The 57,671-nt window shown below is 69.8% G+C and carries 41 protein-coding genes, 1 tRNA gene and 3 pseudogenes (1 of these 45 running past the window's edge); 22 read left to right on the top strand and 23 right to left on the bottom strand.

Translation table 11 applies throughout. From position 1 onward, the window contains the following. Nucleotides 1-1,435: the 3' portion of a diguanylate cyclase gene (locus ACIBSW_RS29555; protein WP_354724466.1), read on the top strand. The gene continues 185 nt to the left of window position 1, outside the view; the window shows 1,435 of its 1,620 coding nt (coding positions 186-1,620); its start codon lies beyond the left edge, outside the window; the stop codon is at nt 1,433-1,435. A gap of 31 nt (nt 1,436-1,466) precedes the next feature. Here the strand turns inward: ACIBSW_RS29555 and ACIBSW_RS29550 are convergent, their stop codons facing one another. From ACIBSW_RS29550 to ACIBSW_RS29540, 3 genes are all read right to left on the bottom strand, one after another. Continuing rightward, the gene (locus ACIBSW_RS29550) at nt 1,467-1,976 is read right to left on the bottom strand and encodes a hypothetical protein (protein ID WP_354724464.1); all 510 of its coding nucleotides are present in this window, start codon (nt 1,974-1,976) and stop codon (nt 1,467-1,469) included. Nucleotides 1,977-2,165: 189 nt separating this feature from the next. Further along, nucleotides 2,166-2,753 (bottom strand): DUF4240 domain-containing protein, encoded by a 588-nt coding sequence (locus tag ACIBSW_RS29545; protein ID WP_354724462.1) that lies wholly within the window; start codon nt 2,751-2,753, stop codon nt 2,166-2,168. After that, complete coding sequence (locus ACIBSW_RS29540) at nt 2,747-9,664, bottom strand: polymorphic toxin-type HINT domain-containing protein (protein WP_354724460.1); 6,918 nt, start codon at nt 9,662-9,664, stop codon at nt 2,747-2,749. The genes ACIBSW_RS29545 and ACIBSW_RS29540 overlap by 7 nt, the downstream gene beginning before the upstream one ends. Nucleotides 9,665-10,239: 575 nt before the next feature. On the opposite strand from ACIBSW_RS29540, the gene ACIBSW_RS29535 reads away from it, so the two are divergent. Then, nucleotides 10,240-15,033, top strand: coding sequence for a LamG domain-containing protein (locus tag ACIBSW_RS29535; protein ID WP_354724458.1), 4,794 nt, complete (start codon nt 10,240-10,242; stop codon nt 15,031-15,033). Nucleotides 15,034-15,074: 41 nt separating this feature from the next. Here ACIBSW_RS29535 and ACIBSW_RS29530 read toward each other — a convergent pair. Next, a pseudogene (locus ACIBSW_RS29530) lies at nt 15,075-15,572 on the bottom strand (ankyrin repeat domain-containing protein); the annotation flags it as partial. A 332-nt stretch (nt 15,573-15,904) separates the two neighbouring features. Between ACIBSW_RS29530 and ACIBSW_RS29525 the strand changes: the two are divergent. Beyond that, complete coding sequence (locus tag ACIBSW_RS29525; protein WP_354724456.1) at nt 15,905-16,309, top strand: VOC family protein; 405 nt, start codon at nt 15,905-15,907, stop codon at nt 16,307-16,309. A 786-nt stretch (nt 16,310-17,095) separates the two neighbouring features. Here the strand turns inward: ACIBSW_RS29525 and ACIBSW_RS29520 are convergent. From ACIBSW_RS29520 to ACIBSW_RS29505, 4 genes are all read right to left on the bottom strand, one after another. Further along, nucleotides 17,096-17,470 (bottom strand): hypothetical protein, encoded by a 375-nt coding sequence (locus ACIBSW_RS29520; RefSeq protein WP_354724454.1) that lies wholly within the window; start codon nt 17,468-17,470, stop codon nt 17,096-17,098. Nucleotides 17,471-17,543: 73 nt separating this feature from the next. Continuing rightward, nucleotides 17,544-18,449, bottom strand: coding sequence for a tetratricopeptide repeat protein (locus ACIBSW_RS29515; protein ID WP_354724452.1), 906 nt, complete (start codon nt 18,447-18,449; stop codon nt 17,544-17,546). After that, nucleotides 18,424-19,989, bottom strand: coding sequence for an NB-ARC domain-containing protein (locus tag ACIBSW_RS29510; RefSeq protein WP_354724450.1), 1,566 nt, complete (start codon nt 19,987-19,989; stop codon nt 18,424-18,426). The genes ACIBSW_RS29515 and ACIBSW_RS29510 overlap by 26 nt, the downstream gene beginning before the upstream one ends. Before the next feature lie 294 nt (nt 19,990-20,283). Continuing rightward, nucleotides 20,284-21,030, bottom strand: a complete 747-nt coding sequence (locus ACIBSW_RS29505; RefSeq protein WP_354724448.1) for a HAMP domain-containing sensor histidine kinase — start codon at nt 21,028-21,030, stop codon at nt 20,284-20,286. 177 nt (nt 21,031-21,207) lie between these two features. Here ACIBSW_RS29505 and ACIBSW_RS29500 point away from each other — a divergent pair, with 177 nt between their 5' ends. Both ACIBSW_RS29500 and ACIBSW_RS29495 read left to right on the top strand, forming a co-directional pair. Then, nucleotides 21,208-24,363: an AAA family ATPase gene (locus tag ACIBSW_RS29500; protein WP_354724446.1), complete on the top strand. Its 3,156-nt coding sequence runs from the start codon at nt 21,208-21,210 to the stop codon at nt 24,361-24,363. Beyond that, nucleotides 24,360-25,376, top strand: coding sequence for a hypothetical protein (locus ACIBSW_RS29495; RefSeq protein ID WP_354724444.1), 1,017 nt, complete (start codon nt 24,360-24,362; stop codon nt 25,374-25,376). Before ACIBSW_RS29500 ends, ACIBSW_RS29495 begins: the two co-directional genes overlap by 4 nt. A 36-nt stretch (nt 25,377-25,412) precedes the next feature. Here the strand turns inward: ACIBSW_RS29495 and ACIBSW_RS29490 are convergent, their stop codons facing one another. From ACIBSW_RS29490 to ACIBSW_RS29470, 5 genes and pseudogenes are all read right to left on the bottom strand, one after another. Continuing rightward, nucleotides 25,413-25,583, bottom strand: coding sequence for a hypothetical protein (locus ACIBSW_RS29490; protein ID WP_354724442.1), 171 nt, complete (start codon nt 25,581-25,583; stop codon nt 25,413-25,415). A gap of 1,473 nt (nt 25,584-27,056) precedes the next feature. Then, nucleotides 27,057-27,242, bottom strand: a complete 186-nt coding sequence (locus ACIBSW_RS29485) for a hypothetical protein (protein WP_354724440.1) — start codon at nt 27,240-27,242, stop codon at nt 27,057-27,059. Between the two features lie 438 nt (nt 27,243-27,680). Then, complete coding sequence (locus ACIBSW_RS29480) at nt 27,681-28,238, bottom strand: META domain-containing protein (protein WP_404799509.1); 558 nt, start codon at nt 28,236-28,238, stop codon at nt 27,681-27,683. A 205-nt stretch (nt 28,239-28,443) separates the two neighbouring features. Continuing rightward, a pseudogene (locus ACIBSW_RS29475) lies at nt 28,444-28,824 on the bottom strand (transposase); the annotation flags it as partial. 151 nt (nt 28,825-28,975) lie between these two features. Beyond that, nucleotides 28,976-29,776, bottom strand: a complete 801-nt coding sequence (locus tag ACIBSW_RS29470; protein WP_354724436.1) for a DUF4253 domain-containing protein — start codon at nt 29,774-29,776, stop codon at nt 28,976-28,978. A 731-nt stretch (nt 29,777-30,507) separates the two neighbouring features. On the opposite strand from ACIBSW_RS29470, the gene ACIBSW_RS29465 reads away from it, so the two are divergent. The 3 genes and pseudogenes from ACIBSW_RS29465 to ACIBSW_RS29455 form a co-directional block, all read left to right on the top strand. Next, nucleotides 30,508-31,026, top strand: coding sequence for a 2'-5' RNA ligase family protein (locus ACIBSW_RS29465; RefSeq protein ID WP_354724434.1), 519 nt, complete (start codon nt 30,508-30,510; stop codon nt 31,024-31,026). A gap of 389 nt (nt 31,027-31,415) precedes the next feature. Then, a complete protein-coding gene (locus ACIBSW_RS29460; RefSeq protein ID WP_354724432.1) occupies nt 31,416-31,718 on the top strand; it encodes a hypothetical protein in 303 nt (100 codons plus the stop codon). A gap of 273 nt (nt 31,719-31,991) precedes the next feature. Next, nucleotides 31,992-32,210, top strand: a pseudogene (locus ACIBSW_RS29455) (ankyrin repeat domain-containing protein); the annotation flags it as partial. Between the two features lie 347 nt (nt 32,211-32,557). Here ACIBSW_RS29455 and ACIBSW_RS29450 read toward each other — a convergent pair. Continuing rightward, nucleotides 32,558-32,629 (bottom strand) — tRNA-Val (locus ACIBSW_RS29450). Between the two features lie 59 nt (nt 32,630-32,688). Continuing rightward, the gene (locus tag ACIBSW_RS29445; protein WP_354724430.1) at nt 32,689-33,096 is read right to left on the bottom strand and encodes a TIGR02611 family protein; all 408 of its coding nucleotides are present in this window, start codon (nt 33,094-33,096) and stop codon (nt 32,689-32,691) included. 335 nt (nt 33,097-33,431) lie between these two features. Here ACIBSW_RS29445 and ACIBSW_RS29440 point away from each other — a divergent pair, with 335 nt between their 5' ends. From ACIBSW_RS29440 to ACIBSW_RS29425, 4 genes are all read left to right on the top strand, one after another. Further along, entirely contained in the window at nt 33,432-33,863 is a 432-nt protein-coding gene (locus ACIBSW_RS29440) for an SsgA family sporulation/cell division regulator (protein WP_020514863.1), read from the top strand. Between the two features lie 374 nt (nt 33,864-34,237). After that, nucleotides 34,238-35,065 carry a helix-turn-helix domain-containing protein gene (locus tag ACIBSW_RS29435; protein ID WP_354722086.1) on the top strand — a complete coding sequence of 276 codons (828 nt, stop codon included), beginning with the start codon at nt 34,238-34,240 and terminating at the stop codon, nt 35,063-35,065. Between the two features lie 72 nt (nt 35,066-35,137). Next, nucleotides 35,138-35,593: an Rrf2 family transcriptional regulator gene (locus tag ACIBSW_RS29430; protein ID WP_184991065.1), complete on the top strand. Its 456-nt coding sequence runs from the start codon at nt 35,138-35,140 to the stop codon at nt 35,591-35,593. Between the two features lie 67 nt (nt 35,594-35,660). After that, nucleotides 35,661-35,834, top strand: coding sequence for a DUF4236 domain-containing protein (locus ACIBSW_RS29425; protein WP_354722082.1), 174 nt, complete (start codon nt 35,661-35,663; stop codon nt 35,832-35,834). Nucleotides 35,835-35,838: 4 nt separating this feature from the next. Here ACIBSW_RS29425 and ACIBSW_RS29420 read toward each other — a convergent pair whose 3' ends face one another. Next, nucleotides 35,839-36,759: a hypothetical protein gene (locus tag ACIBSW_RS29420; protein ID WP_354722081.1), complete on the bottom strand. Its 921-nt coding sequence runs from the start codon at nt 36,757-36,759 to the stop codon at nt 35,839-35,841. A 94-nt stretch (nt 36,760-36,853) separates the two neighbouring features. Between ACIBSW_RS29420 and ACIBSW_RS29415 the strand changes: the two genes are divergently transcribed. Together ACIBSW_RS29415 and ACIBSW_RS29410 are read left to right on the top strand one after the other, a co-directional pair. Then, entirely contained in the window at nt 36,854-38,551 is a 1,698-nt protein-coding gene (locus ACIBSW_RS29415; protein ID WP_354722080.1) for a fibronectin type III domain-containing protein, read from the top strand. A 97-nt stretch (nt 38,552-38,648) separates the two neighbouring features. Next, on the top strand, nt 38,649-40,235 hold the full coding sequence (locus ACIBSW_RS29410; RefSeq protein WP_354722079.1) for a diguanylate cyclase: 1,587 nt from the start codon (nt 38,649-38,651) through the stop codon (nt 40,233-40,235). Here ACIBSW_RS29410 and ACIBSW_RS29405 read toward each other — a convergent pair. From ACIBSW_RS29405 to ACIBSW_RS29395, 3 genes are read right to left on the bottom strand one after another with little or no spacing between them, the layout of a single operon-like run. After that, complete coding sequence (locus ACIBSW_RS29405) at nt 40,232-41,011, bottom strand: endonuclease/exonuclease/phosphatase family protein (protein WP_354722078.1); 780 nt, start codon at nt 41,009-41,011, stop codon at nt 40,232-40,234. The genes ACIBSW_RS29410 and ACIBSW_RS29405 overlap by 4 nt on opposite strands. Next, nucleotides 41,008-42,492 carry a phosphatase PAP2 family protein gene (locus tag ACIBSW_RS29400; protein WP_354722077.1) on the bottom strand — a complete coding sequence of 495 codons (1,485 nt, stop codon included), beginning with the start codon at nt 42,490-42,492 and terminating at the stop codon, nt 41,008-41,010. The genes ACIBSW_RS29405 and ACIBSW_RS29400 overlap by 4 nt, the downstream gene beginning before the upstream one ends. 46 nt (nt 42,493-42,538) lie before the next feature. After that, nucleotides 42,539-43,567 carry a YihY/virulence factor BrkB family protein gene (locus ACIBSW_RS29395; protein WP_354722076.1) on the bottom strand — a complete coding sequence of 343 codons (1,029 nt, stop codon included), beginning with the start codon at nt 43,565-43,567 and terminating at the stop codon, nt 42,539-42,541. 99 nt (nt 43,568-43,666) lie between these two features. Here ACIBSW_RS29395 and ACIBSW_RS29390 point away from each other — a divergent pair, with 99 nt between their 5' ends. Genes ACIBSW_RS29390 through ACIBSW_RS29365 form a run of 6 tightly spaced genes read left to right on the top strand, consistent with a single transcriptional unit; the run spans nt 43,667 to nt 47,868 of the window. Next, nucleotides 43,667-44,482 carry a YndJ family protein gene (locus ACIBSW_RS29390; RefSeq protein WP_354722075.1) on the top strand — a complete coding sequence of 272 codons (816 nt, stop codon included), beginning with the start codon at nt 43,667-43,669 and terminating at the stop codon, nt 44,480-44,482. Nucleotides 44,483-44,498: 16 nt separating this feature from the next. Further along, nucleotides 44,499-45,005: a DUF1990 domain-containing protein gene (locus tag ACIBSW_RS29385; RefSeq protein ID WP_354722074.1), complete on the top strand. Its 507-nt coding sequence runs from the start codon at nt 44,499-44,501 to the stop codon at nt 45,003-45,005. Beyond that, nucleotides 45,002-45,778: an MBL fold metallo-hydrolase gene (locus ACIBSW_RS29380; RefSeq protein WP_354722073.1), complete on the top strand. Its 777-nt coding sequence runs from the start codon at nt 45,002-45,004 to the stop codon at nt 45,776-45,778. The genes ACIBSW_RS29385 and ACIBSW_RS29380 overlap by 4 nt, the downstream gene beginning before the upstream one ends. Beyond that, nucleotides 45,775-46,356: a VTT domain-containing protein gene (locus ACIBSW_RS29375; protein ID WP_354722072.1), complete on the top strand. Its 582-nt coding sequence runs from the start codon at nt 45,775-45,777 to the stop codon at nt 46,354-46,356. The genes ACIBSW_RS29380 and ACIBSW_RS29375 overlap by 4 nt, the downstream gene beginning before the upstream one ends. 26 nt (nt 46,357-46,382) lie before the next feature. Continuing rightward, nucleotides 46,383-47,456 carry a hypothetical protein gene (locus ACIBSW_RS29370; protein ID WP_354722071.1) on the top strand — a complete coding sequence of 358 codons (1,074 nt, stop codon included), beginning with the start codon at nt 46,383-46,385 and terminating at the stop codon, nt 47,454-47,456. A gap of 16 nt (nt 47,457-47,472) precedes the next feature. After that, on the top strand, nt 47,473-47,868 hold the full coding sequence (locus ACIBSW_RS29365; protein WP_354722070.1) for a YbjQ family protein: 396 nt from the start codon (nt 47,473-47,475) through the stop codon (nt 47,866-47,868). Here ACIBSW_RS29365 and ACIBSW_RS29360 read toward each other — a convergent pair. Next, on the bottom strand, nt 47,865-48,791 hold the full coding sequence (locus tag ACIBSW_RS29360; RefSeq protein ID WP_354722069.1) for a serine hydrolase: 927 nt from the start codon (nt 48,789-48,791) through the stop codon (nt 47,865-47,867). The genes ACIBSW_RS29365 and ACIBSW_RS29360 overlap by 4 nt on opposite strands. A 102-nt stretch (nt 48,792-48,893) precedes the next feature. Between ACIBSW_RS29360 and ACIBSW_RS29355 the strand changes: the two genes are divergently transcribed. After that, nucleotides 48,894-49,652, top strand: a complete 759-nt coding sequence (locus ACIBSW_RS29355) for a hypothetical protein (protein ID WP_354722068.1) — start codon at nt 48,894-48,896, stop codon at nt 49,650-49,652. A 124-nt stretch (nt 49,653-49,776) separates the two neighbouring features. Then, the gene (locus ACIBSW_RS29350) at nt 49,777-52,854 is read left to right on the top strand and encodes a glycosyl hydrolase (RefSeq protein ID WP_354722067.1); all 3,078 of its coding nucleotides are present in this window, start codon (nt 49,777-49,779) and stop codon (nt 52,852-52,854) included. A 57-nt stretch (nt 52,855-52,911) separates the two neighbouring features. On the opposite strand, the gene ACIBSW_RS29345 is transcribed toward ACIBSW_RS29350, so the two are convergent. The 3 genes from ACIBSW_RS29345 to ACIBSW_RS29335 all read right to left on the bottom strand — a co-directional run bounded on the left by ACIBSW_RS29345 (nt 52,912) and on the right by ACIBSW_RS29335 (nt 57,246). Beyond that, on the bottom strand, nt 52,912-54,093 hold the full coding sequence (locus ACIBSW_RS29345) for a cytochrome P450 (RefSeq protein ID WP_354722066.1): 1,182 nt from the start codon (nt 54,091-54,093) through the stop codon (nt 52,912-52,914). 96 nt (nt 54,094-54,189) lie between these two features. After that, on the bottom strand, nt 54,190-55,230 hold the full coding sequence (locus ACIBSW_RS29340; protein WP_354722065.1) for a S1 family peptidase: 1,041 nt from the start codon (nt 55,228-55,230) through the stop codon (nt 54,190-54,192). 777 nt (nt 55,231-56,007) lie between these two features. Then, complete coding sequence (locus ACIBSW_RS29335; RefSeq protein WP_354722085.1) at nt 56,008-57,246, bottom strand: FAD/NAD(P)-binding protein; 1,239 nt, start codon at nt 57,244-57,246, stop codon at nt 56,008-56,010. Between the last annotated feature and the right edge of the window lie 425 nt (nt 57,247-57,671).

Here is a 57,671-nt window from a genome sequence, read left to right as displayed (position 1 = left end):
CGTGCTGGCGTTTCTCGGCGTCGCCTTCATCGGGGTGTGCACCGTCGTCGCCAGCTGGCACTGCTTCTCGTACACGACCATCGACCGGACCTGGCGGCTGACCCGGCGGACCATCACTTGGCTGGCCATCGAGCCGGCGCTCTGCCTGCTGGCGGTCGCGACGAACCCCTGGCACCACCAGTTCTTCGTCGGCGCCGAGCCGACCGGGTTCGACGGCGGGTACGTGGCGATCTTCGGTCCGCTCTTCTGGCTGCACACCGCGTACTGCTACGTGCTGCTGGGCATCGCCCTGATCCGGGTCATCCGGGGTTGGGCACGCGGAACGTCGCGATACCGCGGCTACCTGATCGCCATCGTCATCTCGATGCCGTCAGCCATCGCCAACGCGATAGTGCTGTCGCTGCACGGCAAGGTCATCGACCTGACCGTCCTCGGCTTCGCCGTCAGCACGCCGATCATGTACGTGATGATGACCCGTTTCTCGCTGCCCGGTCTGGCCCCGGTCGCCCACGAGCGGGTCTTCGAGAAGATCGGCGACGCGGTCGTCGTCGTGGACGCGGGCGGTCGGGTGCTCTCCCTCAATCCGTCCGCGGATCGCCTGCTGCGCTCACTGCTGCCGGATGCGCCGAGCACCTACATCGGCGCCACACTCCGCGTGCTGCTCGGCACGGACCTGGGCATCAAGCTCGTCCCCGACACCGACGTCGATCACACGATTCAGAATGTCGCCGGCTCCGGGCGCGACCTCGAAGTCCGCGTGTCCGCGCTCAACGACCGCGCCGGCCGCAGCATCGGCTGGGCACTCGTCGCCCGGGACATCACCGAGCGGAGCCGACAGCGCCGCGAGCTCGAGCGCGTCAACAACCAGCTTCGCGAGCAGTTGCGGACGATCGAACTGCTTCGCGCGGACCTCGCCGAGCAGGCGATCCGCGACCATCTGACCGGCCTGCACAACCGGCGCTACCTCATGAACGCCCTCGCCGCCGCGGTCGAGCACGCCTCGAACGACGGCACGCCGCTGGCCCTCGCGCTGGTCGACCTCGACCACTTCAAGCGCGTCAACGACCAGTACGGCCACGCCGCCGGCGACGCCGTCCTGGTGGAACTGGCCCGAACGCTGAGCCGCGCCCTCGGCGACGGCGAGGTCGTGGCGCGACACGGCGGCGAGGAGTTCGTCCTCCTCCTGCCCGGAGCCACGGCGGCGGAGGCGGTGGCCCGGCTGGACGCGCTACGCCAGGCGGTGCGCGACCACGCGCTGATCTTCGGCGGCGCGACGATCGTCACGACTTTCAGCGCCGGCGTGACCGTGTACACCGGGCTGGAGTCCCCCGCCACCCTGCTGCAGGCCGCGGACGACGCCCTGTACGCCGCCAAACAGGGCGGACGGGACCGCGTGGTCCTGGCCACCGCCGCCCTACCCGCCCACCTGGCCTGAGCCGCCCGCTCGCCCGATCAGCTCAGCCCGGTCAGCTCAGCCCGGTCAGGAAGGTCGTCAGCACCGGCGACAGCACCGGAACCTGCTGCTGCAGGGGCGTGGTGTCATCCCACGACTCGGCGACGTCTCTGCCCGCGAGCAGTTGCGCGACAGCAATCGCGTTCCCCGTCCGCGCCTTGGCCAGCACCGACCACGTGCCCTGGTCATACACCATGAAAGCGGCGTCACCGACCTGCGGCACATCGACGACGTCGACCCAGCCCATTCCGCCGGCCGCCTCGCGCTCCGTCAGATACTCCTGCTCGACGCGCGTCGCGCCGCTCGCTCCCCGGTCGATCGTCATCCGGAGGGTGAGCAGCGGCTGGCCCGCCGGCGCCACGTAGTCACAGCGGGTCTCGTAGCGTTCGGCGTCATCGGCGTGATCCGCCGCGAACGGCTTACCCCGCGCCGGCAAGCCGTAGGGCGGATCGACCAGCTCGGGACACTCCGCAGCGAAGCTGTTCCACGTGACCGCCGACCGAGCCGGCGAAGGTGCCGTCACAGGGGTCACCGCCCCGGCGCCCCCACAGCCCGCTGCGAGTGCCAAGAGCGCGAGCAAAGGTCCAGGCAACCACGCCCGCACCCGACCGACCGACACTGCCACCGCGACCCCCCGAATTCCAATAATGAGCACCATTCCGACGGCAAACTTTGAATCGACATCCTCATTCAGTCGCAAGGCAGCTTCATCCTAGAGCGACCAGCGCATAGCGCTAAGCGTCGGCAACCGAAGATGCACAGCAGAATCGACGCCGTAGTCCGCAGGAAATGACTCCTTCAGGTAGGCCGGGATCTGCTCATCAAGCACGGCCGGGCGGTCGACCGACTCCGCGACAGCCGGTCCAAGCTTCGCAAGAATCTCGTCAAAAGCATCACCGGCGAGCGCGCCAAGCGATGCGAAGTGGGGATAGTCCGCATCGGCCCAGGATCGTGGAAGGCGAAGGATCCGCGCTATTTCAGGTATTGACGCGAGCGAGTCCGGGTCTCGCAGAACCTCTCGACACACCTGACCGCCCTGAGCTACTACCCACAATCTGAAGTCGGCAAACATGTCACCCGAGCACGGCAGCTCATGAATAATGTCGGCCGCCTCCCATAACCTCCAATTCAACAAGTCATCCATACAATCGAGAAGCTCGCGTTGAAATCGCGCCACCCGCGGTATCGGTAAGTCTGACAACTTAGCCAGAAGGGGTTCCGTCATTTCTTGTTCGCTTCGATTAGTATTTGGAATTGAATCAATGAGCGCCCACAGCGCCGATCGCTCAGACGTCAGCACCCCGGGCCTCCCCTGTATCCGTGATTCCGAATAATATCGAGCGGATCCTCACCTACACTCTTGCTTCCAGCATACTGCTCGAGGTTGTATCGGCCGGGAGCTCTGGCAACCAGGTCACTCTCGACTGCGTGAGCTTCCTCCTTCGAGTCGAAGTTCCGAAGTACCGTGGTTTGAATTCCCCGTTCCTTGAGGTACTTCTGCTTGTAACGCGAATAGTTGCCCGTTGTGTTAGTCCATACGCCCCACTTCAGGAACTCGCCAGTGCGCTGGTCAAATTGTGCATACAGAGCGGTTTGACCTCGCTGCGGAATAGGGCCATCCGTGTTCGGCCAGGAATAAATTCCATTATCGTTATGAACGAGGACCGGCGTGGTGCCAGCGAGCACATAGTAGGTGTGTAGATCGCTGACCGAGAGATTGAGCATGAAGTTGCTACCGGGGACCGGCCTGCGGTCTAGCACGGTGACCGTGCCGGCTTCCGTGGTGCTCAGTCGGTGGCCGGGTTGGAGGTCGCCCGCGAGGACCCACCGAGCCAGCGTCTCGTCCCAGAACGGGTGTTCGGCGGTGGTGTGCAGGATCTCGGGGTCGCCGGACGCCCGCGCGATCTCCACGTCGACGAGGTCGACGTCGAGATTGTTGTAAAGGTCGGTGACTTTCTTGGCTGTTCTGGCGCCGGTCTCCGGGTCCGCGGCCAGGACCAGGTCGCCGACCTGGACGTCGCGGATCGGTTTGGTGGTGCCGTCGGCCATGAGGACCAACGTGGCTGGATCGAAGCTGTTGTGGGTGCCATAGCTGACAACACAGGCTCTGAGTGCCTGCTCCGCCTCGCGGTTCTTACCGCTGAGCGCCAAGCGGACGAGTCGAACCACCGTCAGAGATCCGCCGCCGACGATCGACTCGAATATGGCGTCACCCACGACGGGGTTGAGTGTGCTCCCGAGCGAAGGTCCGCCGGCCATGCCGCCGATGCCGTAGTCCTGCCGGCAGGCGACGGACTCGCCGCAGTGAATAGAAGCGGCGATACGCCAGGGGACCCCGCCGCGCTTCAGGTCCTGAAGATAGGCCGCGCACATAGCCGGATCCATGCGGCAGAATCCGCCGATCTCCGTGCGGCTGTCCGGGTTGGAGTCCGACATGATCTGGATCATGGCGGCGCGAATTCGTTCGGTCTTCTGGTAGTTGTCGTGATCGCAGGTGGTGGCCGAGTTGCAGCCGGCCTTCGAGCCGTTGTTGCCGCTGCCGCCGCGGCCGCCTCCCTTCCCGGTCGTGCCTCCGCCGTTACCGTCCACTCGCTGGTGCTGCTCGCACGAGTTCGCGCTGCCGCAGGCACCGGGGTTCGAGACGTGCGTCGGCGTGTCGGGGTATCCGCAGCCGCCGCCACCACCGGGGCACGGGTCCGTACCGGTGGGGTCGCTCAGGGTCACCGGGCTGTTGTTGGCGTAGGCGTACGCGTTCCACTGCTGCGGATCGGCGAGGTCCTGGATCGGGTCGACCGAGATGAACCGGCCCAGAGCGGGGTCATAGTCCCGCGCGCCGAGGTGCGTCAGGCCGGTCGGATCGATGTCGCCGCCGACGAAGCCCTTGTTGGTCGGCCAGGTCGGGTTGGCGCCGCGGGCTTCGCCGTACGGGTTCTGCCGGCGGATGCTGACCTGCTGGCCGGCGGCATTGACCGAGACCTGCTGCGTGCCTTGGTGATCGCTGAAGAGCCAGGTGAGAGCCGGTTGCCCGGTGCTGCGTGAGGCGACGGTCGAGCCGGCGAAGCCGTAGAAGCGGGTGCAGGAAAGCGTCGCGGTGCTGCCCGAGACAGTCCTGCGGATCTCCTGGCCGGGCAGGTAGAGAGTGGTGCCGCCGGCGTCGCGGCGGATGAGCCGGGAACCGCCGGCGTCGTAGAGGTTGGTGGTGGTCTTGCCGCCCTCTACGACGGTGGAGAGGCGACCCTCGGCATCCCAGTTCAGCACCTGACCGTTGGTCGCGCCGGGCCGGGTCGTCATGTTGCCGGCGTTGTCGTAGCCGTAGGAGACCGTGGTGCCCGTGCTCTGCCCGGGCTGGGTCGTCGTCATCGACGTGACCGCGTGCGGACGGATCACGTTGGGACCGGCGGTCGGCACGGCGTAGTTGCGGACGGTGTCTCCGGCCGCCGCGTGTGAGACCTCCTTGGTGCGGTTGCCGATCTTGTCGATCGTCCAGTCGTACCAGTAGGGCGCGGGGCCGCCGAGGTTGCTCGTCGTGGGCGCGGTCGCGCACGAGATCCCACTCTTGGGGGTCCACGCCGAGTTCAGCCGCTGAAGTGCGTCGTATCCGAAGCACTGTGTGTCGGCCGCACCCACCTGCGGGTTGTCGCTGACGGACAGAATGTTCCCGGCGGGATCGTATTCATAGGCTCGGTCGACGACCGTGCCCGTCGCGGTCTCCGGCTTGACCCTCACCTGGTGGACCCGGCGGGTGTCCAGCTCGTAGGTGGTGGACTGCTCGGCGTAGAGGCCGCCGGCGATCTTCAGCTGCGTGACCGTCGGTTCGCCGTAGCTGGAGTACAGCTGCTTTGTCACGTACGAGCCGACGCTCGACCAGGCCGATGTCATGCTCGTCGGCAGACCGTAGGTCGTGTCGAACTTCGTGGTGACCGATTCGTCCACCAGGCCGCCGGCCGCCGGATAGCCGATCGTCGCGGCTTCTCCGGTGTACGGCGAATAACCGTGGCTGTAGATGTAGGTACCGGCCAGCCCGGTCTCCGCCGCCGGAATGACGTACTGGTCGCCGCTGACCTGGTATCGCGTGGTGAAGCCGCGCGCCTGCCACTTGTAGGCGTTGCCGTTGTCGTAACGGATTGACTCGGTCAGTTGCCCCTTGACCGTCACCCCGGTGAACAACCGGTCGTACTTGAGCTCGGTCCTCCTGTTGGCGGTGGTCACGGCGTCGTCGTAGACGCCGGTCTGCCGGCCCAGCCCGTCATAGGAGTAGACGAGGACCTCGCCGCGCGCGTCGATCGTCTTGGTCAGGTCGCCGGCGTCGTTGTACTCGGACTTCGTCGTGCCCTTGTCAGGGTCGGAGGCCTCGGTCTCCCGGCCGCGCAGGTCGTAGGTGTACTTCCACTCGTCGCCCGCCGAGTCTCTGACGACGGCGAGCTTCTCCTTGGCGTCGTAGAAGTACTTCGTCGCGTCGTAGGCGCCGTTGATCCCGGACGCCGTGGTGTACTGCCGCGCCTCGACCGTGCGACCGAGGATGTCCGTCAGCATGGTCGTGGGCGTGCCGCCCTGCGGCGGGACCACCGTGGTGCGGTCCCCCTGGTATGTGGTCCTCGTCCGCCACTTCTCGACCAGGTTGGTGACGCCGTCGCCGGATTTGAAGATCTTGTCGGTGGCCCGGCCCGCCCGGTCGTAGAGGGTCAGCTCCTGGGCCGGGACCGACCACTCCGGCTCCCACCACAGCGTGCCGGAGGGATCTCCCGGCTCCGCGTGCGCCGAGAAGGTCAACTCGGTACGCCCGTATGAGTCGTAGAGCGTGTCGGACACGATCCGGCCGCCGCCGACGGCGACCTTCTGCGTCTGGCGCGGGCGCAGCATGCCGTCGTAGATCTGGTAGGTGACGGTCGTGCCCCCGCCGGAGTTGAGCGCCTCCGTCTTGACGTACGGGTACGAGGTGCGCTGCGGGCTGTAGTAGTAGGTGAACGCCGTCGACGGCCGATCGGGGTGCTCCGACCGGGGCCAGCCGGTTTCCCAGACCTTGGTGGTGCGACCGAGAGCGTCGTACGTTCCCTCGGCCGTCCTTCCGTTGAGATCCGTGACCTTGCCCGGCACACCCCAGTAAGGGTGGATCTCCTCAGTCGTGACCCAGCCCTGCTGCGTCGTCTGGGTGCGCTTGTTCAGCAGACCGTTCTCCGGCGTATACACCGTCGTCGTGGTGTTCGCGCGGACCAGGTCCGTGCCGGTCGCCTGGCGCCCGAACGCGTCGAAGGTGGCCGAGGTGAGTGGGAGCCACTCCGTTCCACCCGACGGCGTCCAGGACTTGAGCGTGTCCACCTGGGTCGCCCGTCCCTTACTCGGAACGGTGTCGACGCTGGTCGCACCGTCATAGAAGGTCCGGGTATCGGAGATGATGACATCCTTGCCGGCCGGCGCGGTGTCGCAGGGCAGCGCCTTCACCGTCACCTGCTTGACCAGGGTGAGGATGTTCTTCGCGATGTTGCGGTTGTACGACGTGCTCGTGCACTTCTCGTCGCCGGACTTGGAGACGTCACCGTGGTCCTGAACCGAGTTCGCGACCCCGTATGCATCGTCGAGGGTGCTGGTCTGGCCGCTCACGCGCCATCCGTCGGAACCGTCCGTGCCCAGCGCGGTGCCCTGGTATGTGGTCTTCAGGCCGGTGAACCGCGCGGTCACCGTGTCTCCGTTGACCGTCCGCGATGCGGTCGGCGTGGACCGCCACGGCACGTTGACCGTCTTGCTGACCGGCTTGTCGTCGGTGCCGTTGTAGACGGTCTCCTCGCGGGCCATGCCGGCGAACTCGTCCTCGTCGTTGACCGTCTCGGCACCCAGCGATGCCGGCACGACGACCGACCGTTTACCGCCCGCCGGGGCCTCGCGGTCGCCGTGCATCCCCCGCAGGAACTTGGTCCGCGTCAGCGTCGGGTTGCTGTCACCGACGCGCACCGAGACGCCGGCATAGCCACGGAACTGATTCCAGGTCCGGTACTTCGCCTTGCTCAGCCCGTCGTCATCGGAGTAATGCCAGGCCGGCGTCCCCTCGTACGTGTAGTAGGTGTTGATCGTCGGAGCCTGATGGCCGTCTTCGAGCTGCACGTCGGTCTGCGACACCTGCCGCACGACATACTTGTGCCACCACTCGGTGACGTCCCCTCCCGAGGTGCTGAGCGGATCCGGCCCGATCACGGGATAGCAGAGCTTGGTGTTGGTCTCCGGGGATGCCGGCAGGTTCGTCGCCGTGCACTCCGGGTTCGAGTACGTGACCTGGATGAGTGCGCCGGTCTCGGTGTGGATGCCCGACAGCCGCTGCCAGTTGTTCGTCGTGTTGTGCTTGGTCAGCACCCGATTGGTCTTCGCCACCGGATCGAGGGTGACCGGCGGCATGGTGACCGTGCCACCGACGTGGCCGGTGCGCACGATCGAGTCCAGCCACAGGCCACCAGGCTCACCATCACCTGGCGAGGGGAAGCTGTGCGACAGGGTGTAGGAATCGACATCCTGCCAGTCCGGCGTGGCCTTGGTGGCGTCCCAGACCCGGGTACGGATCTTGCTCAGCCGTTTGGTCGACCAGAACGACGGCGAATAGTTGGAGCACGTAGTGGCGGTGGACTTGCACTCCTGGTCCCACGGGGTGTCCGGCCACGTGGTCCCCGAGTGCGTCGCACAGTCCGCGTTGCAGCGGTCCGCGGTATCGAAGAACACCTGCGCGAGCGGCGCCACGGACCGGTCCGTGCTGCCCCGGTCCCAGGTGCCGTAGTCGACTCGGCTCAGCGTGCCGCCGCGGACGTAGGAGACCGTCTTGCTCTCGGTGGCCTCGGCACCGTACTTGTTCGTCTCCTTGTCATAGAAGAGCGAGAGGGTGTTGCCGTTGACGTCGATGGCGTAGTCGAGATTCCAGCGCCACGCCTGCGTCTCGCGCGAGCTCGCGAACGTCGTGCCGTGACCGGGCTCGCCGGCATGGTTGCCGTAGACCGGGACGGTCCAGGCGGAGTTCGTGGCAGTGCCCTGACCCGTCAGGTTGTTGAGCCCGAAGAAGTACTGGGTGCCGTCGTTCGAGGTCACCCTCCAGTGCTCGCCGTTCTCGTCGCCGTTGGTGGCGCCGGTCAGCTTGACGATCTCGGAGCCGTCCTCGGAACGGGCATGCCAGCCCTTGCCGCTCTCATAGATGAGTTCGGTGCTGCTGCCGCCCAGTGACATGGTGGCGTTGTCGGAACGCCAGCACAGGTCGGCCGTCTGCGCCGGATTGTTGGGCGAACCCGACTTGTCCTCGCTGCACGCCACATAGCGGCGCTCGATGAAGCCCGGCGAATACTCGAACCCCTCGCCAACCCACGACGGCTGGTTGTTCGTGGCTGCCGAACGACCATCCACACTCGACGACGAGTAGGACAGGGAGACGACCGGCGCCGGGCCGTTGATCGCGGGCGGCACCCGCACCGGGTACGACCAGGAGAAGCCGCCCGTCGAACCGCCCGCGGACCAGGTCGAGGACGCCGCCAGCGGGGTCGCTCCGAAGTCACCGGCCGAGCCCGACTCGTCGGCGGCCAGCGCCACCAGCGTGCTCGCCTTACCTGGTGCCGCGGCAGCGGTCGCGCTCGGCGCCGCGGCGGCGACCGCGACGTCGGCCGTCACCGTGCCGCTGGAGGTGTCATTGCTCGACGGCAGCGCCGTGGCGGTACAGCCGGCCTTTTCCGGGGTGGTCAGGGCGCACTCCGGGAGCCGCCACAGGCGCAGCCGGGATGCCCAGCCACCGCCGTACGCGTATCGGAACTTCGCGTAGTCGACAGCGACCGAAGCGGTGCCGGTGTCCGTGGCCGACACCCGCGCGACCACGCCGGCCCGCCACCGCTGCGGAACGGACCGCCGGTCGACGACCTCGGCCCTGACGTCGGCGGCCGGGGCCGCCGGCGATGCGGCCGCGGCACTGCCCGTGCGCTTCTTCAACGAGGACCGAATGGCGGTACCGGCCGCCGGCCACACCGGCGCCGGCACGACGGCGTCCGAGGGCTTACGCACCGGCCAGCCGCGACCGGCCACCTCACCGCCGTCGCGATCGAGCTTCTCGACCTGCCCGGCCAGGTGCGTCGGCTTCACCGGATCCGCCAGGGCGGGCGGGACCACCAGGAACGATCCGGTCAGGGTGAGCACGGATACGGAGGCCAGAGCCAGCCGCAACCGGGTGGCGAACGCCAGCCCTCTCTTTGCGAACATGGCTCAGAACTCCGTAACGGTGTGGTGAGCGGCGACCTGTGCGTCGGTCGGCGCGCCCGGACGGACGTGGATGTCGTCGACGACCGGCGCTCGCAGCGATGGCGCGGCTGCCCAGGTCGTCGTGAAGTCGAAATGCCTACGGTGGGCACGAACCCACGCAACAGCGTCCACCATGAATATCCCCCGTACATGTGAACCGGCGAGCGCATCGTAGGGGCATCGACAACTTCCTGTAAACAAGATCACCAAATTGCTACGCAGGGCGATCTCGGGTGGGCGGAGATCAAGGGGCAGCGGTCCTATCTCGACAGTGCGTACAGTGGCACTCCCGGTGACCAAGCTGCTTGATCAAAAACTCGGGGGATGGCATGTTGTCGACCACGGTCTCGCCTTGATCGACAAATCCCTACCGCCGGTCGCGAGTCCAGCCACCCGTTTCGTGATCATGGAGATTTGTGTTGGCCATACGCCTGTCAGCAAGCCGCCGTCTCACCGCCGCGTGTACCGCGGCGGTGAGCGCCTCGGCCCTCATCCTTTCGCCACCGACACCCGCCATAGCCAAGCCGGCACCGACTGTGCCGGCAGCGTCTTCCGCGCCGACCGAGGGCGCAGCCGCGAAGGCCGCCGCCCGGTCCGGCAAGCGCGTCGAGGCGCTCTCCAAGCGCACAGAGTTCACCCAGGTGTTCGCCGAGCCGGACGGCCGGCTGGTCTACGAGGCGTCGGCGGTTCCGCAGCGCGTCCGGCACGCCGACGGCACCTGGTCCGACATCGACCTGACGCTGGCCAAGAGCGCGGACGGGCTGCTGCGTCCGGCGGTTTCCGCGGCCGACGTGCGGTTCTCCGCCGGCGGTAAGGATCCGCTGGTCACGCTGGTGCAGGACGGCAAGTCCATGACGTTGGGCTGGCCGCTGGCCAGCCTGCCGGCGCCGGCCCTTTCGGCGGATTCGGCGACGTATGCGGAGGTGCTGCCGGGTGTCGATCTGGTGGTGCGGGCGACCCATACCGGCTTCACGCATGTCCTGGTGGTGAAGAACGCGGCCGCGGCCGCGAATCCCGCCGTGCGTACGGTGAATTTTGATCTGGGCGGCGACGCCACCACGATGACTCTGCCGGATGGTTCGCTGCGGGCGACGGTCGGCGCCCAGGTCCTGGCGACCGCGGCGGCGCCGCAGGCGTGGGATTCCACGACGGCGACCGCCGCCAAGATCGCGGCAGACAAGGCCGCGCCGGCCATCGCGGCCGAGGAACTGAGGTCCAGCCACGAAGGCCCCGGCGACGCCGCCAAGATCGCGCCGATGGATGTGGAGGTGACCGGCAAGCACCGCCTGGTGCTGCGCCCCGACCCCAAGCTCCTCGCCGCGACCGCGAAGTTCCCGGTCTTCATCGACCCCGAGTGGAGCACCGGCAAGACCCGCTGGGCCTACGCCACGAACAACAACTCGAACAACACCGACACCTCGAGGGCCCGCGTCGGTGCCGACCCGGACAGCAGCAAGATCTACCGGTCCTTCTTCGAGTTCCCGACCACGGCGATCAAGGGCAAGCACGTCGAGTCGGCGTACGTGAAGATGAATCTCGACCACAGCTACTCGTGCACCAAAACCCCGACTTACATGTACCAGGGCGGCTCCATCGCCACCCCGCGGACGTCGTGGAGCACGTCGCTCGGTCAGTACCTGACGTCGACCTCGTCGAACGCCAACGAGGGCTCGGGCTGCAGCGACTCGCCGCAGCCCAACATGCTCGTCAATTTCACCGGATCGGCCGTGACCAGCCTCGTCCACGGCATCGCCCGCAAGGGCGGCGCGAGCGTCACCTTCGCCTTCGCCGGCCGCGCGTCCGATGGTTCCGGGGAGTCCGGCGATTCCCGGTGGAAGAAGTTCTTCCCGGCGGACGCGAGGCTGATCACGGTGGTCGACGCGGTGCCCGGCAAGCCGGGCGGTCTGCAGGTAAACGGCGTCGGCTGCAGCTCGACCCTGGCCATCGGCACCACCACGCCGTACTTCTCCGCGAGCTTCCCGGACGCCGACGACACCCAGGCGCTGAAGGCGACCTGGCAGCTGTACAAGGCGCCGTCCGGCGGCGCGCTGACGGCGATCTCCGCGCCGGCCCCCACCTCGGTGCCGGCCGGCAAACGCAGCCAGAGCGCCAGGACAAGCACACTGACCAACAACACCCGATATGCGTTCCGCGCCTACAGCACCGATCCGGCGCCGTACAACATAGACAGCGTCCCCTCCGAATACTGCTACTTCACCGTAGACACCTCGGTGCCGAACATCAGCGTCACCAAGGTGACAGCGGACGCGGACACCCGGCCGGGCAAGCCGGTCACCTTCACGCTGTCGTCCACGTCCGCCGACGTGACCAAGTTCAACTACGGCTGGACCGACGCGGCGACGTCGTCGGTCACCCCGACGACATCGGGCAGCACGAAGACCGCGACGGTCACCCTGACCACGCCGAAATACGGCATCAACCAGCTGTGGGCGCAGGCCGTCGACAGCACTCTCAACAAGGGATACGCGTCGACGGAGTTCACCGCGCTGCGGCCGTCCCCGGCCGTCGCACACTGGGCCTTGCAGAGCGGGGGCCCGGTCGACCCGACCGCCGCAATACTCGACCAGCAGCCCAAGCCCATGGGCGACAACCGGCTCACCATCACAGGCACCGAGTGGCGGGACAAGGGCCGGGTGGTCGGCGCGGAGAACCTGGCGTTCACCGGCAACGGCGAGGTCACCACCCCGAACTTCCTGAACACCACCACGAGCTACTCGGTTGCCGCCTGGGCCAGGCTGGAAGACCTGGCCGGCTTCGCCACGATCATCTCCCAGGACGGCAACGGCACCGCCAACTTCCAACTGCAGTACCGGCCGGACGACGTGAACAGCGACGGCGTACCCGACAAGTCCTGGTGTTTCGGCATCCGGCCGACGGACACCTCGGCGACGTCGAACTTCACCTACACCTGCTTCGTCAACAGCGCGGTCGCCAACCGGTGGACGCACGTGGCCGGCACATATGACGCGGCGACCAAGCAGATCAGCATCTGGGTCGACGGCGTGCAGCGGGCGTCCGCCGCGGCACCCACCACCGTCTGGGCCTCCACCGGCCCGCTGCGCATCGGTAACCGCAAGTACTCGACCACCCAGTACAACGAGGCGCTCCGCGGCAGCGTCGCGGACGTGCAGATCTTCGACCGGGCGCTGGTCGCCAACGACTTCACCGGCAAGCAGGCCTCCGACGAGGACTCCGGCGGCGTCGACGAGCCGGGTATCCTGGCACCGACACACGTGGGTAAATGGGACTTCGAGTCGATGATCCCGTGTTACGAGGCCTCCAACGAGACCGGCTCATGCGACGCGCCCGACGTCGGCACCGGTTGGCGTCAGCGGATCAACCTCACCCCAGGCGCCAGCCCCGGCGCCGGCGTCTTCAGTAACGGTCTGAGCCTGGATAAAACGCATTGGACTGGGGAACCGAGCGATCCGCACTTCCAGGAGATCACTCAGGAACGCGGCATCGTCCAGCGCAACACCGGGAACCCCGACAGCTGGCAGGACAGCCCGGTGCTGAAGACCGACCAGTCGTTTAGCGTCTCGGTCTGGGTGCAGCCGGCCAAGCTGACCAGCACGATGACCGCGGTCGCCCAGAAGGGCACCCACCAGTCGCCGTTCTACCTCCAGACCCGGGAGTCAACGGTCGACGGCGTCACCGGCATGCGGTTCGAGGTCATGACGGTCAGCGCCGACCAGGCCGACACCGAGGTGTACAACCACCTAATCGCTCCGCGGGTGCTCACCGAGAACGACACCAAGGAATGGTTCAACCTGGTCTTCGTCTATAACGCGGCGAGCAGCAACCAGCTGCGGCTCTACGTGAACGGCTCATTGGAGGCGAGCGGCCCCGGCCTGCTGTGGAACGCCACCGGCCCGATGAGTGTCGGCGGCGCATGGTGGTCGGCCGACCCGGGCAACGGCAACTGGACCGACCAGTGGTTCGGCGGCATCGACGAGCTCGACGTCTACCAGGGCGCGTTCACCGGCGGCGGGGTTCAGGTCAAGCTGACCGAGGACGAGCAGGTTGAGCGCACTCCGCCGGTGGGGGCGTGGAACTTCGCCGAGGGCGCCGGAACCGCCACGGCGGACAGCAGCCCGGCAGAGGCAAACCCGGCGACGCTGACCAACGTCGGGTGGGGCGCCGGCCGGCTGGCCGGGACCAGCGCGGGCACCTTCAACGGAACCAGCAGTTTCGGCATCACCCCGCTCAAGCTGGACACCAGCAAGAGCTTCACGGTGGCGTCCTGGGCTCGGTTGACCGACAAGTCGGCGGACCGGACCATCGTCACCCGCGACGCCAGCGGGTCCGCCTCGCTGTACTTCCAATACCAGAAGTCCACCGACCGCTGGATCGCCCAGATGCCGACGGCCACCTCCGGCACGGTCACCTGGAACGACGTCCGGTCGGTCAAGCCGCCGAAACTCGGCAAGTGGACCCATCTGGCGACCGTCTACAACAGCAGGCTCAAAACCCTGACCCTGTACGTGGACGGCGTGGTCAACGGAACCACCCGCAACGTCGACACGTTCAACGATGCCAACGGCGCCACCTGGATCGGCCGCAGCGGTGGCACCTGGTTCGCCGGTGACCTCGCCGAGGTGGCCATGTGGGACCGGGTCGTGACGGCCGGCGAGATCGGCGATCTGGCCGGCCCGACCACCATCGCGGACTGGGCGTTCGACGAGACGACCGGCACCGTCGCCGGGGACAGCGGGCAGCGGGGCAACCTGGGCACGCTGACCGGCGGGATCACCCGGACGACCCCGGGCTCCGCGGCCACCGACCCCGGTGCGCTGCGCTTCAACGGCACCGATGCCTTCGTCACCGCGGGCAAGCCGCTGCTGCGCACCGACCAGTCGTTCACCGTCGCGGCGTGGCTGCGGGTGACAGACAACACCCACTTCCAGACTGCGGTCAGCCAGGACGGCTTGCACTCGTCCGCCTTCCAGCTGCAATGGGGCTACAACTGCAAGTGCTGGGAGTTCGCCATGCCGAACGCCGACACGGTCAACCCGGGTCAGGTGTCCGTCATGGAGCCCGCCACCGCCGCGTTGAACACCTGGACCCACGTGGCCGGCGTGTACGACGCGGCGGCCGGCACCGCGACGCTCTACGTCGACGGTAAGCAGGCGGCCACCCTGGCCGCGCCCGCCACGCCGTGGCACGCGGTCGGCCCGCTGACCGTCGGCCGGACCCGCTGGAACGACGGCAACTCCGACTGGTTCACCGGCGACATCGACGATGTCCAGGTCTACCAGGGCGTTCTCCCTGGCGCGGGCATCCTGGCCCTGGCCAAGCCGTTCGCGTAGGCACCACCCCGGCCCGGCGGCGGCGCCCCCTCACGAGGGTGTCACCGCCGGGCCCGCCCGAGCCCGGACCACCAACGGTCCGGGCTCGACGCGTTGGCAGGGTGGTTGAGGCCGAGCTCCACGAGTCCCTGCCGTACCGTGGCCAGCTCTGTCCTGGTCAGCTCGATGCGATGCCACGACGCCGTGGGCGACTCGGCCGTTTCACCAGTGAGCCTCTGGGCGACTGTTTGGTCACCGCGCCGAGCGACGAGGATGAGAGCTGGGGTGCCATCGGAGCGCCGCGCGTTCGGATCAGCGCCGTGGCTGAGCAGCATGCGGATCGTGCCGGGTGACGCCGATCCCAGCACCGCCTGGACGATCGGGATCTCCTCGCCCGGTGCGGTCTCGGCACCGAGCGCGCCACGATCGACGAGTAGCCGGATGACCTCGAGGTGGCCCTCGCTCACCGCCGACATCAGCGGCGACTGATACCGCGGCTTCCTCGCCCGTAGCGATGCCCCCGCGTCCACCAGCAACCGGGCAATCTCCATCCGCCCGGTACTCGCCGCCTCAGTGGAACGGCTGGCAACGGCGTCGGGCGGCGCCGTCTGCGAGCGCTTGCGCCACGGCTACCGGATCGCCAGCCCGGACGGCCGCAACGAGCAGCGCATCACGATCCATGCCGACGACCCCATGGGATTCGTATCGGCAGACGTGTTCCAGACGCGGTACGCGGTCCCTCTGGCAGAACGTTCACGGAGGAAGAAGCCCGCGGTCAACGTGCTTCATCGTGGAGGACCGCTGAGGCATACCTGAGGACACGCGCAGATCTTGACCTCCAGTCTGGTTCAGGTTGCATGGTGATCATCGACTGAGAGAACGGAGTCACTCGATGATCCGCCCAACGGCAGCGATCCGCCTTGCTCGCCCCAGTGGTGACCTAGCGGCCGCTGAACGCTTCTACACGCGCGGGCTCGAATTGCAGGTGCTCTGCCGCGTGGCAGCCGAGTCCCCTGACGAGCATGACCTGGTCATCGTTGGCTGGCCACAAGCATCGTGGCATCTCGAACTCGTCGGAGGGCCGAACCTGAAGGTCGCGCCCTCACCGACAGCCGAAGACCTGCTCGTGCTGTATCTGTCCGCGCCGGTCGACGAGTCCTTGGTCGCCAAGCTTGAGCAGGCCGGCGGCCGGCGGGTCGCCCAAGGTGCGTACTGGGACCGGTGGGGTGTCACGGTCGAGGACCCGGATGGGTATCGCCTGGTGCTGTCCAGCCGCGCCTGGTCCAACACAACGTAGCCCGCACCCGCAGCGCCACCCGGGTTCCTCGCCGAGCAGGCGATCCGCGACCATCTGACGCAGCCCTACCCGCCACTGCTTGACTCTTACGCACGTGGGACATCCAGGCGCACCCGAACCAGCGAGGCCCAACCGAACGGGCTAAGCGCAACCGAACGGGCTAAGCGCAACCGAACCAGCTAGGCGCAACCACCGCAACGCGGGGCTTCCGGGGGCTCGGCCCCGGAGCAGAAATGACGAGCGCCCCCGGCCCGCGCACTCCGCGGACAGGGGGCACCCCAAAGCTCGTGGGCGATACTGGGATCGAACCAGTGACCTCTCCGGTGTGAAAGTGGTCCCACCACGCGGCTGACCAGCCAAAACGGAGATCCGCCCTGGTGAGAGGACGCCACCCGACACCGCTGAACGCTGTTCGACGCCGCCCGGCGCTATCCGTGACAACCCCACCTGCTCCCCATCGATCACCCGTTCAGGGGAGCAACGCCACACGACCCCAGCCCCGAACGCCGAATTCACCGCCGCAGCGCTCCCCACCACCCACAACAACGGCCAACGAACAGCACAAACACCCTCGATGGGAGGACCAAGGCCGCTCCCCCAAGCGTGGCACCTCGAGCCCATGTCCGAAGAGACCCGGCCAGACCCACGAGGCCGACTCCCACAGAACACCGGCAAGGCGCCCGGCGGGGAGCGATTCTGGGAGCGCATCTCCGCCGATGACGGCCCAAAGGCCCTTCCTACTACCGCACTGCTCCCTCAGCAGCGAAGCATCCGCCGGCCCCGCCGTCACCGACCGTAGCCACGACGAATCGCCCAGGCCATGATCACGTTAACGCATTGCCGAGTTGAGCGCGCCCGAGCGCGCCGAGACCGCCGTCGAGTTCGCTGCCGGTACCAGACGGCGATCAGGATGCGAAAGCGACGACAACAGCTAACGAATCCGGCCAATGCTCCCCGCGCGAGAGCGGCGGCCAGCGGGCTCGCGCGGATCCAGAGAGCCAGCACGCCGCACCCGACCAGCCACCAGAAAAGGAACACGGCGGCGGCGAACAGCCCCAGTTCCGAATGCGTCTCCGCGTCGCTACCGGTCAAGCCCCGGCCCTGCAGCAGTAGCAGCATCGCGAGGAGAGCCTGGGGCAGCGATCCCAGGAAGCCGAGCACCCACGACCGACGTGAGCCTGCTCGTCGGCCGCAGTGACCAACTCGGCCGGGCCCGCACCCTAGGGCTCTGGGCTCAGTCAGGCTGCGTCCACGACGGGCTTCCTTGTCCTGTGTCGCTGGTCCGTTGGCGCCAGTATGCCAGGCTGCGGCGGGTGGCGCGGCTGTCCCGGTGGTCCGGGCCGTACACGCGTACCCGGTCGGCCAGCAACTGTTCGTATGCGGCGGCGGCCTCGGCCGGATGTCCTGCCTCGCCCTGCCACCAGGCGAGGTTGTGGCGGGTGTCCAGGGTGTCCGGGTGGTCTGGGCCTTGCACCCGAACCCGGTCAACCAACAACTGCTGCAACGCCACGACGGCTCCCACCTCGTCCCCCGTCTTACCCCGCCACCAGGCGAGACTGTGGCGGGCGTCCAGGGTGTCCGGGTGGTCAGCACCGAGCACCCGCACGCGGTCAGCCACCAACTGCTGAAACGCCACGACGGCCCCCGCCGCTTCCCCCGCCGCACCTCGCCACCAAGCGAGATTATGGCGGGTAGCCAGGGTTCCCGGGTGGTCCGGGCCTTGCACCCGCACCCGGTCAGCCAGCACCTGCTCCAATGCCACGGCCGCTCCGGCCGCATCTCCCGCCGCACCTCGCCACCAGGCGAGACTGTGGCCGGTGTCCAGGGTGTCTGGATGGTCAGGGCCAAGCACCCGCACATGGTCAGCAAACACCTGCTCCAACGCCGCGGCAGCCCCGGCCGGATTCCCCACCTCCCCACGCCACCAGGCGAAACTGTGGCGGGCGTCCAGGGTGCGCGGGTGGTCTGGGCCGTATACCCGCACCCGGTCGGCCACCAGCTGCTGGTAGGCGGCGGCGGCCCCGGCCGCATCTCCCACCTCACCTCGCCACCGGGCGAGAGTGTGGCGGGCGTCCAGGGTGTCTGGATGGTCGGGGCCGAGCACTCTTGCCTGGTCAACCAGCAACTGCTCTAACGCCACGACGGCCCCCGCCGCGTCCCCGGCCGCACCCCGCCACCGGGCGACACCGTAGCGGGCGCCCAGGGTACACGGATGATCCGGGCCACACACCCGCACAGTCGGCGTGCAGTTGGTGGAAGTGGTCGCGGGCGGCGTTGACCTGTCCGGTCTCGCCGAGGCTGTCGCCGGTGCGGAACAAGACGGGGTGGGCGCCGTCCGCGCCGTCAGCGGTGGTCCACAGGAGGTGGCCGGCGTGCTGGTACAGGACAGTGGTGTTGGCGCGGAGCGGCTGGGCGGTGCCGGCGTCGGGTTCACGGTCAGGCCAGAGCTGGCCCAGGGCGTCAGCGGCGGTGTGCGCGGCGGTCGTCAGCCGGTCGGTGTCGAGTTGGTCGCGGGTGGCGCGTTGGACCAGGGCGTGCACACGGACGGTGCCGCTGTCGGGGTCGTGGGTGATCAGGTGCAGTCGATGCAGGTTGCGTAACCCGTCGCTGATCTCCTCGGTGGTGATGTCGTGACCGAGGACCGTGGTGAGGTGGGCGACGACGGCGTCGGTGGTGAACAGTGCGGCGGGGATGCCGTTGGGGTTCAGCAGCGCGGCGATATCGAGCAGCGGACGGGCGAGGCCGTGCGGTGGTTGGCTGTTGGCGGCGTCGACCGACATTGACCAGGTAGCCGCGACGGTGGGCTGGTAGTCATCGGGTCGCGCGTCGGCCGGCGGTGCGAGACCGTCCAGGGTTTCGCGGCGGCTGGCCAGGCGCTGTCGGTAGACAGCGCAGCCGATGCCGCGGTCGCGGATGAACGCGGCTGCCTGCGCGACGGCGAGGGGTAGGTAGCCGAGGTCCGCGGCGAGGGCTTGAACGTCGGCGTGCTGCCCTGCCGGGGCCTCGGTAGCGTTGGCGAGGTAGTCGGTGGCCTCGATCGGGGTGAACAGGTCCACCGTGATCAACGTACGGCCGTCGGTGTGCAGGATCGGGTCGCGCCGGCGGGTGGTGATCACGGTACGACCGTGGGGGCTGTCCGGTGGCCACAACCCGCTGGCGTCGGCGGGGACGTCGAGGTTGTCCAGCACGATCAGCCATCGCTGCTCGGTGTGTTCCAGCCAGTTCAGCAGCCGCGCGGCAGCGGCCTGCGGATCCACATCGGCGCCGGCCGCATGCACGGCTTGGGCGGCTTCGGTGTAGGCGGCGATGATCGCGTCCCGGCTCGACGCGGTGACCCACACCAGGACGTCGAGCTCGCCGGCGGCGTCGAGGCGCCGGGCGTACTGGGCGGCCAGTTGAGTCTTGCCGACGCCGCCGAGGCCGGACAGGACCTGCGTCAGCACCGCGGTGCGTCCGGCCCGGGCCGCACGGGCGAGATCGATACGAGTGTGACGGTCCTGGAACCACGCCGCCTGCCGGGGCATCCTGCCGACCCGCACCACACTGCTGCCGGGTCGGCGGCCCTTGGTGTCGGCGGTGCGCTGGGCGGACCTGTCCGCCTCGACTCCCTCAGCGTAAAAGTGAACCCGCGCCTGCTCACGGTCGTTGGCCTTCAACGCCCGCGCGATCCGCACCGCCACGTCCGGACCCGGCGCGGTCTTACCCGCGAAGATCTCACTGAGATGCCCGACCGACACCCCGGACACGCCGTGGATCTTCCTCAGTGACGGCTCGCCGGCCCGGCTCCGTAACTCCAGCAGCAGATCATGCAACCGGCGATGATCACCCACCGGCGCACCTAACGCGGTGCCCGGCCGGCCACCGCGCGTGTCCACGACATGAGTGTAGAGATCTTGGCGCTGGTGTTCGGGATGTTCGCTACCCGCCGCGCCACCAGGACATCTCGTCCGAAGCCACGCGCCAGGCCGTCTCCGTCATTTGGTGGGAGTCAGCGTCGGGATGGTGATCCGGAAGCGGCTTCCGCCGCCAGAGTTTTCCGTTGCCTCGATGTGGCCGTTGTGGCGTTCGATGATGCGGTGGCAGATGGCCAGGCCGAGGCCGGTGCCGGGGTAGCCGCCGCTGTTGGTGCAGCGGTGGAACGCGTCGAAGATCTTTGGCCGGTCTGCATCGGGGATGCCGATGCCGTGGTCGGCTACCTCGATGCGAGTGCTCCCGTCGGGCAGCGTCCGGGCGGAGATTTCAATCTGGGGTGTCTCGCCGGCCCGGGTGTACTTGATGGCGTTGCCGACCAGGTTGTCCACCACGTGACGCAGCAGCGTGCCATCGGCTACCACGGTCGGCAGGGTGCCGTTCACGGTGATGCGGGCGGTGTCGGGGCTGGTGAGGTGTTCGGCGACGACGTCGCTGACGATCTCTTCCAGTGACGATGGGGCCAGGTTCAGGTTGTGGTCGGCCTTGGCGTAGTCGAGCAGATCCTTGGTCAGCCGGCTCATCCGGGCCAGGCCGCGTTCGATGATGGCGAGATCGCGCTGGAAGTCCTCGCCCAGGGTGCCGGCGTAGTCGGCCCGGAGCATCTCGACATGCGCGGCGACGCTGGCCAGCGGGTTCTTCAGGTCGTGGGAGGCCATGGTCATCAAGGCGCGCAGCTCCGATTCACGCTGGTTCGGCAGCGTGCCGGGTGCCGGCGCTGCCGTTCGGCGTGCTGTCGTCTGGGCTTGCATGGTGTCCTCCAGCGGTTCGTGTCGGTGACACCAGCTGACCGCGGGGCGGAGGTGTTCACCGGGGTGCGGTGAACACCTGTTGAGCGTTGCGGGTGTGGCCTGGGACTGCGCGCCCTGGGTGGTACGGGCTTGGCGAACAGGCCGAACACCCGGCGCCGAGATCGTTAGCCTGAACAGGTGAGCACGCGGGGCGACCAAACGCTCCCGTCCGGCGGCGGCCTGGTCGGTGATCAGCGCCGGTTGCATGACCTGCTGACCGAACTACGCCAGCGCCGCGGCGGGCCGTCGCTGCGGAAGATCAACGGTGTGTCGGGTGTGTCGGTCGGGCACCTGAGCCAGATCTTCGCGGGTAAGACCGCTCCGGGACCCGACGTAGCGGTGAAGATCGCGCAGGCGTTGCAGGCCACCGACCGGGAACAGGCGAGGGCGCGGTTCCTGGCCGAGAGCGTCGAGGCAGACCGGTCCGCGCAGCGCGCCGGTGACAGCCGCCGCGAGCGCCGGCCGGGTTGGAAGGGCTGCCCGTATCTCGGGCTCCCGCCGTTCGAGGAACACCATGCCCGGGTCTTCTACGGCCGGCGGGCGTTGACCGGTCGGCTGCTCGATCGGCTTCGCAGGCATCCGGGCGACGCCGGTGTGCTGCTGGTATTGGGTCCGTCTGGGGCGGGAAAGTCGTCGCTGTTACGGGCAGGGCTGATGGGGTCACTGGCCCAGGACGCCCTAATGCCGGGTTGTCAGTTCTGGCCCCGGCGGGTAATCACTCCAACCGGCGACCCGATCCGACACCTGGCTGTGCACCTCGCCGAGTTGGCCGGCACCGACGCGATCACCACCTACGAGAGCCTGAAGACCAGCCCTGAGCAGGCACACCTGCTGGTCGGACAGGTACTGGCCGCCGCTGGTCACCCCCGCCTGATCCTGGTGGTCGACCAACTGGAGGAGCTGTTCACGTTGAGCGGGGACCCCGCCGACCAACAACGGTTCCTGACCGCACTGCACAGCATGGCCACCCGCCTGCCCGCGCCCGACGGCCGACCCGGCGCACTGATCGTCGCCGGCATCCGCGGCGACTTTGTCGATCAGTGCATGGCCTATCCGACAATGCGTCAGGCCGCCGAGGCCGGGGTGTTCGCCGTCGGCGCGATGAGCGAGTCCGAGCTCCGCGAGGCTGTCACCGGACCCGCCGCCGAAACCGGCGTCCGGGTACCCGACGACCTGTGCGCGGCGATCCTCGACGACCTTCGCGCGCGCAACCTCCCCACCGGCTACGACAGCGGCGTCCTCCCGCTGCTGTCGCAAGCCATGTTCGTCATGTGGGAGGCCGGCAAGCTCACCCTCGACGGATACCACCACGCCGGCGGTGTCGCCGACATCGTGCGCACCAGCGCCGAACAGGTCTACGACACACTCGACGCCGACCAGCAGGACCTCACCCGCCGCCTCTTTCTGCACCTGACCACAGTGACCGAGGGTAAACCCACCCGCCGCCCAAGCACCCGCAATATCCTGCGTACCGCGACCGGCAGCGACCTGGTCGACCCCGTCATCGAGGCGTTCGCCAGCCGGCGCCTGATCACCGTCGCCGAGAACGGCCTGGTTACCATCGCTCATGAGGAGCTGCTTCGGTCCTGGGACCGGCTCCGTGACTGGCTGCAGCCCAGCCTCACCGACCAGGCCTTGCGCCGCACCCTCGCCGAGGATGTGCACACCTGGCAGCACCACCGCCGCGACTCCTCCTACCTCTATTCTGGCGCCCGCCTCGTCGCCGCCGACGACGCCGTCCAGCGCTGGACCGACGACCCCGGCCGGCAGCTCGCGATCGATGCGGTGACCAGCGAATTCCTCCAGGCCAGTGGCCGCCGCTCCCGCCGCAGGCGACGTGTCTACCAAGCCGTCGCCGCAGCCATGGCGATGCTCCTGGTGCTGGCCATCAATAACGCGATCCGCGTGGACCGCCAGCACGCCGTCGCGCAATCCCGCCAGCTTGCCGCGCTGAGCCGCGCCACCAGTGGCACCGATCGCATCGCCGCGGAGCGACTCGCCACCACGGCGCTCACGATCGCCGGCACCGACGAGGCGTTCGACGCCGTCGGTCCGCTGCTCGCCGACCATCGCAGCGTCCTGCCCGGCGACGCAGGGACCGCGACGTTCAGCCCGGAAGGCAAACTTCTGCTGGCGACCGCCGATCCGGACGGGACGGTGCGGGTGTGGGATCCGCAGACCGGTCTCCTGGCTGGCGCGCCCCTGGCCGCCTACGGCGATCCCCGCCATAGGCGACCAGGGGTGACCTTCGGCCCCCGCCGCCCCATCCTGTTCAGCCCGGACGGGAAGCTGCTGGCTACCGCCGGCCAGGACGGGATGGTGCGCCTCTGGGACCCCCTGGCGGGACGGGTGACCGTCACCCTGCCGGTGGACGCCTGGGAGCTGACGTTCGCCCCGGACGGGAATCGGCTGGTCACCGTAGGCGCCGAGGGCCCGGTCCTGCTCTGGGATCCACAGACCGGAAAGAAGGTCGGGGCCGCTCTGACTGAGGTGTCGGCGGCGTTCAGCCCGAAAGGCCGGCGGCTGGCGACCGGCGCCAAGGACGGAACGGTGCAGCTGCGCGATCCCGACGACGGGCGGGCGATCGGCAAGCCACTGACCGGCCACACCGGCGTGGTGCACAAGTTGCTGTTCAGTCCTGACGGCAGGACCCTCGCCACAAGCAGTGACGACGAGACGGTGCAGTTGTGGGATGCGCGAACCGGTGGCCCAGTCGGTCCGCCGTTGCAGGGTCGCTTCTCGATCCGGCCGGGAGTGGTCGACGTGATGGATTTCAACCCGGCCGGGACCGTGCTCGCCACCAGCGATGTCGGAGGTGCTGTCCGGTTGTGGGACGCGCGGAGGGGGCGTTCGCTCGGCTCCCCCCTGGCGGTGACCGGGGAAGCGCCGCCAATCGCCATCAGCCCCGACGGCGAGCTGATCGCCGTCGGCGGCTTCGACGGCGTGGTGCAGTTGTGGGATCTGGAGACGCGACGACCGGTCGACAGACGGATGAGCGCGAATCCCAAGACGATCCGGGCGGTCGAGTTCAGCCCGGACGGGAGCATGCTGGCCACCTCCGGTGAGGACCAGGCGGTACGGCTATGGGATCCAGACACCGGGCAGCCGTTCGTGACACCGCTAGCCGGGACCGCAAATATCGAATTCAGTGCGGATGGGCGGCTACTGGCGACGGTAGACGAGGGCGGGAAGGTTTGGATCAGGGACCCGACTACCGGACACCCGCTCGGCGGCCCGTTACCTGCAAAGGCGACAAAAATGTCGCATATTTCAGTCCGGACGGGAAGCTGTTGATCATCAACGGCCCACGAGGCACCGTGCGCGTGTGGGATCCACACACGAGACGTCCGATCGATGTGCCGACCGAGACGGCCAAGGTCGCTTTCAGCCCGGACGGGAAGCTGCTGGCCACCCTCGACAAATACGGGACCGGACAGGTATGGGACCGTGCTACCGGGCGCCCCGTCGGTGCAGCTCTGCCCGGACCGAACGATCTCGCCCACTTTGGTCCGAATGGAACACTGATCACCGGCAGCTCTCAGGGACCCACAGTGCGGTGGTGGAACGCACGCACCGGGCGCCCGTCCGGCGCGCCGCTTGCCGGGTCCATGCCGGTCGCGTTCGCCCCGGACGACAAGCGGATGATCACCCAGGGCAAAGACGGCCTGCGGCTACGGGACTCCGCCACCGGACGGCCGATCGGAGAACCGATCGGTGAGCCGGGCGACAAGATTCGGGATGCCGAGTTCAGCCGGGATTCGAAGATGCTCGCCGTGAGCTTGTTCCCCTACATGGGCGACGACAACGGGATCATGCCGTTGTGGGATCCGGCGACTGGGCGCCAGGTCGGTACGCTGCCGGCCGAGGAGGACGATACGGACATCACCTTCAGCTCGGACGGCCAACGGTTGGTCATCCTTTACCGGCCGTTTTTTGCGATGCTGTGGGACCCGCAAACGCAAAAACAGGTCGGCCCGGACCTGGCCGAGGCGACAGCAGCCCAGTTCAGCCCGGACAGCAGGCTGCTGGCGACCAGTGCTTCGGACGGAACGGTACGACTGCGGAACTCCGCCACCGGACACCCGATCGGAACCCCGCTCACCGGCAGCCTTGAGGACGCATCCGAGGTGACGTTCAGCCCTGACAGCAAAGTGCTGGCCCGCGTGGATGATGCCGGAGTGGCGCGGCTGTGGGACGTTCCGTTCCAGCAAGACCCGCTCGCCTACCTGTGCGGCCGGGTCGGCGGCTTGACAGAGGACGAATGGCTCACCTACGCGCCGAACGAACGAGTCGTCAAAGCCTGCTGATCGTCCGGCAGCGCGGTTACCGCCTCCGGGGCCGTATCAGCGACTTCCAGTCACGCCAGCGAAGTGGGCCAGGGCCAGCAGCATGACGGTCGAGGTGGCGAAGGCACCGCCGGCGGTGAAGATGTCCGCGCCGCCGGCGCGGGTGATCAGAGCGGCGGCGAGTTCTGCGGCGTCCGCGCGGCGTGATGACTGTCGGCGTTCGACCACACCACATGGAGTGGCGGCCCTGCTCCCGAGATCCTCGAACAGCTCGGCACCGGGCCGGACCACAACCGTCCCCCTAAGCTCCGTGATCATGGCCGAATCACGCCTCGTAGAGCGCACGCACACCTGGCCGCGCGGCAGGTCACCGAACCTGATCGCCCACGGCGTTACCGGGGGCGGGGACCAATGGCGTTACCGGGGGCGGGGACCAATGGCGTTACCGGGGGCGGGGAAAGGTTCAGGACCCACACAGATAAATATAGAACCCTTACTAGCGTTTCCACAGCCCAGGGCTCTGCATTGGTGCGCCGGCGGGGAATCGGACCCCGGGCCCTCCGTTATCGACCAACGCCCGACCTGGCTTGTCACTGATCGTCGAAACTGGGCACTGAACTGCTCAGACACCGCCATGTGATGATCAATGCTAGTCACTGTTGGTGGACGCCTGCGACTGGTTTTCGGGGGGTAAACGGGGGCGTCCCGGCGTTCCCTACGGGCGGGCTGTTAGCGCAGGTTGGTGCCCCGCCGGGGGCACTTACTAAACCTGCTGATCATTGACACCGAGCTGGCCACGACGAGCAACCGAGCACGCATCACCTTCGGCCTCACCCAGGGTCTGGACATCACGACCGTCGTCATCGGCCACTGGCCACACGGCCCGGCGCCCTCCGTCTCCGACGATGGGAGGCTCAGCTCGAAGCCGGTGGACCGGAACCGGCAATGCAACTCGCCGTCCTCGACGTCGCCGCTACCTGCGATCTCCTCAACACCGCGCGAGAGGCCCACACCGGTCAAGCCGCAACCACCAGCAAACCTGCCCCGCCGGCACCTGTGTCCCCGCCTATGTGACGCTTTCCTTCGCAACCGGACACCTCATCCGCCACCCGGAACACCACCTCCTGCATCACCCTCGCCACCACCGGCAACGGCGTCCACCACGACCCACCGCGAACGCTTCTCCTAAACGAACGGTTCTATTGCACCTTCGGTGGTGACGCATCGTGATGTCAGCCACGGAGGCTGCGGTGGCGGAGAAGCCTGCAGCGAACAGCAGCCCCTCCTGCCGCCGAGTGGCACCCAGTCGGCGCCCGAAACGCTCGATAGAGCACTCCGGTCATGAGGGAGAGGTCATGGGAGCCGACGTAGTAAAGCGATCACGCCGTTCAGTGCCGTTGAGCTGCGTAGACGCACTCTTCGACGCTGTTGGACGCTGTTTGTGGAGCGCTCCTGTGTAAAAGTGGTCCACCCAAGCCGCTGACCAGTAGAAATGCAGATCGGCCCTGCTGAGACGACGTTGCCCGACGCTGCTGAACGGCGCTCGACGCCGTTCGGCGCTGCCAGTGACAACCCCGTCTGCTCCCCGCCAATCATCGGCTTTTGGGGAGCAGCACAGCACGGCGCGGCCCGAAACGCCGAATCCATCGCCCCAGCGCTCCCACAGGCAACCGGAACAGCCTCTGACCAGCTCAAACATGCTCAGTGGCAGGGAGCGCACTTCGGCAGCCGCCAGAGACCGCAGTACTCGGGCTTCCAGTCCGCGCCGAACTCCACCTCGCGGATGTACTGCGCCTGCGGCGCCTCGTCGTCTCGCGGCGGCCAGTCCCGGTACGGCAAGGAGGCGATCCGCCACGCGACGATCAGGAGGACCCAGGGGGCGAGCACCGCGTCCCGGCGGCGGTAGGAACCTTCGGAGCGAGCCAGACCACGAATGGAACCGCCAGGAGCCAGGCGGCCAGGCCGCCAAGGCGGCTGCTGCCCGTGGCGTCCTGCACGGCCAGGCTCAGCGTGCTCTCAGAGCCGACGATCGCGAGGTCGAGCAACCCGGCGAGCAGCACTCGGACAGGGGGCTTCCGCGGCGGCCTGAGCGGGTTAAGCATGATCGCCAGCCTAGGAGCTGACAGGCCAGTCACGGACCGGCAGCGCGTACCTGGGGCCGCCACGAACGGCGCCAGCAGTAAGCTTCGCTGCCAGTCTGACCTGGCCTTTCGTACATCTCACCTCAGCTAGCCATGGAGTGTTTCCGCCTTCCCCCGACGACTCCAGAGATCCTGCCTCCTCGGCTCCGGAGCATGTACGGAGAGGGCCCGGCTGTCGGCGTGTTTACTTTCCGGCCGGTCCGGTTCGGACGAAGGTGAGCCGCACCCCGCTGGCCTGGATAGTCAGGTGTTCGCGGTCCGCTGACAGGACAGTGACGTGCGCGGCCTGCCCGTCCACGGCCATCATCATCGCGTCGATCCCGGTGATGGCTGCTAGTTGGACGGGGTCGTTCTCGACGTATCCGGCAAGCGTGGATGCCGCTTCGGTGATGTCGAAGCCGATGCCGGTGGTGCCGAAGGTCCCGCTGATCGCGTTGCCGCCGTCGGAGGCGACGTACCTGCCGTCGGCCGCCAGCTCAAGCCATGCGTCGACTGATTCGGGGATCTCGGTAGTGCCACGGGCGTCCGCCACGTCGGTCAGACGCCAGTGGCTGCCTACATAGCCGACACTGACGACGCCAGGTGAGGCAGGCGGCAGTGACGCGACGGCACGCGGACCAGGCCCATCCTGTTGGCCTCCAGCCCTTACGCCGCCAACGGCAACGACTGCGAGGGCGCCGACGGCAACGAGGACCAGGACGGTCCGGCGGGTCCGCCACCTGGGCGGAGGAATGCCGGCCACGTCATCATCAGGCACGATTGCCGCTCCACCACTCGCAAAGTCTGCTCACGCGGCGGACGGTAGGCGGTGATCAACATCTTCGCCTCCCCCAGCCCAGCAGACCTCACTTCCAAACGGGGGACGGGTCTGCGCCAGAACCGGACAGGGACGACGGCGGTGTGTTTCGCCTCCCTGGACGACGCCAGAGTTACTGACTCCACGAGCGCGACGCCACCCAAACCAGGAACGCCCCGACCTGGGCATTCTCGATCCGCCCGGCAGTGCCGGTGTACTGACGTTGCACGCCGACAGAATGCACGCCCTTCTTCAGATCCCCTGTCTCGTCGACCACGAGGACACCATCGGGGTCACCGAGCCGGTCCACGACGACCTGCCGCACGTCGTCACGGACCGCGTCGGCGTCCCCCTTTGCCCGGTACAGCAACCTTTGCATCGCGTCCGGCCGGCCATGCCCGGCCTGCTCCGCCAGCTGCCAGCACGTCTTGTTTTCCAGGTCGGCGAGCAGGCCGGTGACGAACCCGGCGGCCGCCCGCCGGGGTTCGACCTTTGCGAACCGGCCCGCGAACGAGCTGGTCACCAGGTCGATGGTTCGCCGCCACCGGGCAGGCTCTACGCTGTGGCACTCGGCCACCGCAAGGTCTGATGTTGTGTCCACAACGCACAGACGACCATGCGGTGGCCGTCCCCGTTCCCGCGGGATCCGAGGTCACCTCACGAACGGCGGCTGCCGTACTAGGTCAATCCCACCAGAACGTCCAGCGCGAGGCCGGCGCCTGCCGACTGGCCACGTCGTGCACGTCGCCGAGAGTTTGCGCCAGGTCGTAGCAGTAGGCGGACTGTTCGATCGCGCAGACCGCGGCGGAAAGCGGGTCGGTTGGCGGGCGCTCGACGGCGAGCTCCAGCGTGCCCTCGACCCGGCCGTAGAGCTGGGCACCCCATCGCCGCTCCCAGTGCTGCAGGACGAGGATGTGGTCCATGTACTCGAGATCAGGGTGGGACGGGCCGCCGCTCCAGTTGTTGATGATCGCAATGATCTCGGCGGGGACCAGGGCCAGGACCTCGTGCCCGGCCGCAGCCGGCACGAGCAGCACGTCGGTGGGCGGGTACACCCAGTCGGTGCCGCCGGAGTTCCGGGCCGGTGTCACGCCGAGGTCGCCGACCGCTGCGGCGACGCGGACCGGGTCGAAGTCGGCCTCGAACTCGAGGTAGAAAGGGTCTGTCGGCTCCATGCCCTTGACGCAGTCTTCCCAGACGGATCGAACGATCAGCGCCATCCGCTCGGCGGGGTCGATCCGCCGGGTCAGGGCGAGCAGTTCGGCGCCCTGGGGCCCCACGGAGGTCCAGGCATACGAGCACTCGGCGGCGCCGTGAGCTGTCGAGCCGAGCACCGGCCAGAGGCCGTTGCGGCTGTGCTCCGCGCGCAGGGCCCGCCAGACCCGGTCGTGCTCACCGGGTGGGAACGAGCCGCTCACCAGCGGCACACCAGTCACCGTCTCCGCCCGCTGGATCTTGGACAACCGGCTCAGCACACTCTCCACGGCGCCGCAGCCTACGCGGGTGGTCCGCGATCAAGGACGCGGAGACCGGAAGCCAGCCGATACGCCAGGCATGGTCGAGCAGGTCACGCAACCGCAGCCTGAAGTCGCCGCACCAGCATCCGACTCTGCCGCGAAGTGTTGCGGTCGGCTGCTCGGCTGGCGCACTCGTGCCGCGGCCGCCCGCAACCGCATCGCGTCGGTAGTCGCCGACGGCGGTTGCTCCGCGGACGCCGGACAGCGGCGCCGTCACGAGAGGCCGGCAGTCGAAGACCGGCCCAGAATGCACCTGCGTCCGCGAGCCCGACCGTCGCGGCCAGCCACAAGGTCATGGCCATGCCGTGGCTCGCGATGACCAGCGGTCGCTGTTCAGCCTGAGCAGTCCAGAACCTCACCCCGGCGGCGAACGGGCCACTACCTGATCGCGGGGCTCACAGCTGGGGAAGTCCGTTCCGGTTACGTACGCGCGTCGGCGCGCCCGGAATCGCCCCGAATGGCTCATCGCGGATGACCTCGTTTAACCGTTCGTCGGCGTGTACCGAGCCGGCCGGCTCCAACGTCTGCCGGGCCTTCGGCTCCTGGCTCGCGATCAGCACGGCACCGGCCGGCAACCACCAGCCTTTGGGCAGGAGGGTTGGACTTCGCTGCCTCTCGAGCACCAGCCCGGGGCACCGGACCGAGGCCGGCGGGTAAACCGTGGGCGCGGCCCGGCGCGGTGCCGCTACGGTGTCGTCGTGGTCGCGGCTCTCGAACTGTATCTGGACGTCGACGCGACGCGGAGGCTCCGCACGCTGTGGCACGCGCTGGAGGCCGAGGGCGTGCAGACGCTGGCCTCGCTGCTTGCCGAGCGCCACCGCCCGCACGTGTCGCTGGCGGCGGCGCCCCGGCTGGACCCGGTGCCGATCGCGGCCGCGCTGGCGGGCCTCGACCTCGGCGTCGGGCTGACGCTTGACCTGGACTTCGTCGGCCAGTTCGTGGGCCGCGTGCTGTGGCTGGGCGTCACCCCCACCGCGGAGCTGCTCGCGGTGCACCGGGCGGTGCACGAGCGCCTGACCGCGGCCGGGATCGAGGTGTGGGATCACTACCGGCCGGGCCGGTGGGTGCCGCACTGCACGGTCAGCATGCGGGTGCCCAACCCGCTGCTCGGTGCGGCGCTGCGTCGCTGCCTGGAGATCCTTCCGGTGCGGGCGACGGTGACCGCGGCGTCCGTGACTGATCACGCGAACGAAATCGCGCACACCCTCGCCCGGTGAGCACGGATTGGCGGCCCCCGTCCGTGGTTGGGCACGTCGCCGCGTTCCGGTCGCTGACCGACGCCGTGATCCGTGCGTTCAATCCAACGACCGAACCGGCTCACGTCCGGGCGAAGGCTCAGGAGCTTGGCTACCCACTGGCGGTGGCCGCCGGAGCCGTTGAGGAAGACCTGGGGTCCTCGCCGACCCCGTAGATGCATGATCCGCAGCCGATCGAACCCCGGTCTCGATCAGCGGCCGGCCCTCTGAGTATGCCTGGCGTGCTGAACTGCCGATGAGCGGACGCTGATCGGCTGGCGTCAATGGGCCTACAGAAGTGCGGTTGGTTCGAGGTTGGTTCGTCGTGTCCGCGCCGAACGGCGACTGACCACCGTCTATGCTCGTCGATCATGCACGAATCTGGCTCCTCAACTCCCTCCGACGTGCAGGTCAAGCCCGGAACGGGTGCCGCCCGCCGCGATGCCCGAGACCGGATCATCGGCCTGCTCAGCGTGCTCTTTTTAGGGATGTGGACGGTCATTTTCGGCGTGGCGACCATCCTCATGGTGGCCATCGTCGCGGTCGGTGCTGACAACCTCGCCAAGACGATCCTCATGGCTGCCGTGTGTGCCGCGTTCTCCGTCTTCAATGGCTGGCGACTTCGCCGTCCGCTGCGCCGGCTGCGCGGGATCCGGAGTCCACAGGCCTTCTGAAGAGTTCGAATGCGAGCTCGATGATTCACCGGTGACGGCTGCCGGTTCGGCCGAGGAACGCGTTGCTGGCTGCATCTCCGTGCGCGCGAGAGTATCGCTAGCGTCGGAGGTGCCGATGAGGCGCAGGACTACCGGCGCGAACGTGACATGATCCTGCGCGGGACGAGCGAGCGGAAGAGGTCGGCCGACGGTTGATCGTTTCGGGCGTGGCCCCTTGCACTACGCGGCGTTGGAGAACGACGTTGCGGCAATCCAACGGAATGTCGATGCACGCGTCGATGCGAACGCGGAGGACAGCAGCGCTTCCGGCCGCTACACCTGGCCGCACTGCAACACTCTGTCGAGGCAGCGATTGCCCTGCTCAAAGCTGGTGCCGAAGTCGACGCAGTAGATCAGCACGGTAACACCGCTCTGTTCCTGGCCGTGTTCTACGCACGCAGCGACGCACGATCATCACCACGCCGCGTGAGCACGGAGCGGATCCGTTCGTGACGAGTACCCACGGTCAGACGCCAGTGGGACTGGCGCGCTTCATCGCCAACTACTCGGTGGCGGTTTTCTTCGATGCGCACCATACGGCGCTACCCAGCACGGCACCTGACCACTCCGCAATCAGGTTGTGGTCACGGGAGCAACGACAGGAGTGGTCACCGCCGTACGACGACCCTGACAGCCCTTCAGCGCTGTCGAACGCTGCTCGAGATCCCGGTCAGCGAGCTTCCTCGAAAGTGGTCTCTTCAGGAGTCAAGGCGCCGCTCCCAATCTGCTCCCACAAGCATGACAAAACGCCCGGCCTCGTGGATCACAAGACCGAGCGTCTTCGCAGCTAGCAGTACTCGTGGGCGATACTGGGATCGAACCAGTGACCTCTCCGGTGTGAACGGAGCGCTCTCCCGCTGAGCTAATCGCCCTTAACGGAGTCAGACTGTACCGGACCCACGGCCGCTGACGCGAACCAGGGTCCGGCGCGTCAGCTCCCGTTCACGTAGCCCCAGATCACCGACGCCAGGTCGACGTCCATGGTGAGCTTGACCGACGTCCACACCACCGTGCAGATGAAGATGCAGCCGACCAGGCCGATCAGCGCGCGCAGGGGCAGCGACTGCGCGAGCACCCACCGGGTCCAGGCCTGTACGTGCTTCTTGGTGAAGTGCAGCAGGTGCTTGGCCCAGACGAATTCGACGGCCCAGATCGCGAGGCCCAGGATCACGATGGCCCAGCCGGGGCCCGGGAACGGGATCAGCACGATGCCCACGGCGACCACGAGGCCGCCGAGGATTCCGATACCGATCTTGAGGGCGAGCCGGCCGGAGGGATTGGCCCGGATTCGGTCGAGCAGGCCGAGAGGTGAGCGGTCCTCGGGCGGAGTTTCGGTCATGGGGTCGGTTTGGGACATCTCGTTCACTTTCGCGGCAAAGATCGCGTGCTCCCCGTCATTTCATCCCCCAGTGTTCCCCAGCCCCGTCACTACCCGGGAGGAATGGACGTTACCGGAGTGAGTCAACTGCTGGACCACCCGACGCCGGGCGGAACCGAGTACATGGGCAGAACAGGACAAGATACCGTTTAACGGCTCGTTCGGTGAGCTTATCGGAACCGTCTTCCCACTACTGGGTGAGATCAGCGTATGGCGGAGCGTAATGACAGGGATCACCTGAGTATGGGAAACGCGGGGTTCACCAGCCTCGCAGCGGTGCCGGGGGGAGTTCGTCCATGAGTACCATTCGTCCAACGACCGTCGAGGTCGAAACCTCGCTGCGGCTCGTAGCGCCAGACGCCACGGCTCTGCCCGTGCGCGCCAGTCTGCGGTACGACCCAGCCGACCCGTACGCGGTCCACGTGTTGTTCCACGCAGAATCAGCCGGTGGGGAAGCCGTTAGCTGGTCCTTCGCGCGGGAACTGCTCGTGACCGGGCTCGATGAGCCCGCTGGGATCGGGGACGTCCGGGTGTGGCCGTGGGCCACGCCGCGGGGCGACTTCGTCGCCCTGGCGCTGTCGTCACCCGACGGCAACGCCCTTTTCGAAGTGCCGCGCAGCGTCCTGGTCCGGTTCCTGCGGCGCACCTATGTGGTGGTGCCGCGTGGCCGGGAGTCCGAACACCTGGACGTGGACGCAGCGGTGAACCGGCTGCTCGCCGGTCGATAACGACAGGAATTGCCGGGGCGACCCGCGCGGACACTGCCGGTCCGCGCGGGTCGCCTTTTACATGCCGGAAAGCCGGGGCGATCAAACCAACAGGGTGAAAAACGGACATTCGACTGGCGTAAGCGGATTCCCGGACAGAAAGCGAATAGCGCCACCGAACACGCTTTATGTCTGATTTAGCCCTAATTACCGAGGTCTTCGGGCCATTAAAGTCCGCTCTCCGGGTTCTCACGTGCATCACTGGTCACGGCCCGCTACGGTCGGCCTCGATGGTCACCACCGGTCCGCGTGTCGACAGGCCCGCACCCGCCCCGAACTGGGCGGGCGTCGGAACCTGGACGCTGCCGGAGACCGACCTCGCGGTCGCGGACCCGATGCCGCGGCTGCTGCATCACCACCTGCTGGCCCTGACGACCGCGGGGCACGGCACTGTCGAGATCGACTTCTCCGCTCACCCCTGCCGGCCGGGCACCCTGCTCTGGATCCGTCCCGGTCAGGCGATGCGCTTCGGCGTCGAGCCGGGACTGGACGCGGCGCTGGTCTCCTGGGACCGCGAGCTGCTCTCGGCCGCGGAGGTCGCCGGCGTGCCGGTCGACGACCTGCCGGGGCCGAACCACTGGCAGCTGACCGGCGAGGACGCGGACGCGGTGATCAACGAGGTGGCCCAGCTCGGCGTCGACTGCGCCCGGCACTCCTCGGGGGTGGTCGCGGGCGCCCTGCTGCGTCATCAGCTCGCCGTCCTGCTGCTGCGGATCGCCCTGCTGACAGACTCCGCCGACGGGTTCGGCGGCACGAACACATCGGAGAGCCGGACGTACGCGCGGTTCCGCCGCGACCTCGAGGACGGCCACCCGCACACCCGGCGGGTCGAGGACTACGCGGCCCGGATCGGCTGCTCGGTCCGCACGCTGACCCGGGCCTGCCTCGCGGTCACCGGCCGCAGCGCGAAGCGCGTCGTCGACGACCGGGTGGCGCTCGAGGCGCAGCGCCTGCTGGCCTGCACGGACCTGTCCGTCGCCGAGATCGGACGGCGGCTCGGATTCGGCGAACCGACCAACTTCGGGCGCTTCTTCCACCGCGAGGTCGGGCTCAGCCCGGGCGCGTTCCGGACCGGCGCGGCGGCCCGGATGCCGGACCGGGTACCCGACGACGTGGCCGACATCGGGGCCCGGGTCCCCGCTCAGCGACTGGCTAATGACTGAAAGTAATGCCCGAATTCCCATATTTCCCGGGGTGCGCGAGGGCGACGGGCTTTGACGCGGCATGATGGTGGGGTGCAGATCTCCGCGCGCGGCGACTACGCGGTACGGGCGGCGCTGAGCTTGGCCCACGCCTACCCGGCCCTTATGTCCGCCCAGGCCGTTGCCCAGGACCAGAACATGCCTCGGAAGTTCCTCGAGGCGGTTCTCGCCGACCTGCGCCGCGCCGGGGTGGTCAGAGCTCAGCGCGGCGCCGAGGGCGGCTACACATTGTCGCAATCCCCACGCGACATCACGATCGGCCAGGTGTTACGGGCCGTCGACGGTCCACTCGCGGGAGTCCGCGGGTTGCGCCCCGAGGAGACCCAGTACTCCGGTGCGGCCGAGAACCTGCCGAACCTGTGGGTCGCCGTGCGGTCCGCCGTGCGCGAGGTCGTCGACGAGGTGAGCCTGGCCGAGCTGATCAGCGGCCGCATGCCGGCGCACGTCCGCAAGCTCACCACCCGGCCCGACGCCTGGCAGCCGCGCTAGCGCGTTTGCGGACATCGACGATCGGGAACCTTCCAGCCAACCGGCCATCCACGGAAGGACCTCACCGATGGGCATCATGTTCCGCAGTCGCAGGAAGTTCGGACCGCTGATCCTGAACTTCACCCAGCGGGGCTTCTCGTCCTGGTCCATCAAGATCGGGCGTTGGTCGTGGAACTCGCGCGCCCGGGCGCACCGCGTCGACCTGCCCGGTCCGCTGTCGTGGAAGCAGGACAAGTCCTGACCGCTTAGCCGGCGGCGATCACCACGTCGCCGCCGAGCCTGCCCTGCTCCGGCCGCCGGGTCACCGACCCGGCGGTCAGCAGTGCGTGCACCACCCTGGTCGCGTCCGCGGCCCGGTAGACGGTCTCAGTGAGCGCGAAGGTCCGCAACTCGGTCACCGTCGCCTCGCCCACCTCGGCGAGATGGCCGAGCAGTTCCCGGCGCAGCGGCCCGGGGTGCGGATTGAGCGAGATGTCGATCAGGTGCCGCTCCGGGTCGCCCGGATCGCGGTAGCGCACCCCCGCGTACTCGTCGACGGCCCAGAGCGTGTCCTTGAAGCCCTCCAGGCTCTTGCCCGCCGCGGTCGCGAAGATCAGCACCTCGCCGGGCCGCTCGTCCACGGCCAGCTCCACCGCGGCGACCAGCGGGAATCCCGCGTCGCGCAGCCCGGCCCGGTACTCGTCCGCGGCGAAGCCCTCGGCGCGCAGCACGATGATCACCTCCGCCGGCCGGCCCGCGGCCAGCGCCGCGACGGTGGCCGCGGCCGGCGGCACGCCCACGGCGGTCGCATCGAGAAAACCCAGCAACGGTACGCGGGCAGCGCCGGCCGCCTTCAGCGCGACGGCGAGGGCGGCGTCGGTGCCGCCGGCGACGGCGTGCACGCTCAGGCCCGCCGCCGCGTCGGCGCCCCGCTGCACCGCGGCCAGCCGCTCGCCGACCTCGGCGGTCTGCTCACCGACCGCCACCATGGTCAGTTCCCGGCCTCTGACCAGGTCGGACTGTTCGGCGAACACGCGCAGCGCCGCCTCGGCCAGGTCCGGACCGGCGTCGGCGTATCCGTGCGCGTAGGTCGCGCGGCGGGCCCGGTGCAGCGCGGCCGGTGCCCACGCCTCGATGTGCCGGACGAGGATCTCGCGCTTGACGTCGGCGACGCTGTCAGCGGTCATAAACGAGTTATACGGCGTCCGGGACGCGCAGGTGGGACCGGGTCCACGCGCGGAGGGACTTGTACCTAGGGTGTCTGAACAGACACTATGAGGCGTGGCACCTCCGCTCGCCGAACTGACCGCCCGAGCACAGACGCTCAGCTCCGCAGGCGACCTCGCCGGTGCCCGGGACGTGCTCGCCGACGTGCTCGATCCGGCCGACGTCGACCCGCAGCGCGCCTCCCCCGACCTCGCGCTGGCCGCGGCGCTGCAGGCCCGCATCCTGATCGCCCTCGGCGATCCGCACGGCGCGCGGACCTGGGCCGGCTTCGCGCACGCCGCGGAGGAGCGCCTGCACGGCCCGCACGACGAGCGCACGGTAGCCGCGGCGGCCACCCACGCCGCCGTCCTGCACCGGGTGGGCAACCACGGCCGGGCGGCCCAGCTCTACCACGACCTCGTCGGCGAGCTGACCGCATTGGACGGCAGCCTGTCGCCGCGGGTGCTGGCCGCCGAGGCCGACCTGGCCACCGCCGAGCACGCGGCGGGTCACTGCACCGCCGCCCGCATCCGGCTCGCCGACGCCTGGGCCCGGCACCACGAGACGTACGGCGACGCGGCCCCGGCCGGGATCAAGATGCTGGCCCGGCTCGGCGCGATGGAGCGGGAGTGCGGCCACGACCGCGACGCGCAGGCCCATCTCGCGCAGGCGCAGGAGCTGTGCGCCCGCCACCTGCCGCCCGACCACGCGCTCGCCCAGCAGGTCGCCCGGCTCGCCGGGGCGCCGGCCACCGGTCGGCACGTGTGCGGCCGGGTGCAGAGCTCCACCGGGCCGGTCTCCGGCGGCCCGGCGTCCGGCGTGACCCGAGTGCCGGCCACGACCGTCCCGGGCGTGCACCCGGTGCGCCGGCCCGCGCCCGGCGACCTGACCGGCCGGCACGCCCGCCCGGAACCGGCCCTCACACTGCCGCTGACCTCGCCGCCGCCGGAGCAGGCGCCCGCCGAGCCGGCGGTCGCCGAACCGGCCGCCTACGAGCAGGCGATCGCCGAGCAGGCCGTCTACGAGCAGGCGATCCACCAGCCCGCCGCCCGTGAGCCGGTCGGTGACGTGACCCACCAGCCGTCGGCCGGGCGACAGGGCGAGGCCTTCGGGCAGGTGCCGGAACAGGGCGGGCCGACCGAGCCACTGCCGCCGCAGGCCTGGACCGTCGAGCCGCCCGGCCCCTGGCCGCCCGACTCCTTCCCGCCCGACGCCTACCCGCCCGACGCCTACCCGCCGGGACCGAGACTGCCCCGGCAGCCCCTCGACAGGGCCGCACCGGAGACCGACCGCCGTCTGCCCGTACCGGTGGAGAAGCCCCGCCCGCGCGCCTCCCGGCAGTCGCTGATCCTGGCCGCGGTGCTCGTCGCGGGGATCGCGGTCGCGGCCGCGGTCGTGGTCGCGACGCTGCCGGACGACGGACCGCAGGCCGCGCCACCGGCCGCCGCCACCTCCTCGGCGCCGCCGGCCCCGGCCAGCTCCGCGCCGTCGCCGACCAGCACCGTGGTGGCGCCGGCCGGGGTGACGCTGAAGGACAACCGGGACAGCGTGTCGCTCTCCTGGCGCTACCCGAAGGGCTCGGAGGGGCCGGTACTGATCTCCGGCGGCCGAACCGGGCAGGAGCAGCGCGCCTTCCAGCAGCTCCCGGCGGGCACCACCGACTACGTCGTGTACGGGCTGAACAAGCAGCTCGACTACTGCTTCACCATCGCCGTGGTCTACACGGTCGACCAGGTCGCCGCCTCCAAGCCGGTCTGCACCAGGCGCAACTAACCGATTCGCAACTGGCGGACCCTCAGCATTCAGCGTGGGTGCCCGATCGGGAACTTGCAAAGGACCCGCCGGGACCCATGGGGAAAGCAGGACGCCAGTGACGACGGAGGCGACAACAGCGGTCGACGCCGTGGTCGCGGACGACCTCGCGGCGCTCGAGGCGACCCTGGTCGAGCTCGAGGCGCGCCCGCCGTCGCTGTTCCGCACCACGGCCGCGCCCGCCGCCGTCGTCGAGCGCCGGGCCACCGAGCTGGGCGACGAGGAGCTGGCCATGCGCGCCCGGCTGCTGCGCGCCATCGTCCTGGTCCGCGACGGCAAGTCCGAGCAGGGCGGCCGCTGGGCGCACCAGGTGCTCGCCTGGTCCCAGCAGCACGGCAACCCGTTCCTGCTGGCCCGCGCGCACCGGGCGCTGTCGTTCTTCTACCGGCAGATCGGCGACCTATCCGAGGCACTCACCCACGCCGTGCAGGCCGTGGCCAACCTCACCGACGACGCGCCGCGGGTCGTCCGGGCCCGGCACCTGATGGCGCTCGCGGTGGCGCTGGACGAGAGCGGCTCGACCGAGGAGGGCGACCGGCGCTTCCGCGAGGCGCTCGCCCTCGCCTCGGCCGAGAACGACCTCGAGCTCGCCCTCAACATCCTGAACAACATGGCCTTCACGGCGTACGAGAACAACGACGAGGCCGGCGCCCGGGAGCTGGTCGCGCAGATGCGGGCCGTGCAGGCGCGCGGCGGCCGGGCGTTCGGCACGCTGGAGCTCGACACGGTGGCCCGGATCGACATGATGAGCGGCAACTACGCGGCGGTCGAGGAGGCCCTGCACACGCTCGTCGACGGCGCGGAGTCCACCATCGTCGCCCTCGAGGGCGACACCATGGCGCTCTGCCTGCTCACCCTGGCGGAGGCGCGCCGGCTGGACCGGCGCTACGCCGGCGCCCAGGCCGCCGTGGACACCGCGGTGCGGCTCGCGGAGGAGCGCGGCCTTGATCGCGTACGGGCGCAGGCGCGCGAGGAGCAGGCGGCGCTGTACGCCGCCACCGGCCGCTTCCGCGAGGCGTACGAGGAGCACCGCGCGTTCCACTCGGCGGCGACCGCCCTGCACTCCACGCAGCGCGAGGCGCAGGCGCGGGCGCTGCAGGCGGTCTTCGAGGCGACCGAGGCGCGCCGCGCCAGCGAGCACTTCCGGGAGATGGCCCACCGCGACGCGCTGACCGGGCTCTACAACCGGCGTTACGTCAACGAGCGGCTGCCCGCGCTGATCGGCGAGGCCGTCGCCACGCGTACGCCGATCTCGGTGGCGCTGCTCGACCTGGACCACTTCAAGCGGGTCAACGACACGCTGTCGCACAGCACCGGCGACACGGTGCTGCAGAGCGTCGCCCAGCTCCTGTCGGAGTCGGTGAGCGGCGCGATGATCGCCGCGCGGATGGGCGGCGAGGAGTTCCTGCTGGTGCTGCCCGGCATGGACGCTCAGGAGGCGACCGAGCGCTGCGAGCGGCTGCGGCTGCGGATCCGAGCGCACGCCTGGGAGCCGATCACCGGCGCGCTGACCGTGACGACCAGCATCGGCGTGACCACCTCTGCCGAGGGCCGGGCCACCCCGTCGGCGCTACTGTCCCTGGCCGACCGCAACCTGTACGTGGCCAAGCGCGAGGGCCGCGACCGGGTCGTCGCCGACGCCTAGAGGGCCAGTTCTACGACCACCGGGTAGTGGTCGGAGGCGTACTCGGCCTCGTCGCCGCGGATCACCCGGACCCGGGTCGCGGCGGCCGCGATCGACGCGGTGCCGAGCAGGTAGTCGAGCCGCATCCCGGCGGCGGAGAACTCGCCGCCACCGCCGGCGGTGGTCGGCACGGTGAGCCCGTCGCCCTCCCCCGCCACCCGCCACAGGTCGACGAGGCCGCCGGCCTCGAACTCCGCGATCGCCCGGGTGTCGGCCGCGCCGTCCGGGCCGAGATGGCGGCGCCGGTAGTGCTCCGGCAGCCGGGCCAGCCGTTCGGCGTGGTCGGTGCCCGGGTCGAGCGAGTTGAGGTCGCCGGCGATCAGCACCGGCCCCCGCGCCGCGCGGCAGCGCGCCACCAGCCGGCGTGCCTCGCGGCTCCGGCGGCTCGGCGAGAACGGGTTCAGGTGGGTGCTGACCACCGTCACCGGCCCGGCCGCGGTCGGCGTGACCACCACCGCGGCGGCGTGGTGCAGCCGCCACCACAGCGCCGACCAGGAGACCATCCGCAGCGGCGGCCGGACCAGCACCGCCACCGGCTGGCCGAGGACCGAGCGGGCGAGGAACGGCGTCATGCCCAGGGCGCGGGCCACGTCCCGCATCCGGCCGCCGGGAAAGCCGCGCAGCTCCTGCAGGGCCAGGATGTCCGGCCGCTCCCGGCGCAGCAGGGCGAGCACGGCGTCGAGCCGGCCGCCGCTGCCACCGGTCTTGATGTTCCAGGTCAGGACTCGCAGCGTCACCGGGCGGGCACCTCGGCCGGCTCCCGGTCCGCGCTCGCGGGCGCGTCGTCGGCGTCACCGACGCCGGCGTTCGGCCGCAGCACGAACCAGAGCAGGGTGATCCAGCAGGCCGCCAGCACGCCCGCGCCCAGCATGTCGGTCGGGTGGTGCATGCCGCGGTACATCCGCGAGAGGGCGACGCCGAGCGGCATGACCACCGCCGCCGCCACGAAGAGCCAGCGCCACCAGGCCCGCACCCGCGGCACCACCAGCAGGGCGATGGCGGCGTACAGGCACATGGTCGCGGCGATGTGTCCGGAGGGGAACGACGACGTCGGCATCTGCCCGTCCAGCTGCTCGACCGGCGGCCGCGGGCGGCCGACGGCCGCGGCGGTGACCAGGAAGAGGCTCAGCTCGCCGAACATGGCCAGCACCACGAAGAGCACCGGCCGCCAGCTGCGCCACGCCGCCACCGCCAGCGGGCAGAAGACCAGCGAGACGGCAAGGATCAGGTGGGTGTCGCCGGCCTTGCTCCAGGCGTAGCTGAGGTCGTCCAGGGCGGGCGTCCGCAGGCTCTGCAGCCAGCGCACCGCGCCGACGTCGGCCGAGGAGATCCAGGTGCCGCCGGTGCGGTTGGTGATCGTCCAGCCGAGCACGTACAGCAGGCCGAAGGTGAACACCCAGCCGACGATCAGTTCCGCCGCGCCGGCCCAGGGGTGCGGCAGTACCTTCTCCCCGTCGGACGCCAGGGTCACGGCGTGGCCGGACTCCGGCTCCAGCCCCTGCTCGACCGGGCCGACGGGCCGGCCGACCTCGCGGCGCCAGACCCGGAACGCGTACGCGGTGACGCCGAGCCAGGCGGCGCCGAGCAGCCAGCCGGCGAGCACGTCGGAGACGAAGTGCACGCCGAGCGCGATCCGGGTGACGCCGATGAGGGCGATGACCGCCGCGGTGAGGCCGATGAAGAGCCGGCGCCGGCGCGGCGCGACGGCGGGCAGGAACACCAGCAGCAGGGCGCCGTAGACGACCATCGAGCCGAGCGCGTGGCCGCTCGGGAAGCTGTTGCCGGGCGCGGCGGCGACCGGCGCCTCGACGACCGGGCGCAGCCGGCCGACCAGGGTCTTCAGCGACGGGTCGAGCAGCAGCGCGCCGAGTCCGGTGACGGCCAGGTAGATCGCGAGCCGGATGCGCCGGCGGATCAGCAGCACCACCACGACGACCGCGACGAGCCAGATCATGATCGGCCGGCCGCCGAGCCGCGCGACGGCCTCGAGCACGGTGACGGCCGGCGGGTACGGGGCGACCAGGCCGTTCAGGCCGTCCGCCACGGCCCGGTCGAGCCGCTCCAGCGGCTCCCAGCGCAGCCGAACCAGCAGCAGGAGCAGGCCGAAGCCGAGCCCGATCAGAACCACCGCCGACAGGCCGAGCACGCTGCGCTCGGTGAAGTGGCGTGCCGGCGCCCAGCCGGTTCGCCGGTGGACCGTGCCGTGCTCGGTGGACATCCGTGTGGCTCCCGCCCGATAGGGGACTCGCGTCTGTGCGCGGGTGTTACCCCTTCGGGTCGGAGCTCACACCGGTCTCCCGCTGGCGTGGGACGGCGGCCCCCTCCGGCTGCTCGTCCGTGCCCGGCTCCCACACGTCGTGCAGGGCGGGCCGGGAGACGCCGACCCGCCTCGCCTCCAGCTGGGCGGCGAACGCCAGGCCCAGGAAGAGCGCGATCCCGGTGAGGTTGGCCCAGAGCAGCAGCGCCATGATCGCCGTGAGCGGCCCGTAGGTGGCGCCGAACCCGTCGCTGACCCGGACGTAACCGGCCAGCAGCAGGCTGGCGACCCACCACAGGACGGTGGCCAGCGTCGCGCCGAACAGCAGCCAGCTCAGCGCGGGCTGGCGGCGCCGCGGCGAGTGCCGGAACAGCAGCCCCACCGCGAACACGATGAGGGCCAGGCTCACCGGCCAGCGCACCCAGTCCCAGGCCGTCAGCGCGCCCGCGCCCCAGCCGTAGTGCCGGGCGACCGACTGCCCGGCGGAGTGCCCGGCGACCAGCAGCAGGAAGCCGAAGAGCGCGGGCAGCCCGGCCACCACCGCCAGGATCGCCGCCCGCAGGTACTTGTGCGTCGCCTTGCGGTCGCGCTCCACGCCATAGATCCGGTTGGCGCCGCGCTCGATCTGCGCCATCGCGGAGGTCAGCGCGAACAGCCCGGTGACCAGGCCGAGCGCGAGGGCGAGCTCGCCGGCGTCCTCGGTGCGCTCGTCGTCGTCGAGCAGCTGCGTGACCAGCGGCTCGCTGGCGCCGGGCGTCAGCGCGATGACGGTGTCCGCGACGACCTCGCCGCCCTCGGAGACGCCGAGGTCGGTGGCGAGCCCGGAGAGCGCGATGAGGAACGGCACGATGGCGAGGCAGAGCTGCAGCGCGAAGGCCCGGGAGTGGCTGAAGCCGTCGCCGTAGCGGAACCGGACGAAGGCGTCGCGCAGCAGGTGCCAGCGCCCGTAGTGCCGCAGGGCCAGGAACGCGTCGTCCGCCGAGAGCTCGTCCCCCGGCATCATCCGGGTCTCGGGAACCGGCTCTGTGCTGCTCACGCGGCAAGTGTGCAGTAACCCGCACCACTACAGCGACCCCACCCCCGTGGGTTACAGTGACACCAGACTTGAACACGTTCAAAGAAGTGGGTGGGTGCCATGCGGGTGCTGGTGAACCTCCTGGTGATGATCGGCATGCTGGTCGTCGTCCCGGCCGGGCTGCGGCTGCTCGCCGACCCCGGCATCGAGCTGGCCCGCCGGTGCTGGCCGGTCGGCGCGGTCGCCGGCGCGGCCAGCCTGTGGCTGCCCCGGGGCACCGTGGCGACCGCCCTGGCTACCGTCTACGCGGTGGCGGCGGCGCTGCTCTGCGCGTACGCGATGAGTCGCCCGCCCCGGCCCCGCCGCGAGTGGCCCGCCGAGGCCGCCGTGCTCACCGCCCTGGTCGGCCCGGCCGTCGCGGCGAGCGCGCTGATCGCCGAGCGGGCCGGATACCGGTTGTTCTCGTTCGACCTGGACGTGCTGGCGCTGACCGTCGCGCACTTCCACTTCGCCGGGTTCGCCGCCGCGCTGATCGCCGGGCTGCTGACCCGGGTCGCGCCGAGCCGGGCGGCCGACGCGGCCGCGCTGACCGTGCCCGCCGGCACGCTGCTGGTGCTGCTGGGCTACTTCACCGGCGAGGCGGTCGAGCTCGCCGGCGCGCTGGTGCTGACCGCGGGCATGTGGACGGTGGGCTGGCTGGTCTGGCGCTACGCGCGCACCGGCGCGGCCGACCGGCTCACCGCGTTGCTGCTGGGCGGCTCCGCGGCCGTGCTCGCGGTGTCGATGGTGCTCGCGGTGAGCTGGGCGCTCGGCGAGGCGACCGGGCTGCCGCACCCGTCGCTGGGCTGGATGGCGGCGACGCACGGGGTGGCGAACGCGCTGGGTTTCGCGGTGTGCGGCATGGTGGGCTGGCGCCGAGCCGGGGCGATTCTCTGAATCAGGGAGGAATTTCATGAGTGGGTTCACCTATGCCGAGGTCGGCGCGACCCGGCACGAGCCGCTGCCGGTCGGCTACCGGCACCTGCACTACCGCACGGAGCTCGGCCGCGACGACTTCGCCGCCGCGGCCGACGCGATCCTGACCCTGCGGATGCACCGCGCGACCGGCGCCCGGATCCGCACGGACGCCGACCGGGCCGCACCCGGCGTACGGCTGACGGTCGGCGCCGGGCCGCTGGTCGTGCCGTGCGAGGTGGTGTGGGCGGCGACCGGCACCGAACTGGCCGGCTTCGGCTACGGCACCCTCCCCGGGCACCAGGCCCGCGGCGAGGAGTCGTTCACGGTCGAGCGGGACGCCGACGGCCGCGTCTGGTTCGCGGTGACCGCGTTCAGCGCGCCGGCCCGCCTGCCGATGCGGCTGGCCGGCCCGGTCGCGGTCCTCGCACAGCACCTGTACGCGCGGATCTGCGGACGCGCTCTCCGACGCCTGTGTGCCCGGTCCCGTACGGTTGGTATGTGAGCGGGACCAGCGTCACCTGGTGGGGGCACAGCACGATGTGGCTGGCCGACTCCGGCGTCTGCCTGCTCACCGACCCGCTGCTCACCAACCGGGTGATCCACCTGCGCCGGCTGGCCGGGCCCCGGCCGGAGCTGCCCTGCGCCCCGGACGCGGTGCTCCTGTCCCACCTGCACGCCGACCACTTCCACCTGCGGTCGCTGCGGGCCATCCCCGGTGAGCCGCTGCTGATCGTGCCGCGCGGCGCGACCACGCTGGTGGCCACCGGCCTCGGCGCCGCCTACGCCGACCGCTGCGTCGAGCTGCTGCCGGGCGAGGAGACCACGGTCGGCGCGGTCACGGTGCGAGCGGTCGAGGCGGCGCACGACGGCGGCCGTGGCCCGTGGTCCCGGCTGCGCTCGGTGGCGATGGGCTTCGTGGTCGAGGGCGCCGCCCGCACCTGGTACAGCGGCGACACCGGCCTGTTCGACGGGATGTCCTCGCTGGGCCCGCTGGACCTCGCGCTGATACCGGTCGGCGGCTGGGGCCCCACCCTCGGCTCGGAGCACCACCTCGACGCGGCCGACGGCGCCGAGGCGCTGCGCCGGGTGAAGGCCGCCTGGGCGGTCCCCGTGCACTACGGCACGTTCTGGCCCGCGGGCCTGAGCCGGATCCGGCCGCACATGTTCCACGACCCGGGCACCGAGTTCGCCCGGCACGCCGCACGCACCTCCCCCGACACCCGGGTCCGGGTGCTCGCACAGGGCGAGACGCTCAGCTTCGAGCCGGCCACGTGATATCCGAACTCGGCGCCCTGGCCTGGCTGTCGCTCGTGGTGGCGTTCGGCGCGATCGTGCCGGTCATCCCCACCGGCGCGGCGGTCAGCGCCGCCGCCGCCCTGGCCTTCCACAACCACCCGCTGCTGATCGTCCTGGTCATCGCCGCCGGCGCGGTCGGCGCCTACGCCGGCGACCTGGTCATGTACGCGATGTGCCTGGTCGGCGGCGAAAAGCTCGCCCGGCGCCTGCACTGGCTGCGCGGCGAGGAACACCTGACGGCGATGAAGGAGCGGCTGCACCGCAGCCAGGTGCCGGTGCTGCTGGTCTCCCGGCTGCTGCCCGGCGGCCGGGTGCCGGTGCTGCTCGCCGCGGCGTTCCTCGGCCTGAGCTGGCGCACCTTCCTCGTGGCGAACGCGCCGGCCTGCCTGCTCTGGTCGACCGTCTACGCGGCCATCGGGGTGGCCGGCGGCTCGATCTTCCCGGAGCCGTGGCAGGGCGTGGTCGCGGCGGTCGCCCTGGTCCTGGTGGTCGGACAGATCGCCAGCCTGATCAGCAAGCGCCGGGCGGCCCGGCAGGAACAGACCGAGTCGGCCTAGCCACCCGGCCAAGTACCGTCGGTGGCATGAGCCAGACTCCACTGTGGGTGACGATAGTCGGGTTCCTCATCGGCCCCGCGGTAACCGTGGCCGTGCTGACCTTCTTCTTCAACAGGCGCCTCAACAAGGAGAAGGCGGCCCTCGACGAGTCCGTCCAGAAGCGCCTCAACGACCAGAAGTCGGCACTCGACAGGTCGGTTCAGGAACACCTGAACCGGCAGAATGCCGCGCTGTCGGAGAGCGCGAAGGAACAGGACGCGCGCAGGGACTATGCCTACGATGCCCGCAAACGTCTCTACGAGGTCACGGAGCCGCTCTTCTTTCAGCTCGCCGAACGGGCCGAGGACCTGGCGGGCCGGATAGTAGGACTGGCCAGGTGCGCACGGCAAGGCGATCTCGAGCCGGCCGACGGTTGGCTCTCCGGCGACGGCTACTACCTGCGGACGACCATTCATCGCCTGGTCGCCCCGGTAGCGATCTTCCACCTGCTACAGGACCGGATGACCCTGGTTGACCTGCGTCTCGACGAGGAGACGAGGATCCAGTACTGGATGGCGAAACAACTGGCCTGGACGATCACGGACGCCTACTCCTTCGCGAAGTGCGAACCCGAGCCGTTGCCGTACAAGCCGCAGGAAGAGCACCCGAATCAGGGGCTGCCGTCGGGTGTCCTCGAAGCGGCCGGCCAGTCCGTCATCGTCGCCGGAGGCGATTCTCCGGCTCGCGTCATGCGGTTCGGCGAGTTCGACGCCGCCTTCTCGAAGAACGGCAGCGCCGTCAATCAGGCGTGCCTACCGTTCCTGGGAATGCTGCTGAACTTCCATCCCCGGACCCATCCCGTCCTCTGGCGGATACTCGTCACGCAGTCCCATCTGTGCGCGGCCTTCATACACCGGCAGGATCGACGCGCCGGAGCGGACCGCGGCGCCCGCGTCGAGCCTTGGACCACGATCCCGCCGGAGCGGCGCGGCGACTACGACTGGCGGCAGAACGGAGAGACGGCCGGCGACAGGGAGGTCCTGACCGTCCCGTTCGAAGTCGCCCGGAACTACCTGGAATCGCGCTACCTGTCGCCGCGCCGCCGGGGCGCCTTGCCTTGATCACTACGATCGAGGCATGTTGATCGTCAGCTCCGATGAGATTCCCGGCTACCGGATCGACGCGGTGTTCGGGGAGGTGTTCGGCATCACGGTGCGGTCCGGCAACATCGGCACCGGGCTGTCGGCGGGGTTCCGCGCGCTCAGCGGCGGCGAGATCCCCGAGATGACCCAGCTGATGACGCAGAGCCGCAACGAAGCCATGGGCCGCATGATCTGGCAGGCACGCCAGCGCCAGGCGAACGCCATCGTCGCGTTCCGGTTCGACAACGGCGAGCTGGCACAGGGCTGGAACGAGGTCTGCGCGTACGGCACGGCGGTCTGGGTGGTGCCGCTCACCGAGCACGCCAAGCAGCAGCACGAGTCGATGACCCAGGCCGGCGGCCTACCTCACCAGGTCCAGCACACGCCTTAGTACTTCAGGTGCTGGCGGGTCAGCTTGGCGACCTTCTGCACCAGGGTGATGCCGGCGTTCATGCTCTTGTTGTTGTGCGAGAGCACCGCGATCGAGACGTTCACGTCGTCGTCCAGGGTCACCCGCCCGACCGTGTTGACCGCCCACAGGCCGCCGTCCTTGCTGCGGGTGTCCCAGCCGTTCTTCACCGTGGCGGTCTCGCCGCTCTTCGCGACGAACGGCACGCCCCAGTCCTGGCTGTCGTCGACCGTGTTCATCAGCGTGAACACCAGCTTGCGCGAGTCGGAGTCCAGCGGCCCCGCCTTGTCCACCAGCTCGGACAGCAGCTTCACCTGGTCGTTCACCGTCGTCCGGGTGAGACCCCAGGCGTTGTTGACCACGGTCTGGCTCAGGCCCAGCCGCTTGTTGCACTTGCCGACCGCCGTCGCCTTGCCGAGCTGGTTGAAGAGCGACGTGGTGGCGTTGTTGTCGCTGAGCCGGATCATCCGCTTCGCCAGCGACAGCTGGTTCGAGGACAGGTCGCGGCCGGCGTCCTGCGCCTTCAGCAGCATGCAGGCCAGCACCTGGACCTTGACGATGCTGGCGGTGTCGTACTTCTCCGAGCCCCGGTACGAGTAACGCTCGCCGGTCTTCTTGTCGAGGACGGCGACGGAGAACTCGGGGGCGGTGGCCGCGTACTTCTTCAGGGCGGCGTCGAGGGCCTTGGTGCGCTTGGCCCGCTCCTGCGCGGCCAGTTCCTCCGGACTCGGGCCCGTCGGCGTGGGTGCGGCCGTCGGCTTGTCCTCACCGAACGTGAGGGAGCGCGGCAGAACGCCGCCGCCGGCACCGCCGCTGTCGTCCTTGATGCCCAGGCCGATCAGGGACGCGCCGCCCACGATCACCGCTACCGCGCACGGGAAGATCCAGAGTCGGGTTCGTCGCACATATGCATACTGCCGTGACTCTTACGGGATCCCAAACTATACTACCGAGCGCTCACCCGATCTCACTATCAGTCACTGGCACCGCCGGGCACAATGGTGGCCATGGCCCTTCTCCCGTCACCTGCCGCCCTCGTCGAGTTCAGCCGGTACGCGATCGGTCAGGTGGTGGAGACCGCGGCCTCCGTCGCCACGGTCCCGGTCCGCGCGCTCAGCCTGCTCGGCCAGACCGAACTGCTGGTCAGCCGCATCACGGTGCTGGCCGAGCGCGCCGAGGGGCTGATCGAGCGGGTCGACGACGTGCTCGACCGCGTCGACGGCGTGGTCGACGGCGCCGAGGAGGCGCTGACCGACACCAAGGTGATCATGGCAGGCGCCGCGCTGGCCGTCGACGAGGCCGGCGTGCTCGTGCCGCGCGCGGCGCAGCTGCTGGAGAGCGTGTCCGCCACCACCGACGGGGCCGGCGCGATCCTGACCGAGGCCGGCGCCGTCGCCGGCGCGGCCTCCGTGGTGGTCCGGCAGGCGGAGGCGACCTCGGCCGAGGCCCGCGAGCTGCTCGACGCGTACGGCGCGACGCTGCGCCGCGCGGCTCCCCTGGCGCAGCGGTTCGTGGAGGAGCTGACGCCGGAGGAGATCACCGCCGCGATCCGCATGATCGACGAGCTGCCCCGGCTGCGGGAGCACCTGAGCGACGACGTGATGCCGCTGCTCGGCACGCTCGACAAGGTCGGGCCCGACCTGCACGCGCTGCTCGACGTGGTCAGGGACCTGCGGATGGCCATCGTCGGGATCCCCGGACTCAAGATGCTGCGCCGCCGCGGCGAGGAGCAGGTCGCCGAGGACGAGGCCAACGACCGCCCGTGAGCAGGCACTATTCACTGCCGTAAACATTGACGAAACACTTTCGGTACAGTTAGCCTCGCGGGACCGTGAGAGCGCTCTCTCACCACTGCTCCGACCCCCGTTTCCCCATCGGAGGCACCCCCGCATGCATCCCCCGATCCCCCCGTCCCCGCACGCCCACCGACGATCACCGCGCGGCCGGCTGGCCGGCTTCGCCGCGGCCGTCGCCGTCGCCCTCGGCGCAGGCTTCCTCGCCGTCGCCGTGACCGGAACGGCGCAGGCGGCGACCGTCGGAGCCGGCAGCTACACCGAGACCCTGCCCGCCGGCGCGAAACTCCCCGCGGGCTGCGGCAACATGTCGGCCAACCCGCGGCAGTACCTGACCTCTAACGCGCCCGCCGGGCCGGTGCCGACCAACGACTGGTGGTCGTCGCTGCTGTTCAAGAAGGGCGACGACTGCAACTTCTCGCAGGCGCTGTTCGCCGGGCCGGCCGCGTACCGGCCGGTGGCGAGCGGGCTCGGGCTGTCCTACCAGACCGACGCGGCCATCAGCGGCAGCGCGACCGGCCTCGGCGAATACCACTTCCCGTACGCGCAGCACGTCGTCGTCGGCGTCGCCGGCCTGAACGCCACGCAGGCGCTCGTGGACGGCTGGAGCGACTGGACGGTGACGCCGTCCTGGAGCGACGGCGCCCGCACCATGAAGGCGACCATCGGCCACGGCCTGCCGCTCTCCTACTACCAGGTGACCGGCGGCGACGCGCTGCTGAGCATCACCGGACCGCCGACGGCCTGGCAGAACAGCGGCAACCGAATCGGCTTCTCGATCGGCGGCCACGACTACGTCGCGTACGGCCCGGCCGGCTCGACATGGACGCTGAGCGGCAGCACCATCCGCTCCAACCTCGCCGGCAAGGGCTACTTCTCGGTGGCCGTGCTGCCGACGCTCTCCAGCGCGGCCACCGCCGACAAGATCGCGCTCGCCGACACCTACGGCCAGTACGCACAGAACCACGTGACCGGCACCCGGATGTCGTACGCCTACAACCAGGCCGCCGGAACGGTGAACACCACGTACGCGTTCACCACCGTCGCCCGCGAGGGCGGCGGCACCGGCACGGTCATCGCGCTCTACCCGCACCAGTGGCGCTACCTCACCGGCTCGACCCCGCTGTCGCGCACCTACGTCTCGCCGCGCGGCGCCATGAAGATCGTCACCGGCGCGAGCTTCCAGACCTCCATGCGGTACACCGGCGTGCTGCCGGAGATCCCCGCCGTCGGCGACTCCGGCGGCGCCGACCTCAGCACGATCACCGCCTTCCTCAACAACGAGCTGAACAACCCGGCCGACTTCCGCGGCGACGACACGTACTGGACCGGCAAGGGCCTCGGCCGGGCCGCCCGGATCGCGGAGATCGCCGACCAGCTGAACATCACCTCGGTACGCGACTCGGCACTCAACGTCATCCGGACCCGGCTGACGGACTGGTTCACCGCGTCGGCCGGCAAGTCGTCGCGGGTCTTCTACTACGACCGCAACTGGGGCACGCTGATCGGCTACCCCGCGTCGTACGCGTCCGACGAGGACCTCAACGACCACCACTTCCACTACGGCTACTTCGTCGCGGCGGCGGCGACGCTCGCCAAGTTCGACCCGGCCTGGGCCGCGCCCGGCCAGTACGGCGGCATGGTCGACCTGCTCATCCGCGACGCCAACAACTACGACCGCAACGACACGCGGTTCCCGTACCTGCGGGACTTCGACATCTACGCGGGCCACGACTGGGCCTCGGGGCACGGCGCGTTCGGTGCCGGCAACAACCAGGAGTCCTCCTCGGAGGGGCAGAACTTCGCCAACGCGCTGATCCAGTGGGGCCAGGCGACCGGCAACAACGCCGTACGCGACGCCGGGATCTGGCTGCACACCACGCAGGCCGCGGCGATCAACGAGTACTGGTTCGACGTGCGCAACGAGAACTTCCCGGCGAGCTGGGGCCACAACTACTCGGCCATCGTGTGGGGCTCGGGCGGCGCGTACGCGACGTGGTTCTCGGGTGACCACGCCATGGTCGTCGGCATCAACATGCTGCCGATGACGGGCGGCCAGCTCTACCTCGGCGACTACCCCGAGTCGGTCAAGGCCACCTACGCCGAGCTGGTGCGCAACAACGGCGGCGAACCGACGGCCTGGCGCGACATGCTCTGGCAGTACCTCGCGCTCGGCGACCCGGACGCGGCGCTGGCGAAATTCCGGGCGAACAGCTCCTACACCTCCGAGGAGGGCGAGAGCAAGGCGCACACGTTCCACTGGCTGCGCAACCTCGCGGCGCTCGGCCAGGTCGACACCGGCGTGACGGCGAACCACCCGCTGGCCAAGGTGTTCTCGAAGAACGGCGCGAAGACGTACGTCGCGTCGAACATCACGAACACCGCGCTGACGGTCACGTACTCCGACGGCAGGACGCTGAGCGTCCCGGCCGGCCGGACCGTCGCGAGCGGGGCGACCAACTGGAGCGGCGGCAACGCCACCGGCGGCGGCACGGTCACGACGCCGCCGACCACGCCGCCGACCAGCTCACCGACCCCGACCCCGACGCCGACCACCTGCGCCGGCGGCGCGCTGCTCTCGCAGGGCCGGACCGCGACGGCGTCCTCGGTGGAGGCCGGCTACCCCGCCGAACTCGCCGTCGACGGCAACGCGAGCACCCGCTGGTCCAGCGCGTTCGCCGACCCGCAGCACCTGCAGGTCGACCTCGGCGCAGCGCAGGCCCTCGGCCGGGCCGAGCTCAGCTGGGAGGCCGCGTACGCGAAGGCGTACCGGATAGAGACCTCGACGAACGGGACCGCCTGGACCACCGCCGCGACGGTGACCGCCGGCACCGGCGGCAACGTCACGCACGCCATCTCGGGCACCGCCCGCTACGTGCGGATGAGCGGCACCGAGCGGGGCACGCCGTACGGGTACTCGCTGTTCGAGTTCAAGGTGTTCGGCTGCGCGGGCGCCACGACGCCGCCGACCACGGCCCCGACCACCGCCCCGACCCCGACGCCGACCCCGACCGCCACGACGGATGCGCCGGTGGCGGCGTGGGCGCCGAACACCGCGTACGCGGTGGGCCGGATCGTCACCTACAACGGCGTGCGGTACCGGTGCCTGCAGGCGCACACGTCACTGACGGGCTGGGAGCCGCCGAACGTCCCGGCGCTCTGGGCGACCAGCTGACGCCGGGACCCGCCCTGCCGCAGGCCCTCTCGGGGGCGGCGGCAGGGCGGGTCGCGGTCAGGATTGCGGATCGACCTCGACGCGCAGGCCGGTGAGCTCGTAGGACGCGATCTCCGCCCGGATGCCCACCTTCGGCGGGTTCACCATCCGCAGCCCCGGCAGGGCGAAGAGCTTGGTCAGGAAGATGTCCGTCTCCTGAATGGCGATGTACGAGCCCGGGCAGCGGTGCGGCCCGTCGCCGAACGACAGCCCCGCGTCGCCGGTACCCTCCGCCAGCGGCCGCGCCGGGCAGATCCGGCCCGGGTCCGCGCCGACCGCCGAGGGGTCGACGTTCGCCGCCGCGACCCCGATGTCGACCCGCGCGCCGGCCGGGATCGTCGCGCCGCCGATCTCGATCTCCTGCGTCGTCCAGCGGTAGAGGTTCGCCACCACCGGTTCGAGGCGCAGGATCTCGTGCAGGATGGCGACCCGCTCGGACTCCGAGCCCTCTGTGTAGGCCGCACGCAGCTCGGCGTCGGTGAAGAGGTGCCAGGCCGCGAGCGTGATGAACTCCCGGGTGGTCACCATCCCCGCCGCCGCGAACGTCACGCACTCGCCGAGGATCTCGGGGTTCTTGCAGCCCTCGGTGAGCAGGTGGCTGATCAGGTCGTCCCGGCCGCCGCCGCGCCGCGCGTTGATCGCCGGGCGGACGTCGTTCCAGTAGAACAGCAGCAGGTTGACCCGGGAGCGGAACTCCTTCCACATCCGGGCCGGGCGGCTGCCGGTGGTCTTCTCCTCGAAGAAGAGGTCCAGGCGCTTCGCCATGCCGGGTCCGCTCTCGGTCAGCCCGATGACCTCGGCCGCGACCGCCACGGCCAGGCGGAACGACAACTGCGACAGGTCCGCGGAGCCGCGGGCTCGCAGCTCCGCGCACTGCTCCTCGGCCAGCCGGTCCATCAGCGACCGGTACGCTGTGTCGACCCGCTTCGGGGTGAAGAACCGGGCCGTCTGGCGACGGTGCTCGCGATGCTCGGGGCCGTCACGGTAGAGCACCGGCATGCGCATGCGGCCCTCGTGCCGCGTGGCGTTCTCCGCGTCGAAGCCCGCCTGGCGGGTCTCGGTGCTGCGCAGCATCGACCGCGCGGTGGAGTAGTCCTGGATGCGCCAGACGCCGTCGGCGTCGGCGTGGACGGGGCAACCCGGGTCAAGCCCTCCTCGTCCGACCTTGCGTTTCGACTCGAGCGGTGTTTCTGCAGGCATCTAAGGATTCTTGTCTGTCGCTGTCATGGTGTCCAATCACGCACAGCCAGAGAGGCCCCACCGGGCGGGTGGGGCCTCTCCGTGGTGGAAGGTGGATCAGAACACCGAGACGCCGTACACGTTCAGCGCCTCGACGACCGGCTGGAAGTACGTGGTGCCGCCGGAGCTGCAGTTGCCGCTGCCGCCGGAGGTCAGGCCCAGCGCGGTGGTACCGGAGTAGAGCGAGCCGCCGCTGTCGCCCGGCTCGGCGCAGACGGAGGTCCGGATCAGGCCGGAGACGGAGCCCTGGCTGTAGTTGACCGTGCTGTTCAGCGCGGTGACGCGGCCCGAGCGCAGGCCGGTGGTGCTGCCGCGGCGGTAGACCGTGGCACCGACGGCCGGGGTACCGGCCGACGTGATGTCCTGCGAGCCGACGCCACCGGTCTTGGTGATGGTGGTGTTGGTGTAGCGCACGATGCCGTAGTCGTTGCCCGGGAAGCTGGTGCCGGCCCGGGTGCCGAGCGTGGCGGAACCGTTCGTCCAGGTCGTGGCGCTGTTGGTGCAGTGACCGGCGGTCAGGAAGTAGTTGGTGCTGCCGCTGCGGACGTTGAAGCCGAGCGAGCAGCGGCCACCGCCGCCGTAGATCGCGTCACCACCGGAGATGGTGGTCTGCAGCGTGCCGGGTACCGACTCGAAGGAGGCCCGGTCGCCGAGCTTGGCGACGATCGCCTTGACGGCGTCGAGCTTCGCGCCGGTGACGGTGCTGTCCGCGGTGACCACGATCTTGTTGCTGACCGGGTCCAGGCCGAAGGACGTGCCGGGGGTCTTGAGCTGCGCCTTCAGGGTGGTGTCAGCGGCGGCGAGCACGGCGCCGCTGTTCGCGACGTAGCGGGGGGTCGCGCCGGCCACGGCCACCGACTCGGCGGTCGCGGCGTCGGTCACGTTGACCACGACCTTGCCGGCCGAGTCGATGAAGGAGCCGGCGGCCGCCGCGCCGAGCTGGGTGTCCAGCTTTCCGGCGAGGGCCGACGGGGCGAACGAGGGATCCGATGCGACGCTCGGGGCGGCGGATGCGGGTGACGCGAACGCACTGCCTGCAAGCAAGACGGCGGCCAGGCCGACGATCGGTCGGCCGAGCTTGGAGCCGGGGTTACGCACTTGTTCCTCCCAGGGGGATGAGGTGTACGCCGGGTGCCCGGAGTACCGGTGCCATCGGTAGTATCGAGAAGATTCGATGTGGACTCAAGGCTCGTGTAGGTCGGCGCAGAGTCACCTAGATGGCCGTCAAACCGCCTCTGAGCTGCGGAAACTTTGTCGTCATATCATCGGGCTATCACTAGTTCGGGATGCCGACGGTCGGGCGGGAATGCGCCGAACCGGTCGCCGGTGACGGCGCCCGGGGCGCTGGCCGCCCTGCTGGCGACGCTCACGGCGCCAGCGCTCCACGCCCAGCCGGAGTCAGCCCGCGCGCCGGCGAGGCGGACACCACCGCGAGAAAACGGCTACCTGGGATGGCGCCGCCAACCATCGGCCGTCCACAGGCCGCCCACGTCCGGGACACCAACCCCAGCGCGCCTACCCCCAGCACAGACATCCACAGACGGCGTCGTCGAGCAGCGGCAGTCCGACCCGGCGCTGGGACACATCGGCGGGACGGCGCTGTGGCTGGCCGCGGTACTTGCCGCCGCCTACCGCAACACCCAGCGCCAGCGCCGACCATCCACAGGGGTCCCACGGCTTCACCGGGTCCAGCCGCTGCCGGACTTCACCCAGCCCTTGAACTGCAGTACCGATTGCAGCCGCGCCGGCCCGCGGATGAAACCCGGACCGGACCCCAAGGGCAGCACCGAGTCCACGCGCGACCGAACACCAAAGGCGGGCCGACGGGCCGCCCGGTCTTCAGCGAACGCCTATCGCGTCAGTAACCGCAAGCCCCTACGCGGCGGCCGCGACTCGGACGCCTGCGTGCAGATCGGTGACGAGCCGCCGCGCCTGGGCACGAATCTCGGGCACGGCGGTGGTCTCCCACCGCGCACCGCGACGCAGCGGGCCGATGACCCAGATCCGATCGTGCGCCCGCCCACCGGCGCCGATCAGGCGGCCGTCGGCGTCGATGTCGAGGCCGAGACCGTGCGGGCCGACCTGGGCCAGGCCGGCGGCGAGCAGCCCACCGACCAGCGGCCCGGCCGCACCCGGCAGCCGCCCGGGCCCGGCGCAGTTGACGACGGCCGCGAAGTCCGCGAGACCGGGCCACGCGGCCACCCCGCCCGCGCGGATCTCCAGCAGCCCCGCCGCCCGAAGCTGCGCGACCCGGGCGCCGACCTCCGGCGCCATCCGATGCCGGTGGCATTCCCAGGGCCGGGCCAGGTGCCGCAGGAACGCATCCTGCTCGGCCGGGCTGAGCGCGGTCCAAAGCTCATCCAGGTACGGCCGGAGCCCGTCGACAATGGCCCGCCAGTCCCCCGCCTCCCCGGCCGCGGCGCGCACGGCCCGGACGACGTCCCGCAGCGTGGCGCAGTCGTCGAGCGACGGCACGGCCGGCGGCGCCGCGTCCGCGGTGTGCGTCAGCGGCAGCAGGCCACGCCGGCTCACTGCCACCACGGGCGCGGTCCGGCGCCCGTCGGCGGTCAGGGTGAGCGCGACGTCCACGGCGGTCAGCCCCGTGCCGACCAGCAGCACCAGCCGATCGGCGGGCAACGCCTCGAGCACCCCGGCCCGCCACGGATCCGCGATGTAATGCGGATGAACGATGGCCTGTCGCGAGGCCGCCGGCCCACCCGTGGCGAGGACGACATGCTCGGCCGCGATGACCGAGCCGTCGTCCAGCGCGACGGCGGCATCCGGGGTGATCGCCGTGGCCCGGGCACGGCGCAGCTGAAGGCGCCCGGGATGCGCGGCGGCCGCCTCGTCGAGAACGACTCGCAGATACCGCCCGTACTCGGCCCGAGGACGGAAGGCCTCCGGGGTGGTGGCCGCCCAGCGCACGAAGTGGCCCGGGTCGTCGGGGTCGGCGCTCATCGCACCGGCCCGCGAGTTGAGCAGGTGCCACGGCTGCGCGGAGCCGTAGGCGATCCCACCGCCCGGCTCGCCCGGCTCGATCAGCACGACGTCGTCGTCGCTACATCGCAGAAGCTGCCGGGCCACCAGGACCCCGGAGCACCCTCCCCCGACCACTGCCACCACACGCCCCACGGCCGCGCCCCCTATCTCCTATCGATACGATAGGCAAACAAGGGTTTTAGCACCAGTGGCGCGCCGCAGAAAGGGCGGATCTCAAGGGAACCCACCGCAAGGACGACGGCACACCACGCCCAACCACGCAAAAACCGCACCCACCGGGCACCGCCGCCCAGACCCACACCCGCGCCCGCACCACACCCAGGCCCCCGCCACGCCGGAGTACGCACCACTCAAGCTCCGCCGATCACCATGCCCACACCGTCGGGGAGCACGCCCCGCTCAAGCATCGGCGATCGCCAAGCCACACCGTCGCAGCAAGCACCGCGCAAGCATCGGCGGTCACGATGCCCACGCCAGCGGGACCAGGCACCCCGCAAGCATCGGCGGTCACGATGCCCACGCCAGCGGGACCAGGCACC

This window comes from Actinoplanes sp. NPDC049668 (assembly GCF_044465445.1).
In the GTDB taxonomy this organism is placed as follows: domain Bacteria; phylum Actinomycetota; class Actinomycetes; order Mycobacteriales; family Micromonosporaceae; genus Actinoplanes.
This window is presented reverse-complemented; position numbering and strand designations above follow the sequence as displayed.

Excerpts from the sequence above, each read along its gene's own strand:
- ACIBSW_RS29355 (WP_354722068.1), top strand. The coding sequence starts at position 48,894 with ATGGCCCTTCTCCCGTCACCTGCCGCCCTCGTCGAGTTCAGCCGGTAC.
- ACIBSW_RS29425 (WP_354722082.1), top strand. The coding sequence starts at position 35,661 with ATGGGCATCATGTTCCGCAGTCGCAGGAAGTTCGGACCGCTGATCCTG.
- ACIBSW_RS29440 (WP_020514863.1), top strand. The coding sequence starts at position 33,432 with ATGAGTACCATTCGTCCAACGACCGTCGAGGTCGAAACCTCGCTGCGG.
- ACIBSW_RS29435 (WP_354722086.1), top strand. The coding sequence starts at position 34,238 with ATGCCGCGGCTGCTGCATCACCACCTGCTGGCCCTGACGACCGCGGGG.
- ACIBSW_RS29350 (WP_354722067.1), top strand. The coding sequence starts at position 49,777 with ATGCATCCCCCGATCCCCCCGTCCCCGCACGCCCACCGACGATCACCG.
- ACIBSW_RS29390 (WP_354722075.1), top strand. The coding sequence starts at position 43,667 with ATGCGGGTGCTGGTGAACCTCCTGGTGATGATCGGCATGCTGGTCGTC.
- ACIBSW_RS29540 (WP_354724460.1), bottom strand. The coding sequence starts at position 9,664 with ATGTTCGCAAAGAGAGGGCTGGCGTTCGCCACCCGGTTGCGGCTGGCT.
- ACIBSW_RS29460 (WP_354724432.1), top strand. The coding sequence starts at position 31,416 with ATGCACGAATCTGGCTCCTCAACTCCCTCCGACGTGCAGGTCAAGCCC.
- ACIBSW_RS29445 (WP_354724430.1), bottom strand. The coding sequence starts at position 33,096 with ATGACCGAAACTCCGCCCGAGGACCGCTCACCTCTCGGCCTGCTCGAC.
- ACIBSW_RS29345 (WP_354722066.1), bottom strand. The coding sequence starts at position 54,093 with ATGCCTGCAGAAACACCGCTCGAGTCGAAACGCAAGGTCGGACGAGGA.
- ACIBSW_RS29365 (WP_354722070.1), top strand. The coding sequence starts at position 47,473 with ATGTTGATCGTCAGCTCCGATGAGATTCCCGGCTACCGGATCGACGCG.
- ACIBSW_RS29370 (WP_354722071.1), top strand. The coding sequence starts at position 46,383 with ATGAGCCAGACTCCACTGTGGGTGACGATAGTCGGGTTCCTCATCGGC.
- ACIBSW_RS29525 (WP_354724456.1), top strand. The coding sequence starts at position 15,905 with ATGATCCGCCCAACGGCAGCGATCCGCCTTGCTCGCCCCAGTGGTGAC.
- ACIBSW_RS29505 (WP_354724448.1), bottom strand. The coding sequence starts at position 21,030 with ATGCAAGCCCAGACGACAGCACGCCGAACGGCAGCGCCGGCACCCGGC.
- ACIBSW_RS29400 (WP_354722077.1), bottom strand. The coding sequence starts at position 42,492 with ATGTCCACCGAGCACGGCACGGTCCACCGGCGAACCGGCTGGGCGCCG.
- ACIBSW_RS29385 (WP_354722074.1), top strand. The coding sequence starts at position 44,499 with ATGAGTGGGTTCACCTATGCCGAGGTCGGCGCGACCCGGCACGAGCCG.
- ACIBSW_RS29420 (WP_354722081.1), bottom strand. The coding sequence starts at position 36,759 with ATGACCGCTGACAGCGTCGCCGACGTCAAGCGCGAGATCCTCGTCCGG.